Consider the following 56011-nt stretch of genomic DNA (forward strand, 5'->3'; position numbering starts at 1 on the left):
CGGCGCGCACGCAAGGCCGCGCAGCAGGATGCGCCGGCCGCGAACCGCCGCTCGAGCGTGCTCGCGCGCAGCGCGCCGCGGCCGTCGTTGAACGTCACGCATGCGTGGCAGGGCTGCGAGTCGCTGAGCGGCTGGGAACGGATCGACCGCGTGCTCGAGGTCGACCAGACGCCGATCGGCAAGACGCCGCGCTCGTGCCCGGCCACCTACATCGGCGTATGGGACACGATCCGCAAGCTGTTCGCCGATACGCTGGAAGCGCGCGCGCGCGGCTACACGGCGTCGCGTTTCTCGTTCAACACCGGCGACGGGCGCTGCCCGGCCTGCGAAGGGCAAGGCGTGCGCACGATCGGAATGAGCTTCCTGCCCGACGTGAAGGTGCCGTGCGACGTGTGCCACGGGCAGCGCTTCAACCCGGAGACGCTCGCGGTCACGTGGCGCGGCCGGAACATCGGCGACGTGCTGACGATGGAAATCGACGAAGCGGTGGAGTTCTTCGCGCCGATTTCGAACATCGCGCATCCGCTGCAGCTGATGAAGGACGTCGGCCTCGGCTACCTGACGCTCGGCCAGCCGTCGCCGACGCTGTCCGGCGGCGAGGCGCAGCGCATCAAGCTCGTCACCGAGCTCACGAAGGTGCGCGACGACATCACGCGGCGCGGCCAGAAGGCGCCGCACACGCTGTACGTGCTCGACGAGCCGACGGTCGGTCTGCACATGGCCGACGTCGCGAAGCTGATCCGCGTGCTGCACCGGCTGGTCGACGGCGGGCACAGCGTGGTCGTGATCGAGCACGACCTCGACGTGATCGCGGAAGCCGACTGGATCATCGATCTCGGTCCGGAAGGCGGCGTGGGTGGTGGCACGATCGTCGCGGCGGCGCCGCCGGAAGGGCTCGCGCAGGTGAGGGCGAGCCATACCGGGCAGGCACTCAAGCCCGTGCTGGCGCGAACGGCGACCGAAGACGCCGTAGCTGCGCGACAGGGAGAAGCGCGGGTCGGTTGAACGCGGTGCTTCATGTGAACGGCCCCGGTGTCCGCTCAGACACCGGGGCCGCTTTTACATGCATCCGTGCGGTCAGCCGCGCAATCTCATTCGCCCTTGACGCCGATCGTCTCGATGATGGTCTCCAGTTGCGGGCTCATCGGCAGGTTGAGACTCATGCCCGACGGAAGCGGGCGCAGGAACCAGCGCTTGTACTGTCGCGTGATCTCGCCGTCGACGGCCAACTCCTCGAACGTGCTTTTCACGACCTGCGCGAGCTGCGGATCGTCCTTGCGGAACATGATTCCGTACGGGTCATATGACAGGAAATCGCCAACCACGTCGTACTTGCCGCCCTTGCCCGCGTTCTCGGCTATCAGGCCGTACAGCAGCACGTCGTCCGTCGCGAACGCGTCGGCTTGACCGTTCGCGACGAGCGCGAAGCCCTGCGCATGGTCCGGCACCACCTGCAGCTGGATCCCGAGCCTGAACCGCGCGTCCAGGTCGCGCAGCGCCTTCTCGTTGGTCGTGCCGGCGGTCACCGCGACTTTTTTGCCCGCGAGATCGCGGAACGAGCGGATCGGCGAGCCTCGCTTCACCATCACCTTCGTGCCGGCCACGAAGATGATCGGCGAGAACGCCACGCGCTTCTGGCGCTCCAGGTTGCTCGTCGTGGAGCCGCATTCCAGATCGACCGTGCCGTTGACCACCGCGTCGATGCGGTTGTCGGACGTGACCGGCACCCAGCGGATCGTCAGGCTCTTGTTGACCGCATCCTCGATCGACGACACGAGCGCCTTGCAAAGCTCGATCGAATAACCGATCGGCTGGTTGCGCGCATTCAGGTACGAGAACGGGATCGACGCGTCGCGATAGCCGATCGCGATCGTGCCGCTGCTGCGCACCTTCGCGAGCGTGCCGGTCAGTTGGGCCGGCGCGAACGGCTCGACGCGCGGCGTCGTGGACGGCGCATCTTCCGCGTGCGCGGTGGCGCTCGCGGCAAGCAGGCCTGCGAGCGCGAGCGCACGCCAGAATCGCTGCATCTTCATCGCCGGGCCTCCGTCAGACATCCGCCGGATGCGCGATCGTCCCTTCCTGCTCCGCGTCGATGCGCGCCAGGTTGGCCTCGGCTTCCGCCTCCGACATGAGCTGGCCTTCCCACTTCGCAACCACGGCGCTGGCGATCGAGTTGCCAACCGCGTTGGTGGCCGAGCGGCCCATGTCGAGGAACGTGTCGACGCCGAGGATCAGCAGCAGCCCGGCCTCCGGAAGCCCGAACTGGTGCAGCGTGGCGGCGATCACGACCAGCGACGCGCGCGGCACGCCGGCCATCCCCTTCGACGTGAGCATCAGGACCAGCAGCATCGTGATCTGCGTGCCGAGCGATAGATGAATGTTGTACGCCTGCGCGATGAACAGTGCCGCGAAGGTGCAGTACATCATCGAGCCGTCGAGGTTGAACGAATAGCCCATCGGCATCACGAAGCTCGAAATTCTGCGCCGGACGCCGAACCGGTCGAGCGCGTCGAGGATCTTCGGATACGCGGCTTCCGAGCTGGCCGTCGCGAACGACAGCATGAACGCTTCCCTGATCAGCACCAGCAGCTTGAATACACGGCGGCCGAGGAACAGCAGACCCGCACAGACGAGCAAGGTCCAGAGCAGGAACAGGCTCACGTAGAAGTCGCCCATGAACACCGCGAACTTCAGCAACACCGACAGCCCGTTGACCGCGACCGTCGCGGCCATCGCGGCCAGCACCGCGAGCGGCGCGAGCTTCATCACGTAGCCGGTGATCTTGAGCATCACGTGCGACAGCTGGTCGATCGCGGCCACGAGGATCTTGCCGCGCTCGCCGAGCGCGGCGAGCGCCACGCCGAAGAACATCGAGAACACGACGATCTGCAGGATCTCGTTGTTGCTCATCGCCTCGGCGAACGACCTCGGCACCATGTGGCCGACGAAATCCTTGAGCGTGAACTTGGACGTCGCGAGATTCGCCGATGCGCCGATGTCCGGCAGCGGCAGGCCGAGGTTGTCGCCGGGCCGCAGCAGGTTCGCCATGAATAGCCCGAGCAGCAGCGAGATCAGCGACGCGGTGATGAACCAGCCGATGGATTTCGCGAACACGCGCCCGACCGATGCCGCGTCGCCCATGTGCGCGATGCCGACGACCAGCGTGGAGAAGACGAGCGGCCCGATCACCATCTTGATCAGGCGCAGGAACACGTCGGAGATGAGCGAGATGTATCCGGCGATCTCGGTGGTGGCCTTTTTGTCAGGAAAGCTCGTGAAGATCATGTAGCCGATCAGGATGCCTGCCACCATCGCGATCAGGATCCAGACGGCTGCAGCATTTTTTTTCTGCATCGTGAGCCTCCCATGCACCGGTTCCGCAACCGGCGATGGAAGGACAATACAGGACGCAAACGGCGATGAACAGTGCAACCGGGGGCGGGTTTGCGTTAGCACCGTGTCGCGACGAATTGGCCGGCGACGATTGCACCGGTGGCCCCCCGTGCCCGGGGCTGGCGCAACCCGATATCCGGTTTGTGCGGAGCAGCACATGGCTTCTCATGGGGCCACGAGGGCGCTTCCAGTAGTGGGGGCGGACTAGTCGTGTGCGCCGGGGTCCAGCAGGCTTGTGCTGAAATCGCACACCTGCGCCGCCAGCCGGACGATTTCGGCGGTCAGTGAATGAGTCCGCTCGGCGCGATGCAGCGCGACGTAGCGCACCGGCGGCAGCGCCGGCCGCGTACGCACGATCTCTAGCGCCTCGCACGCCACCAGATGCGCGACGCATGCCGTCGGCAGATAGCTGACACCCAGACCCGACAGCGTCAGGCCGATTTGCGCGATCAGGCTGTTGCTCGTCAGCACGCGTTGCATCGCGACGCCATGTTCCTGCAGAAAGCGCGTGTAAAGGTGCCCCGTGCCCGACAGGGTTCCTTGCAGGATCAGCGGAAACCGAGCGACGTCCGTCAACGAAATCGCCGTCTTGCGCGCCGGCATGAACCCGGCCGCGCACATCCACGCATTGTCGACTTCGCCGATCGCTGCCGCCGCGAACGATTCCGTCGCATGAATCTGCGGGACGACGATCAAGTCGATCGTGTCGGCCGCGAGACGTTCCCGCAGCACCGCGGTCAAGTCCACCTCCGCCTCCACGTGCACGCGCGGATAGGCGGCCTGGATCGCAGTGATCAGGCGCGGCAGCCAGGTCAACGCGGTCAGTTCGGTCACGCCGATCCGGACATACCGCACCAGCGCTTCCTTCGAACTCATCCGCTCGACGACGCGGTCGCGCTGCTGGAGCAGTTCCTTCGCGTGCTCGAACAGTTCTGCGCCCTTGTCGGTGAGTCGGGCGCTGCGATGCGCTCGATCGAACACCGTCAGGTCAAACGCGCGTTCGAGCTCCTGGATCCGTTTCGACACGGCCGATTGCGTCGTGTTGAGGCGCGTCGCCGCTGCCTCGAAGGAACCGAGTTGCACGATCCAGTACAGCGCTTCCATCTGTTTGAACGTGAGCATGACCTTGCGCCCGATAGATGAGAAAAAGCGATATTTTCGCATATCAAAAAATCGCTTTTTTTACCTATTTCGGCTGCTTAAGGTTCTTCCGTTGCGTTGTTCTGCCAACGCATCCGTCGGAAAGCGCGCCCCATCGCACCCAGCGTTCAATCGAACCCCTTCATTGTGGAGACAGCATGGACACCGTCATTGAATCCCCGCCCATCGTCGACGCGGCGCGCAAGCCGCGTATTGGTCTCGCCTGGCAGATCGTCATCGGGCTCGTCGTCGGCATCGCGACTGGGCTTGTGCTGAACCGGGTTCCGCAATTGCGCGACACGGCCGTGTCCGGCCTCCTTCAGCCGGCAGGCGACATCTTCATCAAGCTCGTGCGGATGATCGTCGTGCCGATCGTGTTCACGAGCATGGTGATCGGCATCGCGGGCGTCGGCGACGGCAAGTCGCTTGGCCGCATCGGCCTGAAGACGCTGCTCTATTTCGAGGTGGTCACGACGATCGCGATCGTACTCGGGCTCGTGATCGGCAACGTGCTGCAACCGGGCGTCGGCACCGACATGTCGCAACTGGGGCACACGGACATTTCCCGCTACCAGCAAGCCACGCAACAGGTGCAGCAGGCGCATCACGGACTGATGGCGCTGGTGCTCGGCATCATCCCGGACAACATCGTCGCGTCGATGGCGAAGGGCGACCTGCTGCCGGTGATCTTCTTTTCGCTGCTGTTCGGGCTCGGCCTGCAAACCGTGCCGGAAGAACACCGAAAGCCGGTGCTCGCGATGCTCAAGGGCGTCGCCGATGCGATGTTCAAGGTGACGAACATGGTGATGCTTTATGCGCCTGTCGGGGTGTGCGCGTTGATCGCTGTGACGGTCGCGAGCTTCGGCTTCGGGTCGCTGCTGCCGCTGGTGAAGCTGGTCGCCGTGACTTACTTCGCCATCCTGTTGTTCGCGTTCGTCGTGCTCGGCCTGACCGCGCGGTTGTTCGGGTTCCGCATCCTCACGCTGCTGCGCGTGATCAAGGACGAGCTGATCATCGCGTTCTCGACCTGCAGTTCGGCGACCGTGCTGCCGCAACTGATGAAGAAGATGGAGGACTATGGCGTGCCGAAGAGCATCACGACCTTCGTGGTGCCGACCGGCTATACATTCAACCTCGACGGCGCGTCGATCTATCTCGGCATCGGCACGCTGTTCGTCGCGCAACTGTACGGCGTGCATCTCGGCTGGCAGCAGCAGATCCTGCTGACGCTGACCATGGTTGTCACGTCGAAAGGCGCCGCGGGCGTGCCGGGCTTCATGTTCGTGATCATGCTCGCCACGCTCGCAAGCGCGGGGCTGCCCCTCGAAGGGCTGGCGTTCATTGCCGGCGTGGATCGGATCATGGACATGGGGCGTACCGCGCTGAATCTCGTCGGCAACGCGCTTGCGCCGCTCGTCATCGCGAAATGGGAAGGCCAGTACGACGCGGACAAGGGCCGCGCATACCTCGAATCGCTGCGCGGCTGAACGCCGCCATGCATTGCACAACATTCGGAAGCAAACAGGAGCATCGAAGATGAGCAGTCCCCGTGGGGCACTTTTTCCCGACGCGTTGATGAAGCAGGTCAAGACGCGCTTTCATCACGTCGATCACGATATCGACGGCCGCGCGCGGCTGTTTTTCGACAACGCGGGCGGATCGTTCCGGCTGAAGGCCGCAGTCGACGCGTACGCGCGGATCGACGCGCTGCCCGACTGCCCGGAGCGCATCCATGAGCGCGCGCTCGATCTCCAGGCGCTTCAGTCGCGCGGCGAGGACGACGTTCGCACCATCCTGAACGCGCGCGGCGGCACCGTGTACGCGTCGCTGACGGCGTCGGGCGCGATGTTCGACATGGTGCGCGCGATCATGGAGAACGTGCCGGGCACCAACGCGGTGACGACCGTGCTCGAGCATCCGTCGTCCTATGATGCGATGACGTATTACGCGCAACGCACCGGCAAGGCGCTGCGCATCGCGCCGAGCAATCCGGAGACCGGCGGCGTGGACGTCGATGCAATCGTGTCGCTGGTCGACGCCGACACCGCGCTGCTCAGCGTGATGTTCGCGTCGAACATCTCCGGCGCGAAATTTGACATCGAGACGATCGTTGCCCGTGCGAGGGAGAAGAAGCCGGACCTGTTCATCGTCGTCGACGCGGTCCAGCATGCGCCGCACGGCATTATCGACGTGCAGCGCACGCCGGTCGACGGCATCAACTTCGCGCCGTACAAGTTCTTCGGTTGTCGCGGCTCGGGCATCTCGTGGCTGTCGCCGCGCGCGGCCGCGTTGCCGCACCACCGGCTTGCCGCGAAGGAGACCGGCGTATGGGAACTCGGCAGTCCGGCGCCCGCGCAGTTCGCGGTCGTGACGTCGATCGTCGATTACGTGACCTGGATCGGCCGGTACTTCCGCGATTCGGACGATCGGCGCACGCTGTTCGTCGAGGGCATGCACCGGATCGAACTGCATGAGCGTGCGTTGCTGGCCGCGTTGCTCGACGGGTATGGCGGTCATTGCGGGTTGCGGTCGATCGACGGTGTCGAGGTCTACTGGGATCACGGCGACCTGACGACGCGCGACCTGATCGTCGGGATCGGCTTCGCGAACCTCGAACCGACGCGAGCGGTGCGGGCGTACGAGCAGCACGGCGTGATCGTCTACGAACGCGTCGCGTCGAGCCTGTATTCGGGACGGATGCTGAAGTCGTTCGGGCTCGATGGCGCGGTACGGATATCGCCGCTCCATTGTCATTCGCCGGACGATATCGCACGATTCCTGGCGATTACCGAAACGCTCGCGGCGGCCCGCTGATCGTCGGCGCGGACCGGATATTCCGGCCCGTGTCGCATCCGGCGCCGGAAAGCGCGCGTCGCGACAGGTTCGCGCTATGACCGGCAGAGCCAACCGAGTGCACATGAGGGCCGCTTGGCGCGCCGGGTGCCCGATGCGGCGCCGGAGAATCCGTTCGACGCGATGCAGAACATGAATGTGTGCTCGCGCGTTCCTGCCCAACTTCGAACCTGCGCCGTGTTGCATTGCAGATGCCAGGAAAAGAAGGAATCTTGAAGATCCGGGAAGAGGCGGAGATTCTGTTCTCGTGAGAGGAGCACCGCCCGGCGTCCAACATGGCACGACGGTCATCGGTCTTGACCGAGGCACACGTTGAAAATCACGACGTCGTTGAAGTGAAAGTCACGCGTGGATCGCCGTATGGAACGCATCCATCCGGGAAGTAGTCTCAGACCGTTGCAAGAATCAGGCGCGCGGGTGTCACACCGATGAGCAGTCCGTCATCGCGGTTCGAAAGATAGCGCTGGTTCAATTCCTCAGGTGTCCACGCATTGATGTGGTTGAATCCCAATGCACCCAACGTCTCGGTAATGACAGCCGGTTCAAAGAAGGTTTTCCACGGCTCGCCGCGCTCGGCGAATCGGGCCGTCAACTGCTCCATCGCAATACGCATGATCGACGGCAAGCTTGAAAGTGGCGTCACATATTCGAACAGGACCGCGCTGCCCTTGGCGCAACCGGCGATAAAGCGCAACGTCTCAAAGACTGCCGCCTCATCGAGATACATCGTCACGCCGAGCCAACTGAAAATGGCCGGTGCATCAGCATCGAAACCCGCACGCGCCAATCCCTCTGCAAGTCCGACGCGCTCGAAGTCAACCGGCACGAAATGAAGCGACGGCGGCACCGCTATGCCTGCCTCGCGCAGGCGGGCCTGCTTCCATGCCTGCGTCGCCGGCAAATCAACCTCGAAGATGCGAGCCGGTGTATCGGGATGCCGGAACGCGCTGGTATCGAGCCCCGCCCCGAGAACCACATGCTGGAGAATGCCGCGTTCGACAGCCTCGCTCCACACGTCGTCGGCAAGCCGGCTGCGGACGATCACGGAACTACGCATGCCCACCGACGCCGGATCGCGGAACCGGTCGATATTGTCACGCAGTACCTGTGCTTGGACGGCACCGAGGATAGTCAGCGCAAAGGGATCATCAAGCACCAACGGCCGATCGAGCAGTTGATGCGCGGCACGCTGCGTCGCCACCATCAACGCGCTCGGCTTGGGCCCGGCGTCGATTGGCGACATGTCACGGCCGACGATATGTGCCTTGTGCAGATAGGCCAATAGCGAATCGTCGAGGCCGACGCCAAGTTGCAGATCCGGTTCGCGCATCATGGCATCGCGCACACGTGCCTCCAGGACAGCATCGTCTCCGCAAAAGCTGTCTCGAAACAGTTGCTGCCAGCGCTTGACGATGGCCTGCACCGGCGCGGCACCGGCGTCGACTCCCGCTTCCATATTTGCCCTCAGTTTGACCACCAGCGCTGGCCATGCACGATTTTTCGCGGTGGCGAATTGGCGACGCCGCACCTCGTCGGCCTGTGCCGGGGTGAGGTACTTCGCGAACAGCGCGCAGCGTGCATGCGTGAAGGCCTCGTCGATCCATTCCAGCATCTCTATCGTAATGCCGACGATTTGCCTGGCGCGCGGCTCGCGGAGCTGCATCATCATCAGCTTGGTCGCGAGGTCCGGGTCATTACGGGTCATTCGGATCACGAGCCTGATCCAGCGCCAAGCCAGTGCCTGAGCCGCATCGCTTTCGGTCGGCAACGCCTCCTGCATGGCACCGCAGACCTCGTCGATCAGACCGGCCCATGCCGGATCCGACGGCGGCACCGTTTCCGGTCCGGATGCCAACAGCGTATCGAGTTCCTCGTCATCGAGATGCTTTTGGTACATGTTCATCAGCTCCAGAGCATTCATCCAATCGGTCGCCGCGATCTCGCTGCCCGCGAAGACCATGTCGACGATGTATTGCAAGTGACGGCCAAGGCGCTGCGCGCGCAGTGCCTGCGCATTCAGCTCCGTGATCTGACGTCGCAGAAGCTGCAGCGGAATGAGGGCCGGTTGACCGTCGAGGCTGGCCTTGATGTCCGGCAGCGAATATCCGAACCGCTTCAGGGCCTCGATGCGATGCAGACGGATCAGGTCGTCCTGCCCATACAGGCGCGCGCCTCCGTCGGTACGCTGCGACGGTGACAGCAGCCCGATTGCGTCGTAGTGGTGCAGGGCACGGACACTCAATCCCGCCTTCTTTGCCAGTTCGCCGATTTTTAGTCGCATTGCTTTCCCAGTCGTCTGTGCCAACCATAAAAGCTGACGTGGCGTCAGGTGCAAGCGAAATCGACGCGCTTGCGCGCCGGGGGCAGCCTGCCTGCGCCGAAACGTGCGGTGGTCGTCGATTGGGTAGTTTTGGCCGGCAAGCGACCGCTCGTCGGTCGCGATGCCATCAAGCCTCCGCTTGCTCTGCCATCTCAAGGGCTCCGTCGGCTTGGATGCCGAGATAGCGAGCCGGGCTTCAGTCCACAATGAAGAGCTTCGCACCCGTTCTGGTATAGGACTGATGTGGCTCCGCGTTGTCGCCTACCTGGTAGCTCATGCCCGCTGTCAAAACGAACTTCCGCCCATCCTCGAGTGTCGTTTCCAGTTCGCCTTCCATGCAGAAAAGAATATGTCCCTTTTTGCACCAATGATCTGCAAGGTAGCCGGGGGTGTATTCGACCATCCGCACGCGAATTTGATTCGGGTGATCACCGAAAAACCGTGTGCGCCAATAAGCCATACCGGTTTCGCCTTGGTGCTCCGTTTTTTCGACTGCCGCCCAGTTGATCGTGCCGAACGCAAATGCATCCATTTTCATTCTGTAGATTCCTATGCAGGTCCACTTTTTACGCGCAGGTCAATTTACCACGGTGCTCAGAATGCTTTTTCCGCACTCGAGCAGCTTGAGGCAAGAACAACGACTTTATTGATCATCTGATTTCCGACGATCGACGACGCCTGCATGCCACGCTTGGAGAGAGGCCCCTGGCGACGCCTTAGTGTCCATTCACGATCTCGATGATCGCTTCGATTTCTACGGACATTCCGTTTGGCAGAGAGCCCATCCCGACCGCCGACCTGGCGTGTCGGCCGCGATCACCTAGAACCTCGACCAACAGGTCTGAGCATCCATTAATGACCTTCGGGTGATCACAGAAATCGGGCTCGGCGTTTACCATTCCGAAGATCTTCAAAACTCCCTCCACGTGGTCAAGCGACCCCACCGCCTGCTGAATCGTCGATAAAAGCTGTAGACCAACTTGACGAGCGTCGGCGTAGCCACGATCGATACTATAATTCCGACCTAATTTTCCCCTGATAACTGAGCCAGAAGCATCACGTGGCCCCTGACCAGATAAATAAAGAATCTGGCCGGATCGACGCCAGCTCACGAAGTTGGCGATCGGGGAGGGAACTGGAGGCAGCACCAAACCTAAACTTCGAATGCGATCGGCAGTTGTCGTGGCGGTCATGGTTTTAGTACTCGGTTTGAACGCGAAAGGTAGAGCAGCTTCGCTTGTCATTTTGGCATGTCTGCCGGTGTTATATCCACGACGGTCTCCGCGTGAGTGAGGTGATCCTATTGATGAAACGTCCATTTGCGGGAACGTGGAGCCGATCGTGATCGAACCACGTGATGCCTCGAACGGTGGAATCCGCCGCCGATGTGAGCCATTCGACGCGTCTGGCTGCTTCGTTGGCGACCTGCCGTCGATCGAGTGTCATGAATCCGGCACGGGCGCACGTCGGCAGCTCAGTCGCAATTCCCGAGATGGCGTGCTCTGGTAGCCGATCTAGGGGCGAGCGTCGGCAGCGCGAACTGCTTGGCCCGGATCCCGTGCCGCGCGTTGACGTCCAATCTGCAAAAGCGCGATGCTCGCCAGAATCAGGACGATGGCCGCGACTTCCAGCATGCCAACGCGTTCACCGGCAGTTCAGCCGATCATCAACGCGACGGTCGGCGTCATGTAGGTCTAGCCCGATGCCGCACCAGAATCCGCTGATAGCACAAGAGCGGCATCGCCGTAGGACATCGTGGTCGTGATGAGGGGCCTTCATCTACATACCGCCCTCAATCGAAATACGGCTCCAGCACCTCCTCGATCCAGTCCATGAACGCCCGAACGCGCGGCGACAGATTGCGCCGATGCGCGACGACGAGCGACGCCGCGAGAGGTTCGGGACGCAGATCGGGCAGCACCTCGACCAGGGCGCCGCGTTCGATATGATTCGCGAGCGCCGAATACCCGGCCTGGATCAACCCGATGCCCGCGAGCCCGGCTGCGTGATAGGTCTGCACGTTGTTGACCTGCATCGCGCTCGGCAATGCAAGCGTGGCATAGCCGTCGCCGCTCGGATATTCCCACCCGGGGTGCCGCGCGCCGAGTGTCAGCGCGTAGTGGACCATCCGGTGTCCCTGACCGAGGAGATCATCGAGCGTTTGCGGCACGCCATACCGCGCCAGATAGCCGGGACTCGCCGCATTGATCATGCGCAGGCGGCCCAACGGCCGGGCAATCAACGTCTCGTCCACGATCGGCCCCAGACGGATCACGCAATCGAATCCTTCCTGGACGAGATCGACGCGCCGATCGGTGCTCGAAAGTTCCAGTTCCAGCTCCGGATGCATCGCCATCAGTTGTGGCAGCGCGGGAACCACGACGCTGCGCGCGAGCTCGGTGGGCATGTCGACACGCAATCGTCCGCGCAGCCGCGTGCCATTGCCGGAAAACATCGACTGCAGTTCCTGTACGTCGGCCAGCAGGTCCCGCGCGCGCGCGTAAAAGGCGCGTCCGTCCTCGGTCAACTGCACGCTGCGCGTCGTCCGATGCAGGAGCGCGACGCCCACGTCGCGCTCGAGCGCGCGGATCACCATCGACACCCGTCCTTTCTGGATGCCCAGGCTTTCGGCCGCGCGCGTGAAGCTCGTCATTTCGGCGACACGGGCGAAGATCAACAGCGCGTCGAGGTTTTGCATTGTTCTCCCCGGGAGTAACAGAACGTTCAATCGGCCGTCATTTATAACTCAATTTGAACTCAGTAAAGTGCCTTCCGATGTCGTCCCCCGACGACCACCTGAACGAAAGGGCACAGCGATGACACAGCACGTCTCTCCGGTTAAAACGATCGTCGTCTATCACTCCGGCTACGGGCATACCGAACGCATGGCGAGGGCTATCGCCGAGGGCGCCGGCGGCGTTCTCGTCGCAATCGACGTTGATGGCAACATCCCGCAGGACGCGTGGGACGCGCTTGCAGGGGCGGATGCCATCCTGTTCGGCTCACCGACCTACATGGGCGGTCCCAGCTGGCAGTTCAAGAAGTTCGCCGATGCGTCGTCGAAGGCCTGGTTCGAAGGCGCGTGGCGCAACAAGATCTTCGGCGGCTTCACCAACAGCGCAAGCATCAACGGCGACAAGCTCAATACGCTCGAATACTTCGTTTTGCTTGCGGGGCAGCACGGCGGCATCTGGGTGAGCATGGACATCAAGCCGGCGAACCTGAAGGCGTCGATGCGTGACGACCTGAATCGCATGGGCTCCTATATCGCGCCGATGGCGCAGACGCCGGCCGATGCGTCGCCCGATGAAATGTCGCCTGGGGATCTCGAGACGGCACGCCGCTATGGCGCACGGGTGGCAACGATCGCCGGACAATTCCGGGCAGGACACGCTCGCATCAGCTGAAATCTGGCGTGCGGGACGCCCCGGAACGGACGCCGCCGCACTTTTCCCGCCGACCTCGAAGGAAACGGCCATGAAATACAAGCAACTGGGCCGCACCGGCCTGTACGTCTCCGAGCTGTGTCTCGGCACGATGACGCTGGGCGGCAATGCCGATGCCGGCATGTGGGCCGCGATCGGCGCGGTCGGCCAGGACGACGCGACCCGACTGATCTCCCGTGCACTGGACGAGGGAATCAATTTCATCGATACCGCCGACATCTACTCCTTCGGCCAGTCAGAACGACTCGTCGGACAGGCGCTTCGGGACCTCGGCGTCGCACGCAGCGAGATCGTGCTGGCGACGAAGACCGCAGGCGTGATGGGCGCGAAACCCAACGATCAGGGCGCGTCGCGAGGCCACATCATGGATTCCGTGCAGCGAAGCCTGGAGCGGTTGCAGGTCGACCATATCGACCTTTACCAGATCCACGCGAACGATCCCGTGACACCGATCGAAGAGACGCTGCGGGCGCTCGACGATCTGACGCGTCAGGGGCTGGTCCGCCATGTCGGTGTCTCGAACTGGCGCGCCGGAAAGATCGGCAAGGCGCTCGGGCTCAGCGAAGCGCTCCATGCGACGCGCTTCGAGACGCTGCAGGCCTACTATTCGATCGCCGGACGCGACGTGGAGCGCGAACTGGTGCCGCTCGTGATCGAGGAGCAGATGGCGCTCCTCGTCTGGTCGCCGCTCGCCGGCGGGCTGCTGTCGGGCAAGTTCGGCCCCGGCGCGCCGACCGAAGCGGGTTCGCGGCGCAGCCATTTCGATTTTCCGCCGGTCGACCTCGAGCGCGCCTGGCCGTGCGTTGCAGCGATGCGCGCGATCGCGGACGCGCGAGGCGTGTCGGTCGCCCGGATCGCGCTCGCGTGGCTGCTCGCCAAGCCGCATGTCACGAGCATCATCATCGGCGCCAAACGCGTCGAACAGCTCGAAGACAATCTCGGTGCTGCCGATATCGTGCTGACCGGGGACGAGCTTGCGCAGCTCGATGCCGTGAGCGCATTGCCTCCCGACTATCCCGGCTGGATGATCGACCGTCAGGCGGCGGGCAGGGTGCCGCGGCCTTTCACGCGTGCGGTGTCGAAATAGGGCGGCCGACGGCGATCCTTGTCGTGCTCGACGGGATCGCCCGACGCTGAACGCCGCTCCGTACCGGGTATCCGCACGGCGATCGTCGCCGCAACCGCTAGAATTGCGGTTTTAGCCCGGAACACGTCCATGTCTTTTGCCTCGCTAGGCCTGATCGATCCCTTGCTGCGTAATCTGCAGGGCCTCAATTACCAGACACCCACGCCGGTGCAGGCCAAGGCGATTCCCGCGGTGCTCGGTGGCAAGGACGTCATGGCCGCGGCGCAGACCGGCACCGGCAAGACGGCGGGTTTCGCGCTGCCGCTGCTGCAGCGGCTGGTGCAGCACGGGCCGGCGGTGTCCAGCAACCGCGCGCGCGTTCTGGTGCTGGTGCCCACGCGCGAACTGGCCGAACAGGTGCTGCAGAGTTTCGTCGAGTACGGCAAGGGCCTCGACTTGCGGTTTCTGGCCGCCTATGGCGGCGTGAGCATCAACCCGCAGATGATGAAGTTGCGCAAGGGCGTGGATGTGCTCGTCGCCACGCCGGGCCGTCTGCTGGACCTCAATCGCCAGAACGCCGTGCAGTTCGATCAAGTCCAGACGCTGGTGCTGGATGAAGCCGACCGCATGCTGGATCTGGGCTTCGCGCGCGAACTCAACGCCGTCTTTGCCGCATTGCCGGTGCAGCGCCAGACGCTGCTGTTTTCCGCGACGTTTACCGACGACATCCGCGCGATGGCGGCGAGCATTCTGCGCAGTCCGGTCAATATCAGCGTCAGCCCGCCCAACGTCACCGCCAGCAAGATCAAGCAGTGGGTGGTGCCGGTGGACAAGCGGAACAAGCCCGACCTCTTCATGCACCTGGTGGCCGAGAACAACTGGGACCACGCGCTGGTGTTCGTCAAGACCCGCAATGGCGTGGATTACCTGGCGGCCATGCTGAATGATGCGGGTTATGCGGTCGACACGATCCACGGCGACAAGCCGCAACCCGCGCGCCTGCGTGCGCTCGAGCGCTTCAAGACGGGCGAAGTGCAGATGCTGGTCGCGACCGATGTGGCCGCGCGCGGGCTGGATATCGACGACCTGCCGCTGGTGATCAATGTCGATCTGCCGATCGTCGCGCAAGACTACGTGCACCGTATCGGCCGTACCGGTCGCGCGGGCGCAAGCGGTGTGGCGGTGTCGCTCGTGTGTGCCGATGAAGCACCACAACTGGCCGCGATCGAGGCGCTGATCCGGCAAACGCTGCGCCGTGAGGAAGAGCCGGGTTTCGAAGCCGAGCACCGCGTGCCGGAAACCAGCGCGACCGGGCAGATCATCAAGAAACCCAAAAAGCCGAAGAAGCCCAAGGTGCCGCAAGCGGGGGCGGGCGTCATGCCGGTGGCCGGCAAAAAGCCGCGACCGCAAGGCGGGGAAGGCAAACGCAAGCCCGCGGGGCAGCGCGCCGCGCTTGCGGGCAAGGGGGCAAGCCTGTCGAGCGGTAGCCCATTCAGCGTGCAAAAGCCGCGCGGCAAACCTGCGGGCAAGACGCCGGCGGGTTCGCGGAAGCCGGCAGGCAAGCCCGCGGGGGGGCGCGGGACGCGCTGACGCCGATCGGTGGGGCTGGCCAACGCCTGCATTGGGGCCGGTGTCGCCAAAACCACCCGTTCGCGTCGAAGTCGTGTGCCCATCCCTCCCGTAGCGCCCGCCGTTCGGCGGTCGCGCGCTCGGACAAGCACGACACAGGAAGTAGGCGGTGGCAAGCCCGACTTGGCCGCCTCTGATGACCAGGACATCGATGTCTGCCGGCATTCGCTTTCGTTCCATCTCCTGATTCGAGTTCCGGCGGTCACGCGGCACATTGAGTTTAAAGACGGCGGTCGGTGCATTGCACGACGTGACTACCTACGGCGCAATCACGTGCTCGAGGCCGGCCGCGCCGACCGGCGCCTCGGCCAACCACGGAATCAGAGCGGTACGCTGCGCCAGGTTGTCCGCCACGCGGCGCACGAACGGCACCTCTTCAGTGCCCCGCTGACACAAAATCGGATCGGCCGTGCCGCTCGCGAGTAGCGACTGGTTGATGACCCACGCGTACGGCGTGATGCCGGCGCGCGCGAGGTCGGCGCTCAGACGTTCGGCTTCATGAACGGGCGTCGCTTCCGGCAACGTGACGATGAGGATCCGGCTGTAATTCGGGTCGCGCAGGCGCGGCAGCAACTGACGAACCGACTCGGGCATGTCGCCCTGTGTGCGCATCACTTCGCGGTGATAGGCCTCGGCGGCATCGAGCAGCAGGATGGTGTGGCCGGTCGGTGCCGTGTCCAGCACCACGAAGCCGGACTTGCCTTGATCGACCGTGCGCGCGAACGCCCTGAAGACGGCGATTTCCTCGGTGCAGGGCGAGCGCAGATCTTCTTCGAGCATGGCCAGGCCGCCCGCATCGAGGTGCGATGCCGCTTTGGCCAGCACATCTTCGGTGTACTGCTGCACTTCCCGTGCCGGGTCGATGCGTGTCACGCTCAGGCGAGGCACGACGCCATCGACGGTGGCAGCGACATGCGAGGCGGGGTCGGTGGTCGAGAGGATCACGTGGTGTCCGCGCCTGGCCAGCGCGACGGCGATCGCAGCTGCAACCGTGGTCTTGCCTACACCGCCTTTGCCCATGGTCATGATTACGCCGTGGCCCGTGGCCGACAGTTCGTCGACGAGGCCGGCGAGGCCCGGCGGCAACGCGGTTTCGGGCATCTGGCGCTCGGTCGGCAAGCGCACGCGCTCGGGATGCGCCATGTCGCGCAGCGCATCCAGCCCTACCGTGCCGCGTGGTAGCAACGGAATGCGCGTCTGCGGCAAGACGGCCAGATCGCGCGGCATCGCGGCCAGCGCCTGTCGCGCGCGTTCGGCCATAGCGGTCGCGATGGCGTCGTCGTGCCGGTCCGTGGCAAAGAGGCCATTGATCGCGAGCACCTGGTTGCGAACGCCGAGTTCGGCCAGTTCATACCGCGTGCGATTCGCTTCGCGCAGCGCGGCGACTTCGGGCCGGCTCACCAGGACGACGGTCGTTTGCGCCGCACTCGACAGGCGTTCGACGGTCGCCGCGTACAGCGCTTTCTGCTTTTCGAGCCCGGCTAACGGCCCGAGGCAGGAGGCACCGCCCGTCGACGACGAGATGAATTCGTTCCACGCCGAAGGCAAGGTCAGGAGGCGCAGCGTGTGCCCCGTCGGCGCCGTATCGAAAATCACGTGATCGAAATCGGCCGTCGCGGCCGGGGCGCCGAGCAGTTTGGAGAATTCATCAAAGGCCGCAATCTCGACCGTGCAGGCGCCGGAAAACTGCTCTTCCATATTGCGGATCGCCGCCGCGGGCAAGACGGCGCGATAGGGGCCGACCATTCTGTCCCGGTAGGCCTGCGCGGCCGCTTCGGGGTCGATGTTCAACGCGAACAGGCCTGGCGCGCCGGGCACGGGCGTCGGCGACTGACTCAAGCCGACACCGAGTACCTCGTCGAGATTGGAGGCCGGGTCCGTGCTGACGATGAGCACGCGCTTGCCGGCATCGGCCATGGCGAGGCCGGTGGCACAGGAAAGCGAAGTCTTGCCGACGCCGCCTTTTCCGGTGAAAAAGAGATATCGGGTTTGCGTTTCAGGAAGGGACATGGTCGCTCTCTAGCAACAGCCTGAGCCCGGCGAGCGGCAGCTGCCGGCCTTGATGTGCGGTTTTTCCGCCGTGGACAGCGCGATGCCGAGTTTCTGCACAAGCTGCTGGCGTGACGGATACATGCCCGTCGATACGATGCGGCCATCGATCACGAGGATCGGCAGGCGTTCCATGCCGGCTTCCATTTCCTTGACCACCGCGGAGTTGGCGGCGAACGCTTGCGGTTCCTGGCCCAGGTTGTAGCGGGACACGGTGACGCCGTGTGCCTCGACCCATTTCAGGTCCGCGGCGAACTGCGCCAGCACGGGGTCCACATCCACACCGCACACACCCGTCGAGCAACACATCGCGGGATCGAACACTTCGAGTTTCTTCATGGCAGCGCCTCGGAACAATCGGGATTCAGCGGTTTCCACAAGCACGGATGCGTCTGTGGGCAAAGGTGCGTGAATTCGGGCAGATTGCGAATCGGCTCGGGAATCTGGGTCCGCTCGATCTGCGTGAAGCCGCGCCGCGCAAAGAAGGCGTGGGCGGCTTCGTCATTCGGAATAAGGTAAAGCGCGCGCAGCGATCGCGTTTGCGCTAGCGCAACGGAAGCGTCGATAAGACGGGTGCCCAGACCGGACGCGCGCAGTCGCGGGTGAACGGCGACCGAACGCAACAGGGCCGCGTCGCCGGCTTGTTCCAGTCCCGCCACCCCGACGATCCCGGCGTCGCGCACGGCGACGTGGAAGCCGTCGAGGCTCCGTGCCGTGAGGTCGCTCGCCGGAAGCCCGCAGGTATCCAGCAACGCGCGGATACGGTCGAAGTCCGTGGCGGTTGCCCGGCGAATGTCCTCAACCGGTGTACTCATTTCAATCCTCCGCTGCGTTCATGGCGTCGAAGCGTCTGCCGGGTGGTGATGCATCGCGCCCGGATCGTGCCCGGCCATCGCGTCGTGTCCGTGGTCGGACAGTTGGGCATCGAACCAGTCGTGCAGCGCGGCGACAAGACGAGGCTGCCCGCTGCGGTACACGATTTCGCCGCCGCGGCGCACGTCGTGATAGTCAATCGTCAGCTCGCCGCGTCGGGCCGCACGCAATACAGCGAGGCCCGGCATGTCGTTGCCGTGGATCTGCTCAGGCGCGCCGAAGTCTCCGGCCGAGAAGCGACGGGCGATCGCGGCGAGATGCGCGCGGATCAGCGTGACCTGCCGCGCGTCCGGACGCTTCGTGACGACCCGCTGGATGCCGCCATCGGCCGTCTTCGTGAAGATGTGGGTGGTGGCCGCGAGCGAGAACGGCATCACGTCAGCGCCGTATTGTGCGACCTCCTTCTGGCGTGCGGTGGCGTCGGCAAGGTTGAACGGCGAAACAACCGCCATGCCGAGCAGGACCAGAATGGATGCAGCGACGACTGTTGCTGAATGGCGTTTCATGGAATATTTCACCTGGAATCGTGCCGGCGCCTGGCGCCAGCATCCTGCTCGCTGTCGAGTGCAATCATACGGCGGGCACTTGGTGGGGGCCAGTGCGGTGTCGTGACGTTGTGCACAGGTGGCGGGCAAGGAATCGCGCTGGCACTGGAGACCGCGTGATTGCCGGGTAGCGGCTGCGCCGGAGAACCACACTCCCGATGTGGCGATCATCGATCAGCGGAGCAAATTCGGCGATCGCGAAGCCAAAATGAGTCCCGATCGCCGTTCCCGAGCGTCGGACCTGCGTAGGGAAACGCTCGGCATGCAGGCGGGCGACTCATCTGCAACGTGCGATTCCGGAGGCCTTCGTCCCCGATTGATGTCCTGGTAACGAACGGCGTATCGACGTTGAGCCATTGACGAGGTCGGCGAGCGTGAGGCCGCCGCACATCTCATGCAGACGCTAGATCGGCGCCGCCATGATCGGTTGATCCGGGTCGGCAGCGCCCGGTCGCTTTCGACCGCGGCTGGTCACGTTAGACTATTCCCACGCAGCCTGCCGTATCGTATGTGATCCGAATCATTAGTCAAACGAATAAAGAGCGAGAAGGATGATCAGTGAAAGAAGAGTTCCCGCATCCCGAAGGTGTGATGCGCTTCGGCCGCCATCAGCACCATGAGCACCAGCAGGCACAGCGGCGGGATCAGGATCGCGTACACCAGCGCCAGCCGCTCCCACATCATGTGCATGAAGATCGATACGATCAGCCCGGCCTTGGCGATCATCAGCACGACGATCAGCACCCAACGCATCAGGCCCTGCACGTGGAAATAATCCACCAGATACGACAAAGTGCTCAGGACGAACAGCAGGCCCCAGATCTTCAGGTAGATGCCGATCGGATGCTGCTGGCCGTGCGCGGCGTCAGGTCGATCGGCGGGATCGGAGTGGTCCATGGCCTGCCTCACCACAAATAGAACAGCGCGAAGATGAACACCCACACCAGGTCGACGAAGTGCCAGTACAGGCCGGCGATCTCGACGATCTGGAAGTTGCCGTGCTCGGCGAACCCCGGCTGCAGGATCTTGCGAGCGATCAGCAGCAGGTAGATCACGCCGCAGGTCACGTGAAAGCCGTGGAACCCGGTGATCATGAAGAAGCACGCGCCGAATTGCGTGGCGCCGAGCGGGTTGCCCCACGGGCGAATGCCTTCATGGACGATCAGTTTGGTCCATTCGAAGGCCTGCATCGACACGAAGGTCACGCCGAGCAGCGCGGTCGCCAGCAACAGCGCGGCGGCGCGCCGTGCATTGCGCCGGTAGCCGAAATTGACGGCCATCGCCATGGTGCCGCTGCTGGTGATCAGCGTGAACGTCATGATGGCGATCAGCAGCAACGGCACGTCGACGCCCGCCACGGTGAGCCCGAACACCTTCGACGTGTCGGGCCAGGGCGCAGTGGTCGACATGCGCATCGTCATGTAGCCGATCAGGAAGCTGCTGAAGACGAAGGTGTCCGACAGCAGGAAGATCCACATCATCGCCTTGCCCCACGGCACCTTGAAGGCTTCGCGGTCGGCCGACCAGTCCGTGACGATGCCGCGCCAGCCGTCAGGCCCGGCGTCGGCGGGCGGGGTGGCAGCGGATTCCGGCGGGAGCGCGGGCGAGGTCATGGTGCGGCTCCATACAGCGGCCCGCAGATGGCGGCGACAACTGCGGGGGTGAGCCACCACATCGCCGCCAGCAGCACGAGCCAGACCGCCAGCAGGAAATGCCAGTAGAGGGCGCACAGCGAAATGGCGCGTTGAGCGCGGAACGGGTCCACATGCCGGCGTTGCGCGATCGTCACGGCCCAGGCCGCCAGCCCGCCGAGCACGTGCAATCCGTGCAGGCCGGTGAGCAGGTAGAGGAAGCTGTTGGAAGGATTCGCGATGACGGTCTGCCCGGCTGCGGACAGCATGCGCCACGCGGTCAGTTGCCCGATCACGAACACGGCGGCCAGCACGCCGCCGCACACCAGCCACGCCACGCGGTGCACGGTCAGCCGTCGGGCACGCTGCATGGCAACGCTTGCCAGCGCGAGTGCGCCGGTGTTCCACCACAGCAGCGCCGGATGCGGGATCGGCTGCCAGTCGGGCTCGCGCATGCGCATGCCGTATGCGAGCAGCAACAGTGAAAACAGTGCCGTCGCCACGGCCATGAACACGATCAGGCCGACGCGACTCGCATTCGGCAAGGCGGGCCGCGGCGTGTCGCGAACAAAGGTGCGCGGTAGCGTGGTCATTTGCGTGCCTCGCCGGATTGAAGCGACGGGCTGGCCGGCTCCGGTTCGGGGGCAGTCGCGGGCGGCTGGTTTTGCGGAACGAAGTCTTCCGCTTGTCCCGGCGGACTGTATTCGTACGCCCAACGATAGACGACGGGCTGTGCGGCGCCCCAGTTGCCGTGCACCGGCGGCGTTTGCGGCGTCTGCCATTCCAGCGTGGTGGCGCGCCAGGGGTTGCCGTCGGCGCGCTTGCCGCGCACGAGGCTCCAGGCCAGGTTGTACAGGAACAGCAACTGCGCCACCGCCACGATCAGCGCGACGACGGTGATGAACGTGTTGAGCGTCTGCGCCGAGTGCGGAATGAAGCTGTAGCCCTCGTACGCGTAATACCGCCGCGGCATGCCGAGGATGCCGAGATAGTGCATCGGGAAGTAGATCGCGTAGGTGCCGACGAAGGTGGCCCAGAAGTGCGCGCGCCCGAGCGTGTCGTCGAGCATGCGGCCCGTCACCTTCGGATACCAGTGGTAGATGCCGCCGAACACCACCAGGATCGGCGACACGGCCATCACCATATGGAAGTGCGCCACCACGAAGTACGTGTTCGACAGCGGAATGTCCACGCTCACGTTGCCGAGATAGAGCCCGGTCAGCCCGCCCAGCACGAAGGTGCTGATGAAGCCGATGGCAAACAGCATCGGCACGGTCAGGTGGATATCGCCACGCCACAGCGTCAGCACCCAGTTGTAGACCTTGAGCGCGGTCGGGATCGCGATGATGAGCGTGGTGGTCGCGAAGAAGAAGCCGAAGTACGGATCCATGCCGGCGATGAACATGTGGTGCGCCCAGACCACGAAGCTCAGTGCGCCGATGACGACGATGGCCCACACCATCATCCGGTAGCCGAAGATGCTCTTGCGCGCGTGCGTGCTGATGAGGTCCGACGCGATGCCGAAGGCGGGCAGCGCGACGATGTAGACCTCCGGATGTCCGAAGAACCAGAACAGGTGCTGGAACAGCAGCGGGCTGCCTCCGGCATGCTTGAGCGATTGCCCCATCGATACCACGGCCGGTATGAAGAAACTGGTGCCGAGTGTTCGATCGAGCAGCATCATCACCGCCGACACGAACAGCGCCGGAAACGCCAGCAGTGCCATGATGGTCGCGATGAAGATGCCCCACACGGTGAGCGGCATGCGCATGAGCGTCATGCCGCGGGTGCGCGCCTGCAGCGTCGTGGTCACGTAATTCAGACCGCCCATGGTTGCCGCGACGATGAAGATCGCGAGCGACACGAGCATCAGCACGATGCCCCATTCGACGCCCGGCGTGCCGGGCAGGATGGCCTGGGGCGGATACAACGTCCAGCCCGCGCCGGTCGGCCCGCCCGGCACGAAGAAGCTCGCCACCAGCACCAGCACGGCCAGCAGGTAGACCCAGTAGCTCAGCATGTTCAGAAATGGGAACACCATGTCGCGCGCGCCCAGCATCAGCGGGATCAGATAGTTCCCGAAGCCACCCAGGAACAGCGCGGTCAGCAGGTAGATCACCATGATCATCCCGTGCATGGTGACGAACTGGTAATAGTGGTTGGCGTCGATGAAGCTGAACTTGCCGGGAAAGCCGAGTTGCAACCGCATCAGGTCCGACAGGACGAGGCCGACCAGGCCGATGGCGATGGCCGTCAGCGAATACTGCACGGCGATGACCTTGTGGTCCTGGCTCCAGACATAGCGAGTCCAGAAGCTTTTCGGGCCGTGGTCGTTGTGCGCGTAGGGCATTGCGTCTGCTCCGCTAGGGCTGGCGGTTGGCCGCGGTGCTGGCAGCCGGGCCGCCTTGCGATTCGATGTAGGTCACGAGCGCGGTCAGCTCCTGCTCACTGAGGTCGAAATGCGGCATGATCGGTGCATATCCCTTCACGATGCGGGCCGTCGGGTTGCGGATGAATGCGCGCAAATAGGCTTCGTCCACCTTCGCGGTACTGCCGTCGGCCATCGTTTCGGTCTTGCCGTACAGGCCCTTCCAGGTCGGGCCCACGCGCGGACTGCCGTCCACCGTATGGCACGCGAAACAGCCCTTGGCTGCCGCGAGCGCCTTGCCCTGGTCGGCAAGCGCCTGGGCGCTGCCGCCCGCCGTGGCGGCAGCGGCCCGCACGACGGCCTGCTGCCGCTGCGCGAAAGTGGTCTGCTGCGCCAGCCATCGAGAGAACGATGCTTCGTCCTCCACCACCACCACGCCGCGCATGTTCGAGTGCCCGATGCCGCACAGCTGCGCGCACAGGATGTCGTAGCGTCCCGCCTTGGTCGGCGTGAACCAGAAGGTCGTCACCATGCCGGGCACCATGTTCATGCGCGCACGGAACGGCGGCACGTAAAAGTCGTGCAGCACGTCGAGCGACCGCGTCAGGACCTGGACCGGCCGGTTCAGCGGCAGGTGGACCTCGGGCGTCTCGATCAGGTAGTTGTCGCGGCCGTTGGGGTCGGCGGGATTCAGGCCGAACGGGTTGTCGTTGCTGACGTAGCGCACGTCCGTCGTGCCCAGCTTGCCGCCGGGGCCGGGGAAGCGGAAGCGCCATTGCCATTGCCGGCCGAGCACCTCCATCTGCAGCACGTTGCGTGGCGGCCGGATATAGTCCGCATAGACGAAGAGACCGGGCGCCAGCAACGCCGCGACGCCGATGGCGGTCAGGCCGATCAGCCACCATTCCAGCCGCCGATTGTGCGGCTCGTAGGCCGCACGATGTCCGCTGCGGTGGCGGTAGCGCATCAGCGCGATCGCGATGAACAGGTTGATCGCGATGAAGAATGCGCCGGTGATGACGAGCGTGATCGTCAGCATGTCGTCCATGCGCACCCAGTTCGACGCGATCGGCGTGATCCACCAGGGACTGGCAAAGTGAAACCCCACCGCCACTGCGATGATCACGATCAGGGCAATCGCAAGCGCCATGGGCCGCCTCGCCGCGCGTCACACGCCGGAGCCGCCAACCCGCGCTCCAGGCATCGTCGTGCCGCCTTGCCGGATTTCGTATTACATTTTGCCGGCAGTCCACCAAGACCGATTCGCCAAGTGTCGTCGGCGGCTCTAAAGAAAAGGTAGTTCGCTCCTTTGCATCGTGCAAGACAGCGCAAGGGGAGAAGCACGCTCCCATACCCCTATGCATCGCACAACTGATGGTGTCGCCTGCCCTCGACGACGAGCAAGACGGCCGCTTTCGGCGTGGGTTGTCGAGGCAGCCGTCTCGCGGTGCGAAGAAACGGCGCGCGTGTCAGTGCATCGCGTTCTGTTTGCGCCGTTCGAGCATGCCGTAGACGACGGCGGTGACCACACCGAACAGCAGGTTGGCCAACAACGGTCCCGATCCGCGCTCCGAGATGAACCAGGGGAACACGGCGGTCATCACGTAGAAGTTCCATACGTACGCGACGATCCCGAACGCCAGCCCGATGACAGCCTCCATGCCGACGCTCGAATCGAAGCGGAACGGGGCCATGATCGCGGCGAGGATCATCCCCATGATGGCGCCGAGCACGTAGTGCAACAGCAGTGCCATTCCGACGATGCTGAAGCTGAACATCGACATTTGTTCCAGCGCGCTGCGGCCCATCACCATCGCCGCGATCTTGTGGGTCGGCTGCCACGGACTTTCATCGAGCACCATGGTCGACCAGAAGAATTCGAGCACGATCACCAGGGCGCCACCCGCAAGACCGGCTACGGCAGCGGCGAGCCAGTCCGGCATGCGCCGTTGCCAATGGTGCGATTGAATGTGCAGTTCCATAGAACCTCCTTGCTGAAAGAGCAACCTCAGCACTCAGGCAGGCCGGTTTTGGGGTGTCAGGGGAAAACCGGTGACGTAGGCTCGCCGCCCTCCAGTTCCGCCTTCGGAAAATGTCGGGCGATCATCTGCTCGATTTCCTGCTCTCGCAATGCCGGCACGTCGGCCATGATCAGAATCTGGCCTTCCTTGATCGCTTCGCGAAATCGTTCGAGTCGCGCGTTAGGCTCGGCTATGCCGATCATCCCGGCCGTCCACGCGCCGAAGCCCGCGCCGACCACCGTCAACGCGACGACGGCGCCACCCGCGATCACGAGTTCGGCAGGCGGGAATACAAGCGCGATGAGACCGATGAGCGCGCCCGTCGCGCCGCCAAGTGCCACACCACGCTCGAGCGCGTGCACGACATCGCTGCTTTGCAGCAAAGACGCTTCGGGCAATTCTTCAAGGGTGACGCTGTGATCGGCGAGGACGTGGATATGGCGCCAGATGATGCGCGCGCGGAGCAGGTCGTCCACGATCGCCTTCGCCATCTGCGTGTCGGGTGCGAGGAAATAGAGGCGCCTCATGTCGGCCCCCTTTTTTCAGTCTGGAGTACGTTCTATTTTATGTCAGCATCGCCAACGTGGTACCTCCGTGCGCGTACGGGGTTACACGTGATCATGCTTCAAGGGGCGAAGAACTCACCGGCGAAATTCCACACCGAACCCTTTTTCTCGAACCTTTCGCGCGCCGGCTCGTTGCTGCCCGAGGTTCTTCACGAACACGTCGGCATCGGCGAGCAGCCTGTGCGCGACGTCGAGCGTGATGCTTTCCTTGGAGCGGTTGGTCCATACGAAGTGGGACGCGAGCCCCGACGCGCGTTCGTCGTAGCCTCGCGTGAAATCTCCGACGCACGGCAGTTCGACCGTGATCAAGCGCGCGCCGAAATCCACGAGCTGGCGCTTGCAGAGCGGCGCGTCGATCAGGCACGCGGTGCGACAGACGCACCGACGATGCCATGCCGCCGCAGCGACTCCGCGACGAAGCCCGACGCCTTCATCTCCTCGACGAACTCGCCGAGCAGCGCGGCGGCCGCTTCGCCGCGGCTCTTCGGCACGCCCATCGCCTGGCGGATCACCATGAAGTGCTCGTCGAGCAGGCGCAGCCCCGTCGTCTTCGCCGCGTCGGCTTCGAGCTGCTGCTTCACGCCTGCCGCGACTTCGAGCTGCTGCTCGACGAACGTCGACACGACGGCCTGCGACGTCGGTGCGCGTACGATCTGCGCGGCCTTCAGTTCGCGCGTGAGGAACAGGTCGTACGCGCTGCCCTTGCCGACGGCCACGCGGTTGTGCGGCTGGTCGACGTCCGCATTGCCACGGATCGGCGAATCGTCGCGCACCAGATAGAAGCCTTCGATCAGCACATATGGTTCGGTGAACGCGACCGTTTCGCCACGCAGCGGATCGACCGCGAAAAAGCCGAAATCGGCGCGTTCTTCGGTCAGCGCCTGCACCGACTTGCCGGCAGCGTCGAACACGACGAGTTCGAGTTCGGCCGACAGCCGCTCGGCAAATGCGCGCGCGAGGTCGATCGATACGCCGAACGGCTCGCCCGTGGCCGGGTCGCGGTTCGCGAGGATCGGATTGCCCAGATTGATCGACGCGCGCAGCTTGCCGGTCGGGGTGAATGCGGAACGGACGGAAGGATCGATGGTCATGAAAGGCTCGTAAGGAATCGGATGTGCCGGAACGGCGAACGGTCGGGGCACCGAAGCAGCGTCATGCGTGACGGATCGGTTGGCGCGTTGCGGCGACTGCTTCGCCGCGATTACTTCACGGCGACTTCCGTATGCACGACTTGCGGCGGACTCTTGAAGAACGGCCCGGCCAGTTGCCGCCACGCCTGGAAGTCGTCCGATTGCCGGAAATGCACCATGTGATCGTCGACGGTCTCCCATTTGACGACGAGCAGATAGCCGCCGCTGCGCTCGATCACGCGGTGCAGTTCGGTGCCGCCGCAGCCGCGCGCGCGGGCGAACAGCGGCAGTGCCTGGCGAACCGCCGCTTCGAATTGCTCGGCTTGCGACGGATCGATTTCGAGCGATGCCATTTCCAGAATCATGAATGCTCCATGCGGGATGAATGATGCGACGGGGCGCGCCATGATCGACGCGTCCCGCAACGATACCGGAAGTCCGCATCACGTGTTCCGGATGACCGGTCCTCGCGCGGCAGACCGTGCGGCGGGTTCCGCTGATCGGCGCATGCGAATCAGCGTTTTCCCCAATACGGAATAACGCGACACGCGCCGATGTCACAGAGGTGGTGAAGATAAACAATCCGAGGACAGCCATGACGACATCCGCGATAACCGGAACGAATGATGCACCACCCGAAACGATCGTCGAAGCCGTATCCGACGACCCCGTCGTTGCCCCGACGATCCTGCTGGTCGACGATGAACCGAGCGTGCTGTCCGCGCTCAAGCGCGTGTTGCGGCCCGCGCGCTACGACATCCTGACCGCCGAAAGCGGAGAGGCCGCGCTCGACATCCTGACGTCGACCGAAGTCGACCTGATCGTGTCGGACATGCGCATGCCGAACCTGAGCGGCGCGGCGTTTCTCGCCCGCGCCCGGTCGCTGCACCCGGACACGATGCGCATTCTGCTGACCGGCTATTCCGACATCGCGTCGATCGTGGAGGCCGTCAACGAAGGCGGCGTGTATCGCTACCTGAACAAGCCGTGGGACGATCACGACCTGCTGATGACCATCGAGCAGGCGCTCGAGCAGCGGCGCCTGCGACGCGAGGCCGCGCGGCTGGCCGCGCTGACCGAAGCGCAGAACGAGACGCTGCGGCGCTTCAATACGGAACTCGAAACGCAGGTTCGCGCGCGCACCGAGGAACTCGGGCAAACCGTGATGTTTCTCGAAGCGGCGCAGCACGACCTGAAAAGCAGTTTCACCGCGATGGTGCAGGTCTGCGCGAGCATGATCGAGATGCGCTGCGGATCGGCGAGCGGGCATGCGATGCGCGTCGGCGAGATCGCGCGCCGTCTCGCGCTGTCGGCGGGGATGAGCAGCCTGCACGCGCAGGACGTGTATTTCGCCGGGCTGCTGCATGGTATCGGCAAGCTGTCGTTGCCCGACGAGCTGTTGCACAAGTCGCTCGTGAAGATGACCACGGACGAACACAGCCTGTTCCAGCAGCACCCGCTGCGTGCGCAGATGGTGCTCACGCCGGTCGCACAATTGCACAAGGTCGCGTCGATCGTGCTGCACCAGTACGAGCGATTCAACGGACGCGGCACACCGGACGGGCTCGCGGGCGACGCGATTCCGCTCGGTTCGCGCATCGTCGCGATCGCGCGCGATTTCGAAGGGTTGCGCAATGGCGAGATCGGCTTGCCGCATTCGGTCGAGCAGGCGATCGACGTGCTGCACTCTCAGGCCGGCGTGCGTTACGACCCGCTGCTCGTCGCGCGCTTCATCGACCTGATGCGGGATCCGGCGAGCCTGCGCATCGCGGCGTCCGTCGCGGAGATCCGGTCCGAGCAGCTGCGCGAGGGAATGCAGCTCGCCGACGATCTGCGCACGCATCGCGGGGTGCTGTTGATGACGAAGGGCAGCGTGATGTCGGCGCACCAGATCGAGCTCGTCCGCCGTTTCGAGGCACGCGAGGGCACGACGTTCGACATTCTCGTGATGACCGGCGCCGCTGCGTCGACACAGGCACCGGCCGGCACGCCACCTGCCTGACGTTGCGCGGGACGGCTCGGCCGCGGCGCGCGATCGGCCGCGCGTCGCGGCAACGCGTTCGATTCGACCGGGGCGCTCGATCATGCATGGCACCTACAACCTGCTGCTTGTTCTGCTGTCGCTCGTCATCGCGACGCTGGCCTCCTATACGGCGCTCGATCTGGCCGCATTCATTTCGCTGCTCGACAACCCGACGCTCAAGCGCGCGTGGCTGGCCGGCGGCGCGGCCGCGATGGGCACGGGAATCTGGTCGATGCATTTCGTCGGCATGCTGGCGCTGTCGCTGCCGATCCCGCTCGGCTATGCGCTGCCGGATACCGGCGCATCGCTGGCGATCGCGGTGCTCGTGTCGTATTTCGCGCTGAACGTCGTCACGCGCGCGCGGTTGAGCCGCCGGCGCCTGCTGGCGGGCGGCATGCTGATGGGCGGCGGAATCGTCGGGATGCATTACACCGGCATGGCCGCGATGCGCATGGCGCCGGGCATTCGCTACGATCCGGCGCTGTTCGCGGCGTCGATCGGCGTTGCGGTGATCGCATCGACCGTCGCGCTCTGGATGGCCCAGGCGTTGCGCGCGCAACAGGCACGCCATGCGACGGCGCAACGCATCGGCGCCGCACTGATCATGGGCATCGCGATCACGGGCATGCACTACACCGCGATGGCGGCCGCGCATTTCGCGCCGGATGCGCGCTGCGGCGCCGCGAACGGCATCGATGCACCGTGGCTCGCGACGACCATCGCGCTGTTCACGATGGCGGCGCTGATCGTCACGCTGCTCGTCTGCCGCTTCGATGCGCGCACGACCTTTCTGCGCGGCATGACGGACACGCTCGAACGGCTGGTGCGATTGCGGACCGCGGAGCTCGAAACGGCGTTGCGGCGCTACGAACAGACGACGGCGATGCTGCAACGCACGCGCGAGAACATGGCGACCGAGATCGACGAGCGCCGCGCGGCACAGAGTCGACTCGAACAGGAGAAGGACGAACAGCGGCGCCTGCTGCGGGCGCTCGAGGAAACCCACGTGCAGTTGCTGCAATCGGAAAAGCTCGCGTCGATCGGCCAGCTCGCGGCTGGCGTCGCGCACGAGATCAACAATCCGATCGGCTTCATCAGCGCGAACCTCAATACGCTGAGGACGTGGGTGCAAAGCCTGCTCGACGTTGTCGCCGCACACGACGCCGCGCTGACGCAGCTGGAACCGGCGACGCGCGATGCGCTGACGGCGATGCGCGGCGCGGCCGATCTGGACTACGTGCGCGACGAGATCGTGACGCTGATCGACGAATCGATCGACGGCGCGGTGCGGGTGCGGGGCATCGTGCAGGACCTGCGTGATTTCTCGCGGCCGGGCAGCGGCGAGTGGAGCGTGGTGGATATCCACGCGGGCCTCGAGAGCACGCTCAACGTCGTCCACAACGAACTCAAGTACAAGGCCGACATCGTCCGCGAGTACGGCGACGTGCCGCAGGTCGAATGCCTTCCGTCGCAGTTGAACCAGGTATTCATGAACCTGCTCGTGAACGCGGCACATGCGATTCCGACGCGCGGCGTGATCACGATCCGCACGTCGAGCGACGGCGAACAGGTGTCGATCGCGATCAGCGATACCGGAACCGGCATGACGCCCGACGTCGTTCGGCGGATCTTCGATCCGTTCTTCACGACGAAGCCGGTCGGGCAGGGCACGGGGCTGGGGTTGTCGGTGTCGCACGGCATCGTCGAGCGCCATCGCGGCACGATCGACGTGACGAGCGAGCCGGGGCGCGGCACGACGTTTTGCGTTCGACTGCCGATCCGGCGCGCGGAAGGCAGCGCGGATGCGGCGGAAGCAGTCGAGCAACGGGCGTGAGCGACGGGTGACGCGTCGTCACCGCACCCGCTTGCGCCGCCTGCGAAAGAAATTCCAGAACATCGCGGTCGCGTCCGGCCCCGTCGCGGAGTGGAACGCTTCGTGCGGATCGCCGCCGCTCCACGCGTGCGCCAGGCGGCGCACGATGCAGACGCGGACGATCAGCCGGCCGCCGCGCAGATAGTCGGTGTAATCCGCGTCGTCGTGCGCGTACGTATGTTGTTCGCCGACACGCAGTTCACCGTGCTCGTCGACGAGCCGATTGATCCGCGCGAACTCGACGCCGAGCTGCCGCGCGTTTTGCTCGGCGACGACCGTATCGAGTCCGCCATGCACGACGAGCGCGGGCATGCCCGGATAAGCGCGCACGTCGACGCAGGCGTCGATGACGCCGACCGGATCGTCGCGCAGGCCGCGACGCATCAGGCTCATCGCGGCCATCGTCGACAACGGCGGCGCGATGGCCGGACCGGAGTGCAGGCCGACGGCCGCGAACAGATCGGGAGACTCGATCGCCAGCCGTGCCGCCAGCCCTGCGCCGGCCGACATGCCGGCCAGGTAGATCCGGTCGCGGTCGAACCCGCGTGCCTGCACGATCGCATCGATCAGCGACGCGATCGCCGGGGCCTCCGACTGCGACGCATCGCCATGCCAGTTCCAGCAGCGATGCGAATGGGCGGTCTTCGCCTGTTCGGGAAACAGCACGGCAAACCCGGCGCGCTCGGCGATGCGGCAGATGCGCGTGCCCGCGGCGAACGACTCGGCCGTCTGCTTGCAGCCGTGCAGCATCACGACGATGGGTATGCCGTCGCTCGGCGCCGAAGCGGCGGGCAGGTACAGCGCGTAGGCGAGATGGTTGACGAGGCGGCCGGCGGGCGGGCGCGCGGAATGAAACGAGCGCAGCCACGTGCCGGGTGCCTGGTGCGGCGATGTCCGCGCGGCGAGCGTCGGCTGCGTGCGACGCGGGGGCCGTATGTTGGCGGTGCGCTTGGCCGTTGCCGCTGGTTTGGTCGTTTTCCTGTTGGGGCGCGTACTCGTCGCGGCGGAAAACAGATCGAACGGGCGCAGCCAGAGGCTGGATTTTTTCCTGGGCATGGACGGATCTCGCGCCGGCGGCTCGCGCGACAGCATGCGACGAAGCCGGCTGCTGGATGGCAGGCGAATGCGGGTCGCGGCGCACGATGCGTGCCGCGGGAAACGTCCGCGTCGACGTGCTCGGGCACAGCCGGAACGGGAAGCGACCGTTCGACGGAACACCGCGCCCCGCGACATCCATCCGCCGGATACAGGCCCGCCACGCGCCATGCTAGCAGGCGTCGCTCGCCTCGGGTGCGATGGTTCCGTGACCGATCGGTGAATGCTTTGACCCCACTGCCGACGATTATCGATTACGTGCGAGCGGACACCGACGCTTCACCGATACGTCCACAACCGGTGCAGCACGAACATCGTCGGCGGGATCACCAGTGCGATCGCGACGATCGCCACGCCGCGCGGCATGTCGAGCAGTTCGGCCGCGCGCGCGAGCAGCATCGTTTCGGCGAAGCCGACCAGCGCGACGGTCAGATAGCGCAGCAGGTTGCGCGAATGCACGGTCGACGAGAAGCTCCACAGCGTATTCGCGAGATACGAGAACACCGTCGCGCAGACGAACGCGACGGCGTTCGCGATCACCTGGGTCGCATCGAACAGCGCGTACATCGCGGATGCGACCAGCATGTGCAGCGCGGTCGAGCCGAGTCCGGACAGGCCGAAGCGCGCCAGCCGTACGCGCTCGGCATAAAGCAGGTCGATCATCGCGGCCTCCGCTGCTCAGCGCTCGCCCACCCGCACGCGGGCCGGCTGCGCGCGGCGGCGTGGGTTGGGGCGCCGCGTATCGCGCGAGACCGGCAGTTCGATCACCTTGGCGTGCGTCTGGTAGCGGCGGCGAATCAGATAGACGGGGCGTTGCTTCGACTCGTCGTAGATGCGTCCGATGTACTCGCCGACCACGCCGATGCCGACAAGCTCGATCCCGCCGATGAACAGCGTCACCGATAGCAGCGACGGATAGCCGAGCACCGGATTGCCGAACAGCAGCGTGCGGCCCACGATGAATGCGCCGTACACGAATGCGAGCGCGGCGATGCAGAGGCCGATGTAGGTCCAGCTGCGCAGCGGCACGGTGCTGAAGCTCGTGATTCCCTCGAGCGCGAAGTTCCACAGCTTCCAGCCGGAGAATTTCGAGTGCCCGGCACTGCGCGCTTCACGCTGATATTCGATGATCACGGTCTGGTAGCCGACCCACGCGAACAGCCCCTTCATGAAGCGATGACGCTCGGGCAGGCTGCGCAGCGCGTTCACCACCTTGCGGTCCATCAGGCGGAAGTCGCCGACGTTCTCCGGCAGCTTCACGTCCGAGAGCAGGTTGTGCACGCGGTAGTAGATCGCGGCGGCGGTGCGCTTCGCGAACGAATCGCATGCGCGGCTGCTGCGCTTCGCGGCGACGACTTCCGCGCCGTCGCGCCAGTGCTCGAGCATCACCGGAATCAGGCTCGGCGGATCCTGCAGGTCGGCGTCGAGCGGAATCACCGCGTCGCCGGCCGCTTCGTCGAGGCCGGCCGTCAGCGCCGCTTCCTTGCCGAAGTTGCGGGTGAGATCGATGACGCGCACGCGGCGGTCGGTCATGCTGACCCGGATCAGACGCTCGAGCGTGTCGTCGCGACTGCCGTCGTTCACGCAGACGATCTCGAAGCGGATCGCATCGAGACCGGCCATCAGCGGAATCACGACGTCGAAGAAGCGTTCGACGGCTTCGCCTTCGTTGTAGAACGGTACGACCAGCGAGACGAGCGGTGTGTAGAGCGGTTCGCGCATGATGGGTTCCCCTGTAATGACGTGCGTATCAGCGGCCGGCACCGAAGGTCGGGCGGCCGGTGCGGCGCAGTCCGTGCGCCGGGCGGTGGTGTGAGCGGACCGGATGCGTGAAGCCGGTCTCGGTCGAGCTGTCTCGCGCGTCGGGCATCGACGGCGCCTCGTGCCTTTCTTGCACGATCCGGCTGACGATCAGCGCGAGCGATGCCAGCGTGACGAGCGGAATGAACTGGAACGACAGATGCGGAACCAGCACGAGGCCGGCGAGCGGCATCACCCACATCAGCATCAGCCACTCGCGATCGAAACGCCGCCAGCCGTGCGTCCACGCATAGCGTGCATACCACGCGATCACGAGTCCGTACCAGGTCAGGTCGTAGTCGTACAGGTAGGGGCCGACTGTCAGGGATGCGCACGCGAGGGTCGCGGCGCGCAGCGCGTATGAACAAGCGCCACGCCACGCGTACGCGACGGCGAGCGCTGCGGTGGCGGCCGACAGCAGCTGCAGTCCGAGCGCGACGGAAGTGGTCCAGCCGGCGCTCTTGGCAAGCGCGAACACGGTCGGCATGCGTCCGAGCCGCGCTTGGCCGGCGCCGACGATCTGGTATGCATCGTGCAAGCCGTGTGCGAATACGATCCATGAGTCGACGCCGAACATGAGCGTCGACAACGCGACGCCGCCGACGATCGTTGCGGCCCAGGCGGCCAGCGCGCGCCATTGTCCGGCGCACAGCAGCGCGAGCGGAAACAGGACCGCCATCTGCGGCTTCATCGTCAGCATACCGAAGCAGATGCCGGCGATGACGGGGCGACGATTCAGCGTCAGCAGTCCGAAGCCGGCGATCGTCGCGGTCAGGAGGCTCGTCTGCCCGACGAGTACCGTGAGAAACGCGCCGGGGAACGCGAGCGCGCACAGCAGAGCGGTCTCGCGCTGTACGGTTGCCCGAATCGTCACCACGAACAGCGCATAGGTGACACCGAGCCACAGCACCTGCGCGAGCAGGTACGGCAGCCAGCCGAGCGGTAGCACGAACAGCAGCATCGTGGGCGGGTAAAGCCACGGCAGTGTGCCGTCCGCGGCGCTCATCGTCGGAATCGCGAGCTTCTCCACCTCGAACAGGGTGGGGAAATGCCACGCATTGATTCCGTGGCCGTGCGCGGCAAGCCGCGCGGCAGCCCAGAGCGGCGCGATATCCTGCGCCAGCGGTTCGGGCACGGACGTGTGCGACAAATGCACGCGAACGAGGTAGACGCAGAGGAACAGTAATTCGGTCAGCAGCACCGCTGCCGCATAGAGGCATACTCGATCGCGGTTGAGCCAATGCGGGAAGCGGCGCGGGCCGGCGATCGGCAATTCCGGATGGGCGTCGATTGCCGAATCGACGCGCAGAAGCGAGCGCGGCGGTTTCATTGCACGCTCCGCGGCGCAAGCGTCGTGCGCCGCACGACGACGAACAGGACGGCGAGCAGCACGACCGCGCCGATCTGCGGCAGCTTCGTGATCCGGTTGAACACCTCGAATACCGGCAGCAGCCATGCGAGCACGACCACGACCTGATCTCCCGGCAGCCAGCCTTCGTCGAGTCCGTGCGCGATCAAGCAGAAGACCGCGATGCCGAGCCAGGCCAGTTCGTAATGCCACAGATAGGGTGTCGTCAACAGCGTGGCGACCGCAAGCGCCGCGCCGCGCAGCCGCATGTCGTCCGTGCGACGCCAGACTTGAACGGCCGCGGCGATTGCGAGCAACCCCACGGCGGTTTGCGCGGCAAGCGCGACCGGAATCGATGCACCCGCGAGGCGGAGCGCCGCGAATGGCGTCGGCGAGACGAACCAGTAGGCGGGAAGGGTGAAATGCATGCCGCGCACGATCGACATCGCATGGGCCAGGCCGTTCAGGGAGCCCATGCCGGTCAGCGCAATGCCGGCCACCGCGAACAGCACGGTCGTGATCGCTGCCGACGTGAAGGTTCGCCACGAGCGCGTCGCGATCAGCACGAACGGAAACACCATCGCCATCTGCGGCTTGATGGCGAGCAACCCGATCAGCATGCCGGCGAGGATCGGGCGTCGGCCGAGGAAATGCAGCGCGAGTGCGGCGACACCGGCGGTCAGTATGCTGTTCTGCCCGTACAGGACGGACGCGAACACGCCCGAATAGGCGAGCACGACGAGCGCGGCGGCACGCGGAGCCGGCAAGTGCGCACGCAGCCCCGACAGATGCAGGACGGCATACGCGTAGCATAAAAGACTGCCCGCAAAAAAGAGGAAATACGCGGGCAGGAAAGGCACGAGGGCAACCGGCGCGATGAACAGCAGCATCGTCGGCGGATAGAGCCAAGGGAGCGACTGGTGACCAATATAGGCACCGAACCGCGCTACCTCGGCATGAGAGAAGAAGACCGGATCGTAGATCGCTGCGGCGTGGCCTTGCAGCACGAGCTGTGATGCGGTCCAGAACACGGAGAAGTCGACGCCCGGACGGGCGGTCTTTTGCGATGTGAAGGTATCCGTGGCGACAGCCCAGGTGATCAGAAAGGCGACGCACAGCAGCAGCATGATGCAGCTGTACGGAACGATTCGGTCTGCTGTCAGCCATTGAGCACAGCGTTTGGCGCGATAGCGCACTCCACGATTGGCTGTGTACATGATGCCCCGTTTGCAGTGAAGGCTGCCTGATCTTCCGCAGCCTTTTTGTGTTGTCGTGTATCCGGATCGAATCGCGCTCGATGGCACTGTCCGGTGAATGCATTGTTGGAGAAAAAATCGTGTGACGCAAACCGCGGGCTGAATCGTGAAATCGCGATTCGACGGCGACACGGCTGAAAAGCGGCTTTTCATGTCTGAGAAATCCGTACCGGCGCAAATGATGTTTCTCGCTTGAAACATTCCGTGTTTTCCACCGGTCCGGTGGTGTGCGGAATGCGCGTCGGGCGACGGGCATTCCGGATTCGGGAAAATCCCGAGAAAATTTTTGGGGCCCCTTGCACAGCACGACGGCGCCCTGCCGGCACGCCGCGGCAGCCCGCTGGCGTATATCAAATCTGAAACATTTCGCGCGTCGGACCAAAACCCGAGTGACGGGGGAGCCGCCGAAACCCTTGCTGCGCCTGGATTTCTTCCGGGCTGGCCTGCTCTTTGCGTCAAGGTCCGCACGACAGTCGACGACGTGATGAGCGACCGGTTGAAGCAACAGACTGACAAGACCGGACTCAATCACCTGCGGAAAGCAACGGATCGAGGGCGCGTCGGGGAATACGCCGCCCAGGCCTTGAAAACCGCCGGAAACGTCGACTGAGCGAATAGGCGACGGCATCGTCCGCGCAAAAAGAATCACATGACAGCATTTGGGGAATAAAAATGAAAGACCAGAGCACGCCGCGGCTCGCATGCCGCGAAGAAGACCCGCAGTCGCATCGACGCGTCTGCGTCATCCGTTCAATTCGTATTCATGCCCGGGACGGTCGTTTCGCCGTTCTGCTCGATCGCGTCATTCGCCAGATCGCAGCGCGCATGCATATCGCACGCATCAGCTCACCGACGATCGTTCGCCAGGCCGGGCTCGTACCCTGCCGTGTGCGTCGCTGAGCGCGACATCCGAATCCGTTTGTTGTGCCGGTAGTACCCCGCTCCCCGCGTCGATTCCCGACAACGGGATTTTTATAGTAGTGCGAAAGGAGAGTAGCCATGTCCACGTTCATCCAGAAGATCCGCGGTTTCGTTCAAGACGAACAAGGCGTGACGGCCATCGAATACGGCCTGATTGCCGCACTGATCGCAGTCGGCCTCGTTGCAGCACTGACGCTGGTCGGGGGCGACCTCAAGGACGTCTTCAACACGATTGCAGACGATCTCAACGCGGCGATCTGAATGGCGGGGCGGCGAACGGCGGGTCCGGCCCGTTCGTCGCCATCCCGTCGCTCGTGCAGGGCCGGACACTCAACCAACAGATGTCGAATGGACCGAACGGCGGATGACTCGGCCGGTGCACTGCGCGAGTCTCCCCCCGCTCTCTTGATCAACGGAATCGGAGGCTGTCATGCGGACCAGCGGACGTGCGGTAGCGGTATCGCGATGGATCGGCGACGAGCAGGGGGTGACGTCGATCGAGTACGCGCTGATCGCGGCAGTGTTCGCCACCATCGTGCTGGGAAGCGTGGTCACCCTGAAAGGTTCGGTTGAAGACGCGTACGACATGATCGCGTCGATCGTGACCGCGGCGGTCAATACCGCACTGGGCCAGTGACTCCGACTACTACAGCCAATACAGCCAATCGAGGTTCGCCATGTTGCCTGCCGCGCTGCCTTACCCGGTCCCGTTGTGCGTGACGGTGCTCGTCGTCGTCGCGGCCAGCACGGACATCACGAGCCGACGCATCCCGAACCGGCTCGTCGCGATCGGGCTGGCCGGTGCGCTGATCGCCCAGTGCGCGCTGCACGGGGTCCAGGCCGGCGCACTTGCGTGGCTTGCCGGCGCGGCGACCGGCTTCGGCATGCTGCTGCCGTTCTATCTGCTGCGCGGGATGGCTGCAGGCGACGTGAAGCTGATGCTGGCGATCGGCGCATGGGTCGGCGCACAGATGACGTTCTACATCGTGCTGGCCACCTTTCTGGCCGGCGGGATCGGCGCGATCGGCCTCGTGCTGGTGCGCGGGCGCATGCGCCAGATGTGCGCGAACGTCCGGGCGCTGATCGCGCATCGCTCGATCCGCGCGTATGCAGGGGACACCGACGGCCCCGTGGAAGTCGCGTCGGTCGGCGCGTTGCCGTATGGCGTGGCGATTGCCGCCGGCACGCTGGGCATGCTGTTCGTTTCGCGCGTCTAGCGCGACGAACCCGCAACGAGGATGAAACGCACATGAACACGATCTCCACCGAACCGAAGCGCGACGCGCAGGTTGCACACCTGCCGCATCCGTCGCCGTCGCGGGAGGCGCATGCGAGGCCGGGCACGCAGTTGCCTGCCGCGCCGCGCTCGCTCGAGGAAACCGGACTGAGCCAGTCGTTCGTCGCAGGGCTGGTGCTGAAGTCGACGCTGGTGCTCGGCCGTCCGTCCTACGGTGACCTGATCGAGCGCCATTGCCTGCCGCTCGCGGTGCTCGACGACGTCTTCGCGTTCCTGGTGCGCGAGCATCTGGTCGAACTCACCCATCGCGGCAAGACGGATCTCGACGTGACGTTCCGCCTGACCGACGCGGGCCGCGTGGCCGCGCTCGAAGAGTGCGCACGCAGCACGTACAGCGGGCCCGCGCCGGTGACGCTCGACGCGTATCTCGACTGCGTGTCCACCCATTCGGTGCGCAAGCTGCGCGTGGCCCAGAACGACGTGTGGGCCGTATTCGAAGGCATCGTGATGGACACGTCGGTACTCGACTCGGCGGCCGCCGCGCTGAACTCCGGCCGTCCGCTGCTGATCTATGGCCCCGCCGGCAGCGGCAAGACTTTCCTCGCCGAGCGGCTCGGCGCGTTGATGGGCGGCCATGTACCGGTGCCGTATGCGATCCATGCGGCCGGGGAAGTGATCCAGATCTACGATCCGCTCGTGCATGTCGACGCGCCGTCGCAAACGGAGGGCCAGTCGGTCGATCGCCGCTGGCGCCTGTGCGAGCGGCCGGTCGTGATGTCCGGCGGCGAGCTGACGCTCGACGAGCTCGACCTGCGCCGCGACGAAGCGGCGGGCTTCTACCAGGCGCCGCCGCACATGAAGGCGAACATGGGCATGTACATCATCGACGACCTCGGCCGCCAGCGTGTCGAGCCGCGCGACCTGCTCAACCGCTGGCTGCGTCCGCTCGATCGCGGCGTCGATTTCCTGACGCTCGAGTCCGGCAATCGATTCGTGCTGCCGTTCGACGTCTGGCCGGTGTTCTCGAGCAACCTGGCGCCCGAGCAGTTCGCCGATGACGCGTTCCTGCGCCGGCTCGGTTCCAAGCTTCACGTCGGCGCGCTGTCGATCGACCACTACCGCGCGGTGTTCGACGCCGCATGCGAGTCGCTCGGACTGGTGTCGACGCAGGACGCCTTCGACTATCTGCTGCACCGGCTGCACCTGCCGACCGGCAAGGCATATCTCGCATGCTTCCCGATGGATCTGCTGCGCCTGGTTGCCGCCGGCGCGCGGTATCGCGGCGATCCGCTCGAAGTGACGCACGACGCGCTGCACGACGCATGGGCCAGCTATTTCGGCACGGCGCCCGAGCGCGACGGCGTATATCTGCCGCCTGCCGAGCACGGCGGTCACACGGTCATAACCCGTTGAGCGGTTTCTTTCACGATTCGTTGAGGAGCATTGCCATGAAAAACAGTCGAGCGCTCATGATGCTGATCATCGCGATGGTCGCGGGGCTTGCCGCGGTCGTGTTCGCGTCCCGCTGGTTGATGAATACATCCAGCAGCTCGGTCACGTCGGTCGCGGTGGCGACCACCGACCTGAATCTGGGCGAGCCGCTCGGGCCGAACCAGATCCGCATGGTGAGCTGGCCGTCGGGCAGCGTGCCGACCGGTGCGTTCACCGACACGAAGGAACTCGAAGGGCGCGTCGTGCGCACGAGCCTCGCGCGCGGCGAGCCGGTGATCGAGTCGAAGCTCGCGCCGGTCGGCACGAAGGGCGGGTTGTCCGCCGTGATCGCCGACGGCAGCCGGGCGATCACCGTGCGCGTGAATGACGTGGTCGGCGTCGCGGGCTTCGCGCTGCCGGGCAACTACGTCGACGTGATCGTCAACACGCAGGAACAGCAGGGCAAGACCGACGGGCAGAGCATCTCCAAGATCGTGCTCGAGCACATCCTGGTGCTGGCCGTCGCGCAGCAGGTCAGCCGCGATGACACCGCACCGAAGGTCGTCAACGCGGTGACGCTCGAAGTCACGCCCGACCAGGCCGAACGCCTCGACCTCGCGCGCAGCGTCGGCACGCTGTCGCTCGTGCTGCGCAACCAGGTCGACCAGAAGACGCTGACGACCGATGGCGCGACCAAGCTGACGCTGCTCGGCAAGGCTCCGGTACCCGCCGCGCCGGCACCCGTACAGGTGAAGACCGTACGCGTGCGTGTCGCATCGCACGCGGCACCGGAAGCACGCCGCGATTGTGTCGGCGTGCTGACAGGGGTACGGGGCAGCGTCGAATGTTTCTGAAGCCATAGAACACACATCCAGATAAACAGATTAACCAGATCGGCCGCCGTCACGGCACGGCGGCCTTGGAAGTCGACAACCGGCGGCTCGCCGGTCACTCGGGGGATCAGACGAAATGAAGATCAATCCGCAACATTCAGGTACCGGCCCGGTGCGCACGCGCATCGCACGGGGCACGATGATGGCCGCGATCCTGTGTACGGGGTGGCTGACGGTATACAGCGCGCTGGCCCAGGAAGGCGCGGAATCGGCCGCGCTGACGAAGGGTGGCGCGAGCGCGCCGGCGGCCGTCGCCAAGGGGCCGATGCAGATGACGATCAGCATGGCACCGGCGCCTGCCGCCGCGCCTGCAGCATCGGCGGGCCCGCTGCGCGGACCGAATTGCGTGGGCCCGGTGCGCGAGTCGACCAGCGTCAGCGTGCCGCTCGGCAAGTCGCTGCTGGTGCCGATGCCGGAGCCGGTCCGCAACCGGACGATCGGCAACCCGGCGGTCGCGCAGGCGACGATGGTGTCGCCGCAGACGCTTTACATCCTCGGGCTGACGGTCGGCACGACCAACATGATCGTGCAGGGCCGCAGCGGCGCGTGCCGCGTGATCGACGTGGCGGTCGGCGCGGACGCCGGCGGCCTGCAGGCATCGCTGACGCAGCTGATGCCGAACGAGCACGACATTCACGTATCGACCGCCGCCGGCACGATCGTGCTGGCGGGCAACGTGTCGAATTCGCAGGCCGCGCAGCAGGCGGTGCAGATCGCCCGCGCGTACAGCGAAAGCGCCGGTGACGGCGGCGGCAAGGGCGCCGGCGTGCTGAACATGCTGGCCGTCACGTCGCCGCAGCAGGTGATGCTCGAGGTGAAGGTCGCCGAAGTGTCGAAGACGCTGATCAACCAGATGGGCAGCGCATTCAACATCCAGGGCGGCTTCGGCTCGTGGAGCGGCGCGCTCGTCAGCAACCTGCTCGCGGGTGTCGCAAGCGGCGCGATCTTCAACAAGGCGAACAACAAGCCGTTCAGCATCGCGGCCGATGCGCAGAACACCGACAACCTCGTCAAGATCCTCGCGGAGCCGAACCTCGTGACGATCAGCGGCCAGGAAGCGACGTTCCTTGCCGGCGGCAAGATCTTCATCCCGGTACCGCAGAGCAGCGGGACGGGCACGTCGTCGATCACGTTGCAGGAAGAGGAGTTCGGCGTCGCGCTGAAGTTCACGCCGACGGTGCTCGGAAACGGCCGGATCAGCCTGAAGGTCGCGCCGGAAGTGTCGGAACTGTCGCAGACGGGCGTCACGCTGAGCGCGACCAACATCGGCGGCACCTCGATCCTGCCGCTGATCACGACCCGGCGCGCGTCGACGACGGTCCAAATGAGCGACGGCGAATCGTTCGCGATCGGCGGGCTGATCAAGGACAACGCGAGCGGCGCGCTGAAGGCGATCCCCGGCGTCGGCGAGGTGCCGGTGCTCGGCGCGCTGTTCCGCAGCACGTCGTTCCAGCAGGACCGCACCGAGCTGATCTTCGTGATCACGCCGCACCTGGTGAGACCGCTGCAGACCGCCGACCTGCCGCTGCCGACCGACAGCTTCTCGAAGCCCAACGAAGCAGACGTGTATGCGACCGGCAACATGGAAGGCCGCAAGGGTGTCCGCAAGGCGGGCGCGCAACCATCGAACGGCGCGACGAATGCACCGCAGACGCCGGCACCTGCTCCCGCGCCGCAATCGGCTGCACCGGCCGCCGCGCTGCCCGCACCGCGTGCGCCGCAGCCAGCCGAAGCACCGGCACCGGCGCCGGCTCAGCCCGAGAAGCCGGCGGCTGCAGCGGCCGCCACGGCGGGGGCGGTGACCGCCGAACCGGTGCCTGCCGTGCAGTTGCGGCCGCAACCGCAGGCCGACGCGGCCAGCGCGGCACGGATCGCGCGAATCGAAGCCGCTGCCGCGCGTCTCGCGGCGGCCGGCTCCGACACGCCGGCAAAACCAGCCCCGCGTTCGAAGCAGAGTCTGCCGGCCGCCGCCCACGCGCAGATTGCGCGGGCGAATGCGGAACCCGCGTCCACCGATCGTTGAAGCCATCCAAGGGGAAGCTCATGAAATCCGCCTACCTCGTATTCGTGCGCCGTGCGGCGCTCGCCGTCCCGCTCGCGTTCGCGCTTGCCGGCTGCATGTCGTCGACCCCGGTGTGGGACAGTCGCTTCGGCGATTCGGTCCGCGCCGTCACGCAAGCCCAGATCATCGATCCGCATGCCGCCGAACACGCGGCCTCGCGCCCGGGCGTCGACGGCAGCGCCGCCGCGGCCGCGCTCGACAACTACGACAAGTCGTTCAAGCAGCCCGAGCCGAAAGCCAATGCATTCGTGATCGGGATCGGCAAGTCGTCGGCGCAATAACACAGGCACGCTCAGGGAGAACGCCATGTCCAGCGCAACTCGTCATCCGAAACTCACGCGTCGCGGTATGCGTCGCCAGCAAGGCGCCGTCGCGATCATCGTCGGTCTCGCACTGGCGGTGATGATCGGGTTCGTGGGTCTCGCGCTGGACCTTGGCAAGCTGTATGTCACGCGCAGCGAACTTCAGAACAGCGCCGACTCATGCGCGCTGTCCGCTGCGCGCGACCTCACGTCGGCCATCAGCCTGCAGGTCGCGGAGGCGGACGGCATCGCCGCCGGCCATTCGAACTTCGCGTTCTTTCAGCAGAACGCGGTGCAGATGCAGACGGATTCGAACGTCACGTTCAGCGATTCGCTGACCAATCCGTTCCTGACGAAGACGGCGGTCGCCACGCCGGCGAACATCAAGTACGTGAAGTGCACGGCGCAGTTGAGCAACATCGCGCACTGGTTCATCGAGGTGCTCAACACGATTCCCGGCATGCAGGTGGCGAACGCGGCGCAGGTCTCGGCGAGCGCGATCGCGACGGTCGGCGCCGGACAGACCACCTGTGCGATCCCGGTGTTCGTGTGCCGGGCGGCGGCCGCCGCGCCGTACAAGGTCGGCGACTGGATCTCGTCGCCTTCAGGCTCGTCGTCGACGTACGGGCCCGGCAATTTCGGCTGGGCTGCGCTCGACGGTTCGACAAACGAAACGACCATCGCGAGCGAATTGTCCGGTAATACCTGCAACATCACGTCGCCACCCACCCTCGGTTCGACGGGCCTGAAGTCCGCGTCCCTGCGCGCCTGGAATACCCGCTTCGGCATCTATACGAACGGTGCCAACGGCTCGAGCGGCCAGCCGGACTTCACCGGCTACGCATACGTCGGCCCCAACTACGGGCCTCCGGGAACCGCGGGCATCGTCGGCGACGCGTACACGCAGTTCGTGCTCGATCGCGCAAGCTTCAAGCCCTACCAAGGCGATGGCGCGCCGCCTGCCGGCAGCGGCATCGCGACCAACGGGACCGTGACGGCAAGCAACTATCAGACGTTCGGCGGCGACCGCCGCGTCGCGCTTGCCCCCGAGGGCGACTGCTCGACACTGAACGGGGCGAGCAACCAGTTGACCGTCACGCAGTGGGACTGCGTGCTGATGCTCGATCCGTTGCCGTTCAGCCCGGGCGCCGGCGGGGTTGTCGCGCATCTCGAATACCTCGGCTCGGCGTCATCCGGCAGCACGCCTTGCGCGACGCACGGTTTGCCGGGCAGCGGCAGCTCGGTCGGCCTCAAGGTGCCGATGCTCGTCCAATAGAGGAGACACGATCATGAAAAGGCTCCCGATTCTCCGGTCGCGCATGCGCGGTGTCGCCGCGGTCGAGTTCGCGCTCGTGCTGATGCCGATGATCGTGCTCGCGACCGGTGTGGCCGAATTCGGCCGCGCGATCTATCAGTACGAGACCCTCACCAAGGCGACGCGCGACGCGGCGCGCTACCTGTCGGTCTATCTGCCGGCCGACAGCGCGTATCCGCTCGCGGCGGCGCAGTGCCTGGTCGTCTACGGCAACACGACCTGCGGGTCTGCCGGCACCGAGCTGGTGCCGGGGCTCACGACATCGATGGTGATCGTGTGCGACGCCGCGCACTCGTCCGATTGTGCCGATCCGTCCGATCCGCCGCAGTTCGCGAACTTGCCGACCTACGACGCGACCAACAACGCGGCAAGCGGCACGGCGACCGGCAGCATCAACGTCGTCGAGGTGAAGGTGAAGGGCTACAAGTATCAGCCGATTCCGGCCTACCCGGGGCTGTCCTCGATCACCTTCGGCAACATCGTCACCGTGATGAGGCAAGTGTCATGAACGCGCGCCCCTTCCCGCTGTCGCGCCGTCGCGGCCAACGCGGCGCGACGATCGTCGAGTTCGCGCTGATCGCATCGATCCTGATCATGCTGCTGATCGGCATCTTCGAATTCGGGCGCGTGCTGTTTTACTGGAACACGGCGAGCGAGGCCATCCGGCTCGGCGCACGCACGGCGATCGTCTGCGACGTGAACGCCGCCGGTGTCGTGAAGCGCGTGAAGTCACTGATGCCGATGCTGTCGAACGCGAACGTGTCGGTGAGCTACTCGCCGTCAGGATGCGACGTGAGCTCATGCTCGTTCGTGACCGTCAGCATCACCAATGTCACCGTCAATACGATGATTCCGATCGCGAACGTCGCGATCACGATGCCGCCGTTCACCACGACGTTGTCGCGGGAAAGCCTGAACTCCTCGACGGGCGGTAGCGCCTGTCAATAATCGAAACCGACGAGGCACAGTCATGATCAATATCCTCGTAGCTGCCGACGATACCGCCCGGCTCACGCAGACCGCGCGCCTGGTCACCGACAGCGGACACTATCGCGTGACACGCGCGCATGGGCGGCCGTCCCAGATCGAGCATCGAACGGACGGGCTCGATTCGTTCGATATCCTGCTGATCGACGGCGCGACGACCGATGCTGCCGAGCTGTCGGCGCTCGAGCGGATCTGCCGGCTGCATCCGGGCCTGACCTGCATCCTGGTGACGGCCGATGCGGCGCCGAACGTGCTGCTCGACGCGATGCGCGCCGGCGCGCGCGACGTGCTGCAGTGGCCGCTCGATCCCGCGGCGCTGGCCCGTGCGCTCGAGCGTGCTGCCGCGCAAAGCACGCGGCGCGACGGCGACGATACGCGCTTCGTGTCGTTCATGTCGTGCAAGGGTGGCGCGGGCACGAGCTTCGCCGCGAGCAACGTCGCGTACGAGATCGCCGAAACCCACAAGCGCCGCGTGCTGCTGGTCGATCTGAACCAGCAGTTCGCGGATGCCGCGTTCCTCGTCAGCGACGAGACGCCGCCGTCGACGCTGCCGCAGCTGTGCGCGCAGATCGAGCGGCTCGACGGCGCGTTTCTCGACGCGAGCGTCGCGCACGTGACGCAGAATTTCCACGTGCTCGCGGGTGCGGGCGATCCGGTGAAGGCCGCGGAGATGCGCGAGGATGCGCTCGAATGGATCCTCGGCGTCGCGGCGCCGCGCTACGACTTCGTGATCTTCGACATCGGTGTGAGCATCAATCCGCTGTCGATGATCGCGCTGGATCGCTGCGACCAGATCCAGCTCGTGCTGCAGCCCGCGATGCCGCACGTGCGCGCGGGCCGCCGGCTGCTTGAGATTCTCGTGTCGCTCGGCTACCCGACCGACCAGATGCGGCTGGTGGTGAACCGGATGACGCGCGCGAGCGAACGGTCCCGCACCGCGCTCGAGGAAGTGCTCGGCCTGCACGCGAGCAGCACCATACCCGACGACGCCGACACCGTGCGCGAGGCGCTCGACCAGGGGCATCCTGTCTCGCGCGTCGCACGCAGCGCCGCGGTGACGCGTGCGTTGCAGGCCTGTGCGAAGCAGATCGTCGAAGGGGACGTGCGCACCCGGCACGACACGTCCAGCAGCGAACCGTTGATGTCACGGCTGTTCGGCCGCAAGGCCACGCCGAAGCTCAAGTCCATGTGAATCTTTCGGGGAAACCATCATGTCATTGCGCGAACAGATGTCCTTGTACCGGACGCAGCCGCAGGCGGCGGGCACCGAACCGGCAGGTGCGACGCATTCGTCGGTACGCGACGCGTACCAGAAGCTGCGCCGTGAAATTCATCTGGCGGTTCTTGAACGGGTCGAGCTGGAGCGTCTGTCACGCCTGCCGCAGGAACAGGTCAGGCAGGAAATCTCGGCGCTGATCTCGCGGATCCTCGACGAGGAGCGCCTGCTCGCGAACGACATCGAGCGGCGTCAGCTCGTGATCGACGTGTACGACGAAATGTTCGGCTTCGGGCCGCTGGAGGCGTTGCTGCGCGACCCCGGCATCTCCGACATCCTCGTGAACACGTACCGGCAGGTCTACGTCGAGCGCGCCGGGCAGCTCGAGCTGACCGACGTGACGTTCTACGACGACGCGCACCTGATGAAGGTGATCGAGAAGATCGTGTCGCGAGTCGGGCGCCGCATCGACGAATCGACCCCGATGGTCGATGCGCGCTTGCCGGACGGGTCGCGCGTGAATGCGATCATTCCGCCGTCGGCGATCGACGGGCCGCTGATGTCGATCCGGCGTTTCGCGGTCAACCCGTTGAAGATGGACGACCTCGTGAGTTATCAGAGCCTCACGCCGCCGATGGCGGAGCTGCTCGATGCGCTGGCCAAGGCGAAGGTGAACGTGCTCGTGTCGGGAGGGACCGGCAGCGGCAAGACGACGCTGCTCAACATCCTGTCGGGCTTCATCCCGCGATCGGAGCGGATCGTGACGATCGAGGATGCAGCGGAGCTGCAACTGCAGCAGCCGCACGTGCTGCGGCTCGAAACGCGGCCGCCGAACATCGAGGGCAAGGGCGAGATCACGCAGCGCACGCTCGTGCGCAACGCACTGCGGATGCGGCCGGACCGGATCATTCTCGGCGAAGTGCGCGGCGCGGAAGCGCTCGACATGCTCAATGCGATGAACACCGGCCACGAAGGCTCGCTCGCGACGATCCACGCCAACACGCCGCGCGACGCGCTGACCCGACTCGAGAACATGATCAGCGTCGGCGGCCTGACGCTGCCGCCGAAGACGATGCGCCAGCAGATCGCGTCGGCGATCTCGGTGGTGGTTCAGGCGACGCGGCTCACCGACGGCAAGCGCAAGATCGTCAGCATCCAGGAGCTGACCGGGATGGAAGGCGACATCATCAACATGCAGGAGATCTTCACGTTCAAGCGCACCGGCATGGATCGCGACGGAACGGTGCGCGGACACTTCTGCGCGACCGGCGTGCGGCCGAAGTTCGCCGAGCGGCTGCAGGCGTTCGGCATCAACCTGCCGGATTCGCTGTACGACCCGGCGCAGCGTTACGAGACGAAGTGACGACGCGCGGTCGTCGGATTCCGGGGAGGTCTCATGGACTCGATATTCTACGGTTTTGTGATTCTCACCTTCGTCGCGGTCGTGCTCGCGATCGAAGGTGCCTATCAATGGTGGAACTCACGCCACGGTGCCGCGGCACGCCGGATCGAGTCGCGCCTGCGCGCGATGTCGGCCGGCGGCAGCGTGCAGCAGGAGCGGCTGTCGATTCTCAAGAAGCGGATGCTCGACGAGTCGAAACCGTTCGACCGGCTGTTGATGCGCATGCCGCGTGTGCAGTCGCTGGATCTGATGCTTCAGCAATCGGGGCTCGACTGGACGGTGGCGAAGCTCGTCGTGTACAGCGCGATATTGCCGGTGACGGCGATGCTCGTCCTGTTGTTCACCCCGTTGCCGCTGATCGCCGTAGTGCCGATTGCGCTGCTGACCGCGTGCATGCCGGCCATGTACGTAATGCGGTATCGCAACCGGCGGATGCTGAAGCTCGAGCGCCAACTGCCGGACGTGTGCGACATGATCGCGCGCGCGCTGCGCTCCGGCCACTCCTTTACGAGCGCGCTCGGGATGGTTGGCGAGGAGTTTCCCGATCCGATGGGCGGTGAATTCCGGGTCACGTTCGACGAGATCAATTACGGCGTATCGCTGCACGATGCGCTGGTGAACCTCGCGACGCGCGTGCCGGCCCATGACCTGCGTTACTTCGTGATCGCGGTGCTGATCCAGCGCGAGACCGGGGGCAACCTGGCCGAGCTGCTCGACAGCATCGCGTCACTGGTTCGCGAGCGCTTCAAGCTGTTCGACAAGGTCCGCGTGCTGTCGGCGGAAGGGCGGCTGTCGGCCTGGATCCTCGGGCTGTTGCCGTTCGGCACGGCGGGCATGATGGCGGTGTTGAACCGGGAGTTTCTGTCGGTGCTCTGGGAGGATCCGGCCGGCATCAAGATGGTCGGAGTCATGCTGGGATCGATGGCATTCGGCTTGCTGTGGATTCGCCGCATCATCCGGATTCGCGTCTGACGCGTGTCTCAGGCTTCACGAACCGATTCGAGGCTGTCATGCAAAACCTGAGCGTAGTACATACCGTGATGCTCGCCGGCTTGTTCATCTTCGTCGCCGGCGGCGTGCTGGTCGCGATGCTGCTGTTTGCGCCGCGCAACATGGAGCGCCGGATCCAGCAGGCGAGCGGAGCAAGTGTCGGCATCGGCGCCGGCGCAGGCGACGGCGGCGGGCAGGCATCGCGCTGGGTCGCGAAGCTCGTCGAGCTGTCGCAACCGATTTCCCGCCTGTCGGTGCCGCAGGAGGGCTGGGAAAACTCACCGCTGCGGATCCGGCTGATGAACGCCGGCTGGCGCGATCCGAACGCGGGCGCGCTTTACTTCGCGGCGAAGACGGTGCTCGCACTGGCGCTGCCGGGCGCGGCGCTGCTGGCGCTCGCCACGACCCGGCTCGCGGAGCAACGCATGCTGCTGTCGTTCATCCTCGTCGCGCTCGCGGGGATCGGCTATTACGTGCCGAACGTGATCCTCAGGCGGCGGATCGCGACGCGTCAGCGGGTGATTTTCGAGGACTTTCCCGATGCACTCGACCTGCTGACCGTATGCGTCGAAGCGGGGCTCGGGCTCGATGCGGCGCTGATGAGGGTGAGCGAGGAACTGCGCTTTCGCAGCGAAGTGGTCGCGGGCGAACTCGACTTGCTGTTGCTCGAGATGCGGTCCGGGTTCACGAAGGAAACCGCGCTGCGCAATCTGGCACTGCGGACCGGCGTCGAGGACATCGAATCATTCTGCGCGATGCTGATCCAGGCCGACCGCTTCGGCACGAGCATCGCCGAATCGCTGCGCGTGCTGTCCGACATGCTGCGCACGCGGCGGCGGATGCGCGCCGAGGAGCGCGCCGCGAAGATCGCGCTGAAGCTGCTGTTCCCGCTGATCTTCTGCATCTTCCCGGCGCTGATGTGCGTGTTGCTCGGGCCGGCGATGATTCACGTGTATCGCGTGCTGCTGCCGACCTTCACCAGTATCGGGCAGTAAGCCTCGGCGCGGGGCTGCCGCGCGAACCGGATGTACGTGCCGACCGGGCATCGCCGGCCGGCACGGTCACCGCCTTCATGGGAGGCCCCTCCCCCCGCCGGGCGGCGCCGCGAGACAGGCCGATCATAGCGGCGTCAACGCAACCCGGACCCATGGTCGACCATGGAGACAGCCTGAGTCCACTGCCCGCGCGGGTGGCCCCCTCCGGCTAACCTCGAACGCATTCACGTCGGCGCGCCGACCGGACGGAAAACCGATCCGAACGGACCGGTCTTCTCAGTTAAATCCATCTGTGTCGATAACGCACGCGATTGTTTACCGGATTGCGGGTCGCGCAGGCAATCGCCGCGCGGCCGCGGCACCCTCGGGCCGCCAGAGGGCGCATGCGCCAGCCGACGATGTGGCACGTATCGACAGATGCCGCTGCCGATGCGCGCGCCATCGTGCCCGAAATTCTCCTTGAAATCGTCGATTCGAATTTCTACGATTATTCAAAATCAGGCTTGAATGACGTTGCGAACGGGACGAGCGCCCCGCGCCGCGGAAAGAACGAACACAACGCCTGAAAATCGAGCGACTGCCCGGCGATACGGGCAACAGGCCAGTCAGGCACGATCAGGGCCGGGGGAATCATGAACCAGTACGCAGCGCGATGCACGCCGCCTGACACTTCATCGAGCAGGCGCCCACCCGCGCGGACCGAATCCGCGATGCCGCCGGGCTTCGGGGCGCGTCGTCTCCCTCCCGATTCCTGACAGCCGGCGCGCGCAACCGCGTCCGGAACACCGCTTTCTCATCGACATCCTGTGCATCGACGCGCACGCACATCGGGCCGCTCGCGGCCGGCGTGGCGAGGCACGTCGCGCACTCGACGGACCGACATAACAATTCGAACGAGGGACGCAGCATGGCCATCCATGTGCCTGTGACACGCCGGACGTTTCTGAAACTGGCCGGCAGCGGCGCCGTCGTCGCCGTTTCGGTAACGCATTTGCCGGCACTCGTACTCGCTGCGGGCGAGACGCCGGCCGATGCGGACGGCCCGAACTGGGCGCCGGTGCCCGGCAAGGCGCGCTGGCGCATCGATGGCATGCCGAAGGTAACCGGCCAGAAGATCTATGCACGCGACTTCAAGTCCCGCGACTTCGTCGGCTGGCCGCAGCAGGAAAACTGGCTTTACGCACTTCGATGCGACCGGGTCGACGCCGTGTACCAGGGCTACGATCTCGGCGTGCTGCCGCACGAACTGCGGCCGATCGCCATTATCGACAACGCGTTGCTGAGCGCACGCAGGATCAAGCTTGCGCCGGAGCCCGATCCGATCGCGAACCAGGACATCTACTGGCTCGCGCGTGCGGGTTATCCGGCCGACTGCTACGGGCAACCGGCCGCGCTGTTGATCTTCGAGAACTTCGATATTTATCGTCGCGCGAGGAAGCTGCTCGATTTCAATCGCAGCGTGATCCGCTACGGCGCGCCGGTCGGCACCGGCCAGGCCGCACCGGTCGTGCCGTATTCGCCCGTGACCGTCTACGTGCGCGACGACGCACGGCGGTTCAGCTACGTCGACAACTACCAGACCGACAGCAACGGCAAGCCGACGGCGAAGTACCTGGAGGAACGTGAGGCGGCAGTCGCCAACATCGATGCGACCATTGCCAGCCATGCGGCCGCCGGCACGTGGATCGGCATTCGGGCGACGGGCGACGACGGGTTCGAGACGCCGGCGATGGACCCGATGTTCATGGAGCCCGAAGCGGGACTCGCATGGTACGACGCGTCCGCCTCGAGGATCAGCCTCGTGCTCGGCACGCAGTCGGCGAACGACGATGCGAGCGGTGCGTGTGCGCTGTTCGACGGCAGCGCCGTCGCGGTCAAGGAGGCCCAGGTCATCGCGTGCTACCCGGGCGGCGGATTCGGCGGACGCGACAAATCCTACTTCCCGCTGTATCTGGCCCTTGCGGCACCGTTCGCGAAGGGCGCGCTGCGTTGGCAGCAGTCGCGCTACGAGCAATTCCAGGTTGGCCTGAAACGCTGCGAGACGCAGTTCTCCGAATCGCTGTGGTTCGACCGCCGCGGCAAGCTCGAAGCGATCACCTGCGATTTCCTGATGAACGGCGGCGGAAAGAAGAACCTGTCGCCGTACGTCGCGCAGCTTGCCGCGTTGAGCGCGATGAGCTGCTACGAGATTCCGCGGGCACGCGCGCAGGCCGCGTCGACCTACACGCGGGAAGTCTTCGGCGGGTCGCAGCGCGGCTTCGGCGGGCCACAGGCATTCATGGCGATCGAGACGCTGATGGACGAGGCTGCACGCCGGCTGGGGATGTCGCCGTTCGAGATCCGGCGCGCCAATCTGCTCGGCAAGTCGCCCGAGCTCGGCAAGGGCCGCGCGATCACGGGCGCGCCGATCCTGTTCGACCTGCAACTGGACGCGCTGCTCGACCGGCTCGAACGTCATCCGTTATGGCTCGAGCGTGAGCAGATTCGTGCCGAGCGCAGCGCGCGCGGCTTCCGCTACGGCGTCGGCCTCGCGATGGCGAACGAAGCATACGGCACCTCCGGCGACGGGATGTTCGGCATGGTGCAGATCCTGCCCGACGGCAACCTGCGCGTGGTCACGCCGTACACCGACATGGGCAACGGCGCGGCCACGACGCTCGGTCTCGCGCCGGCCGAGTTTCTCGGGCAAAACGCGCAAACGATTGCGATGAGCGAGATCGGACCGTTCAACGCGCTCGGGTTGAAGCGTTCGAGCAGCCCGCCTGACGACAGCAAGTACGTCTGCTACACCTACGGTTCGTCGAGCGCATGTCTGGGCGCATTCCATCAGTACCACGCAGTCAAGGGCGCCGCGCAGGTGCTGTTTCTGCAGAGCGTGCTGCCGGCTGCGCGCGCGTGGTGGGGCGTACCCGTGCGCGCGGATGACGTGCGCTGGACCGATCGCGCACTCGCCGCGAACGGCCTCGCACCGATTCCGTGGGCGGCGCTGCTCGGCACGATCAGGAAGCTCGGACTGCAGACGATCGCGGCCGTGCATGCGAGTTATGCCGGGTATTTCTGGAAGGGAACCTATCCGTTCGCGTCCGGCAGTGCGCAGGTCGACTACGACTACGTGGCGGTCGGCCTCGATCCGTATCACCTGACGCCGTTGAAGCGCGTGCTGCAGCCGCCGCCGGTCAATACGACGCTTTACGGTCGCACGACCTATGCGCCGTCCGCGACGCTCGTCGCGGTGTCCGTCGATTCGGCGACTGGGCGCGTGAAAGTCGAGCGCGTGGTGACGGCGGTGAGCGTCGGCCGGCAGTTGTCGCCGGAGCTCGTGGAAGGGCAGTCGCAGGGTGCGGTCGCGATGGGTATCGGCAACGTGCTGACCGAAACCTGTCCGCTGGGGCCGGACGGGCCGGGCGGCGGCCGATGGAATCTGGATCGCTACGAGGTCACGCGGCTACCGGATATCCCCGTGCAGGAGCTGATCGCATTGCCGCCGCCCGGCGGCGATCCTGCGAATGCACGCGGCATCGCGGAAGCGGTGATGTGTCCGATCGCGCCGGCGCTGCTCAATGCGCTCGCGATGGCGACAGGGCGGCGGTTCCGGGTGACGCCCGTGACGCCGGAGAAGATTCGGGAGGCAATGCAATGAGCGATCCGGTCCGGATGATCATCAACGACAAACCCGTCGAAGCGGACGCTGCCGACGCGGACATGAACCTTATCGACTTCCTGCACGAGCGGCAGGACCTGACGGGCACCAAGCTGTGCTGCGGCATCGGCGTGTGCCGCGCATGCACGGTCGGCGTGCGCAATGCGCCCGGTGCGCCGATGGAAAAGACGCTGTCGTGCTCGACGCCGGTCAGCGCGATGGCGGACATGCACGTGTACACGATCGAGGGGCTCGCGCAGGACGGCGCGCTGTCGCCGCTGCAGCAGAGTTTTCTCGAGTCGTTCGCGTTCCAGTGCGGTTACTGCGTGTCGGGTTTCCTGATGGCCGCGACCGCGATGCTCGATCATCTGCGCGCGCAGCCGGTGCACGAGCGCGATCTGGACGCGATGATCGAAACCTGGGTGGGCGGCAACATCTGTCGTTGCACCGGTTACGTGAAGTACATCGAGGCCATTCGCAAGGTGGCGATACGCTACACGAAGGGGGCGGCATGACGATGAGAACCTGCGTCGTCGCGCTGGCGACGATGCTGGCCGCACAGGTCGCGCCGCTCGCGCTCGCGGCGGCAAACGGCGATACGTCGCTGCACGAATATGCGCAACAGTGCACCGACGAAATCGGCGAGATTCCCGCGTTCGACTGCAACGACGGCACCGATGTGCCGATCACGGTCAACGGCCGCGTGCCCGCGCGCTACGCGGCGCACATGACGTGCGATCGCCCGGCGCTGTTGCCCTATGACGCGCCGACGTCCGGACAGTGCACACCGTATTCGAAGATCCTCGATCTATCGCACGGCGACACGCAGATCTCGGCGTTTTGCCGTCGCAAGCAGATCCGCGCGAACCGGAGCCCGTATTACGACGAAGTCGACATCGTGCTGCATCATGCGGGCAACGGCAAGACCTGCTGGTTTCATGCGGAGAAGGGCGGCACCGCCGGCATGGACGCAGCGCGCGTGCCGCCGCCGAACGAGGTGACGCCGCCGCCTGGCCATCCGTCAGCGGCGGAGTTCTGGTGGAAGCCGGCCGCGACGGCGACGAAGCGCTGCGTGTCGTGTCACGACGCGAGCCCGGTCATGTACAGCCCGTGGATCGGCCAGGTCTGGAGCAAGGTGCCGACCGATCCGTGGGGCAAGTACGTGAATCTCGGCGCCGATTTCGCGTCATGGACGTCGCACGCGATCAGCACGCCGGGCAATACCTGCATCGGCTGTCACCGAATCGGCGATCAGAACAGTTGCAAGATCTACGTGCCGCTCGCCGCCGGTTTGCTGCCGCCGCCGAAGGGAAGCAACGCGCGTGCGAGCCGGTATCCAATGACGCACTGGATGCCGATCGACAACAACAAGAGCCTGTATGAATGGAATGCGGCGAACGCGAAGTCGGTGAGCGATCTGCTCGAGTGCTGTTCGGCGCGCGGCAAGAACGATCCGAAGTGCAGTTTCACGCCGGCGGCGCAGGCAGCCAAATAGGTCGCGCGCGGGTTGCGCACCGCGCCGCCACGGCGCCATCGTTCGCAGCATCCATGAACGTGCCGGCCGGTGCAACCGCGGTCATCCGATGCACCTGCTGACGCGCGATGCGCGAGAAGAACCGGGATAGCCGACGTTGCCACTCGTCATGCGGCACCCGTGTGGCGGCGTCATGCAGCGGTTTTTTGCCTACTGAAAGTGATGCACGTACCGCAGCACCATCCGCGAACCCTGCGGCCGGTTGCGCGCATGGACTTCGAAGTACGCGTTGAACATCAGGTGATCCTGGGGCGAGAAGCTATACATTGCGCCGGGCCCGATCGCGAATACGGCTTCCCGCGTGCCGGGCACGTCCTGACCGTTCACCTTCATGTCGGTCGTCTGGCGCAGCCAGTAGCCGTTGAGCCCCAGCCGCAGCCCGGGCCGCACTTCGTACTCGGTGGCGAAGTTCGCATGAACGGCCTGGCCGGCCTGTGTCGACGTCACGTCCGGCCCCAGCGCGGTCGCCGGCTTGTGATTGGTCGCATTCCACAAATAGTGCAGGCGCCACGAGACGGTCCACTTCGGCGTGATCCAGAGCGTCGCGGCCCAGTACGGATCGAACGACCAGAAATGGCTGCCCGGATTGATCGCGCGCGCTGCGTCGTATGCACCGGTCGGCGCGATGAACTGGAATTCCAGCCGCTGGGCGAAGCGCGGC

At 65.2% G+C, this 56011-nt stretch carries 53 protein-coding genes and 1 pseudogene (2 of these 54 cut by a window edge); 27 read left to right on the forward strand and 27 right to left on the reverse strand.

Annotation, left to right across the window (positions count from 1 at the left end):
• A protein-coding gene (uvrA, locus tag ACV22W_RS05785) for an excinuclease ABC subunit UvrA (protein ID WP_448018290.1) crosses the window boundary here: on the forward strand, positions 1-1005 show its 3' portion. The gene continues 4899 nt to the left of window position 1, outside the view; only the last 1005 of its 5904 coding nucleotides appear in the window; its start codon lies off the left edge, out of view; it ends in the stop codon at positions 1003-1005.
• A gap of 86 nt (positions 1006-1091) precedes the next feature.
• Here the strand turns inward: uvrA and ACV22W_RS05790 are convergent, their stop codons facing one another.
• The 3 genes from ACV22W_RS05790 to ACV22W_RS05800 form a co-directional block, all read right to left on the reverse strand.
• Entirely contained in the window at positions 1092-2033 is a 942-nt protein-coding gene (locus tag ACV22W_RS05790) for an amino acid ABC transporter substrate-binding protein (RefSeq protein WP_448018291.1), read from the reverse strand.
• Between the two features lie 13 nt (positions 2034-2046).
• The gene (locus tag ACV22W_RS05795) at positions 2047-3354 is read right to left on the reverse strand and encodes a dicarboxylate/amino acid:cation symporter (RefSeq protein WP_059814745.1); all 1308 of its coding nucleotides are present in this window, start codon (positions 3352-3354) and stop codon (positions 2047-2049) included.
• Positions 3355-3597: 243 nt separating this feature from the next.
• Positions 3598-4515, reverse strand: a complete 918-nt coding sequence (locus tag ACV22W_RS05800) for a LysR family transcriptional regulator (protein ID WP_448018292.1) — start codon at positions 4513-4515, stop codon at positions 3598-3600.
• A 176-nt stretch (positions 4516-4691) separates the two neighbouring features.
• Here ACV22W_RS05800 and gltP point away from each other — a divergent pair, with 176 nt between their 5' ends.
• Both gltP and ACV22W_RS05810 read left to right on the forward strand, forming a co-directional pair.
• Positions 4692-6020, forward strand: coding sequence for a glutamate/aspartate:proton symporter GltP (gene gltP / locus ACV22W_RS05805; protein WP_448018293.1), 1329 nt, complete (start codon positions 4692-4694; stop codon positions 6018-6020).
• A gap of 49 nt (positions 6021-6069) precedes the next feature.
• A complete protein-coding gene (locus ACV22W_RS05810; protein ID WP_448018294.1) occupies positions 6070-7347 on the forward strand; it encodes an aminotransferase class V-fold PLP-dependent enzyme in 1278 nt (425 codons plus the stop codon).
• Between the two features lie 427 nt (positions 7348-7774).
• On the opposite strand, the gene ACV22W_RS05815 is transcribed toward ACV22W_RS05810, so the two are convergent.
• The 4 genes from ACV22W_RS05815 to ACV22W_RS05830 all read right to left on the reverse strand — a co-directional run bounded on the left by ACV22W_RS05815 (position 7775) and on the right by ACV22W_RS05830 (position 12404).
• The gene (locus ACV22W_RS05815) at positions 7775-9667 is read right to left on the reverse strand and encodes an SAM-dependent methyltransferase (RefSeq protein WP_448018295.1); all 1893 of its coding nucleotides are present in this window, start codon (positions 9665-9667) and stop codon (positions 7775-7777) included.
• Positions 9668-9902: 235 nt separating this feature from the next.
• Positions 9903-10244: a DHCW motif cupin fold protein gene (locus ACV22W_RS05820; RefSeq protein ID WP_448018296.1), complete on the reverse strand. Its 342-nt coding sequence runs from the start codon at positions 10242-10244 to the stop codon at positions 9903-9905.
• A gap of 178 nt (positions 10245-10422) precedes the next feature.
• The gene (locus ACV22W_RS05825) at positions 10423-10899 is read right to left on the reverse strand and encodes a RidA family protein (RefSeq protein ID WP_448018297.1); all 477 of its coding nucleotides are present in this window, start codon (positions 10897-10899) and stop codon (positions 10423-10425) included.
• 599 nt (positions 10900-11498) lie between these two features.
• A complete protein-coding gene (locus ACV22W_RS05830; RefSeq protein WP_448018298.1) occupies positions 11499-12404 on the reverse strand; it encodes a LysR family transcriptional regulator in 906 nt (301 codons plus the stop codon).
• A 118-nt stretch (positions 12405-12522) separates the two neighbouring features.
• On the opposite strand from ACV22W_RS05830, the gene ACV22W_RS05835 reads away from it, so the two are divergent.
• The 3 genes from ACV22W_RS05835 to ACV22W_RS05845 all read left to right on the forward strand — a co-directional run bounded on the left by ACV22W_RS05835 (position 12523) and on the right by ACV22W_RS05845 (position 15808).
• Complete coding sequence (locus tag ACV22W_RS05835) at positions 12523-13113, forward strand: flavodoxin family protein (protein ID WP_448018299.1); 591 nt, start codon at positions 12523-12525, stop codon at positions 13111-13113.
• A gap of 70 nt (positions 13114-13183) precedes the next feature.
• Complete coding sequence (locus ACV22W_RS05840) at positions 13184-14239, forward strand: aldo/keto reductase (protein WP_448018437.1); 1056 nt, start codon at positions 13184-13186, stop codon at positions 14237-14239.
• A gap of 129 nt (positions 14240-14368) precedes the next feature.
• On the forward strand, positions 14369-15808 hold the full coding sequence (locus tag ACV22W_RS05845; protein WP_448018300.1) for a DEAD/DEAH box helicase: 1440 nt from the start codon (positions 14369-14371) through the stop codon (positions 15806-15808).
• A gap of 297 nt (positions 15809-16105) precedes the next feature.
• Here ACV22W_RS05845 and arsA read toward each other — a convergent pair whose 3' ends face one another.
• The 14 genes and pseudogenes from arsA to ACV22W_RS05915 all read right to left on the reverse strand — a co-directional run bounded on the left by arsA (position 16106) and on the right by ACV22W_RS05915 (position 27395).
• Positions 16106-17857: an arsenical pump-driving ATPase gene (gene arsA, locus ACV22W_RS05850; protein WP_448018301.1), complete on the reverse strand. Its 1752-nt coding sequence runs from the start codon at positions 17855-17857 to the stop codon at positions 16106-16108.
• A gap of 9 nt (positions 17858-17866) precedes the next feature.
• Positions 17867-18235 (reverse strand): arsenite efflux transporter metallochaperone ArsD, encoded by a 369-nt coding sequence (gene arsD / locus ACV22W_RS05855; protein WP_448018302.1) that lies wholly within the window; start codon positions 18233-18235, stop codon positions 17867-17869.
• Positions 18232-18711, reverse strand: a complete 480-nt coding sequence (locus tag ACV22W_RS05860) for a GNAT family N-acetyltransferase (protein ID WP_448018303.1) — start codon at positions 18709-18711, stop codon at positions 18232-18234. Before ACV22W_RS05860 ends, arsD begins: the two co-directional genes overlap by 4 nt.
• Positions 18712-18729: 18 nt before the next feature.
• Positions 18730-19275 (reverse strand): aspartate carbamoyltransferase, encoded by a 546-nt coding sequence (locus ACV22W_RS05865; protein ID WP_448018438.1) that lies wholly within the window; start codon positions 19273-19275, stop codon positions 18730-18732.
• A 594-nt stretch (positions 19276-19869) separates the two neighbouring features.
• Entirely contained in the window at positions 19870-20211 is a 342-nt protein-coding gene (locus tag ACV22W_RS05870; protein ID WP_059690456.1) for a cytochrome C oxidase subunit IV family protein, read from the reverse strand.
• 8 nt (positions 20212-20219) lie between these two features.
• On the reverse strand, positions 20220-20927 hold the full coding sequence (locus ACV22W_RS05875; RefSeq protein WP_448018304.1) for a heme-copper oxidase subunit III family protein: 708 nt from the start codon (positions 20925-20927) through the stop codon (positions 20220-20222).
• Positions 20924-21538, reverse strand: a complete 615-nt coding sequence (locus ACV22W_RS05880) for a cytochrome c oxidase subunit 3 (RefSeq protein WP_448018305.1) — start codon at positions 21536-21538, stop codon at positions 20924-20926. The genes ACV22W_RS05875 and ACV22W_RS05880 overlap by 4 nt, the downstream gene beginning before the upstream one ends.
• Positions 21535-23295 (reverse strand): cytochrome c oxidase subunit I, encoded by a 1761-nt coding sequence (gene ctaD / locus ACV22W_RS05885; RefSeq protein WP_448018306.1) that lies wholly within the window; start codon positions 23293-23295, stop codon positions 21535-21537. The genes ACV22W_RS05880 and ctaD overlap by 4 nt, the downstream gene beginning before the upstream one ends.
• Positions 23296-23308: 13 nt before the next feature.
• Entirely contained in the window at positions 23309-24463 is a 1155-nt protein-coding gene (locus tag ACV22W_RS05890) for a c-type cytochrome (RefSeq protein ID WP_448018307.1), read from the reverse strand.
• Positions 24464-24782: 319 nt separating this feature from the next.
• Positions 24783-25295 carry a hypothetical protein gene (locus ACV22W_RS05895; RefSeq protein ID WP_448018308.1) on the reverse strand — a complete coding sequence of 171 codons (513 nt, stop codon included), beginning with the start codon at positions 25293-25295 and terminating at the stop codon, positions 24783-24785.
• Positions 25296-25351: 56 nt separating this feature from the next.
• The gene (locus tag ACV22W_RS05900; protein WP_448018309.1) at positions 25352-25861 is read right to left on the reverse strand and encodes a DUF1269 domain-containing protein; all 510 of its coding nucleotides are present in this window, start codon (positions 25859-25861) and stop codon (positions 25352-25354) included.
• A 180-nt stretch (positions 25862-26041) separates the two neighbouring features.
• A pseudogene (locus ACV22W_RS05905) lies at positions 26042-26260 on the reverse strand (CoA transferase); the annotation flags it as partial.
• The gene (locus tag ACV22W_RS05910) at positions 26257-26991 is read right to left on the reverse strand and encodes an ABC transporter substrate-binding protein (RefSeq protein WP_448018310.1); all 735 of its coding nucleotides are present in this window, start codon (positions 26989-26991) and stop codon (positions 26257-26259) included. The pseudogene ACV22W_RS05905 and the gene ACV22W_RS05910, both read right to left, overlap by 4 nt.
• 110 nt (positions 26992-27101) lie before the next feature.
• On the reverse strand, positions 27102-27395 hold the full coding sequence (locus ACV22W_RS05915; RefSeq protein WP_448018311.1) for an antibiotic biosynthesis monooxygenase family protein: 294 nt from the start codon (positions 27393-27395) through the stop codon (positions 27102-27104).
• Between the two features lie 230 nt (positions 27396-27625).
• On the opposite strand from ACV22W_RS05915, the gene ACV22W_RS05920 reads away from it, so the two are divergent.
• Positions 27626-29032 (forward strand): HD domain-containing phosphohydrolase, encoded by a 1407-nt coding sequence (locus ACV22W_RS05920; protein WP_448018312.1) that lies wholly within the window; start codon positions 27626-27628, stop codon positions 29030-29032.
• An 82-nt stretch (positions 29033-29114) separates the two neighbouring features.
• The gene (locus ACV22W_RS05925; RefSeq protein ID WP_448018313.1) at positions 29115-30887 is read left to right on the forward strand and encodes a histidine kinase; all 1773 of its coding nucleotides are present in this window, start codon (positions 29115-29117) and stop codon (positions 30885-30887) included.
• Between the two features lie 18 nt (positions 30888-30905).
• On the opposite strand, the gene ACV22W_RS05930 is transcribed toward ACV22W_RS05925, so the two are convergent.
• The 5 genes from ACV22W_RS05930 to ACV22W_RS05950 all read right to left on the reverse strand — a co-directional run bounded on the left by ACV22W_RS05930 (position 30906) and on the right by ACV22W_RS05950 (position 36386).
• Positions 30906-31982 (reverse strand): extracellular catalytic domain type 1 short-chain-length polyhydroxyalkanoate depolymerase, encoded by a 1077-nt coding sequence (locus tag ACV22W_RS05930; RefSeq protein WP_448018314.1) that lies wholly within the window; start codon positions 31980-31982, stop codon positions 30906-30908.
• A 318-nt stretch (positions 31983-32300) separates the two neighbouring features.
• A complete protein-coding gene (locus ACV22W_RS05935) occupies positions 32301-32684 on the reverse strand; it encodes a GtrA family protein (protein WP_448018315.1) in 384 nt (127 codons plus the stop codon).
• Between the two features lie 15 nt (positions 32685-32699).
• Positions 32700-33743: a glycosyltransferase family 2 protein gene (locus ACV22W_RS05940; RefSeq protein WP_448018316.1), complete on the reverse strand. Its 1044-nt coding sequence runs from the start codon at positions 33741-33743 to the stop codon at positions 32700-32702.
• Between the two features lie 28 nt (positions 33744-33771).
• Positions 33772-35151, reverse strand: a complete 1380-nt coding sequence (locus tag ACV22W_RS05945) for a glycosyltransferase family 87 protein (protein WP_448018317.1) — start codon at positions 35149-35151, stop codon at positions 33772-33774.
• A complete protein-coding gene (locus tag ACV22W_RS05950; protein WP_448018439.1) occupies positions 35148-36386 on the reverse strand; it encodes a glycosyltransferase family 87 protein in 1239 nt (412 codons plus the stop codon). The genes ACV22W_RS05945 and ACV22W_RS05950 overlap by 4 nt, the downstream gene beginning before the upstream one ends.
• 711 nt (positions 36387-37097) lie before the next feature.
• Here ACV22W_RS05950 and ACV22W_RS05955 point away from each other — a divergent pair.
• From ACV22W_RS05955 to ACV22W_RS06045, 19 genes are all read left to right on the forward strand, one after another.
• Positions 37098-37325: a hypothetical protein gene (locus tag ACV22W_RS05955; RefSeq protein ID WP_448018318.1), complete on the forward strand. Its 228-nt coding sequence runs from the start codon at positions 37098-37100 to the stop codon at positions 37323-37325.
• A gap of 99 nt (positions 37326-37424) precedes the next feature.
• Positions 37425-37607 carry a Flp family type IVb pilin gene (locus ACV22W_RS05960; RefSeq protein ID WP_448018319.1) on the forward strand — a complete coding sequence of 61 codons (183 nt, stop codon included), beginning with the start codon at positions 37425-37427 and terminating at the stop codon, positions 37605-37607.
• 169 nt (positions 37608-37776) lie between these two features.
• Complete coding sequence (locus ACV22W_RS05965; RefSeq protein WP_448018320.1) at positions 37777-37983, forward strand: Flp family type IVb pilin; 207 nt, start codon at positions 37777-37779, stop codon at positions 37981-37983.
• A gap of 40 nt (positions 37984-38023) precedes the next feature.
• A complete protein-coding gene (locus ACV22W_RS05970) occupies positions 38024-38563 on the forward strand; it encodes an A24 family peptidase (RefSeq protein WP_448018321.1) in 540 nt (179 codons plus the stop codon).
• A 32-nt stretch (positions 38564-38595) separates the two neighbouring features.
• Positions 38596-39996 carry an ATP-binding protein gene (locus ACV22W_RS05975; protein WP_448018322.1) on the forward strand — a complete coding sequence of 467 codons (1401 nt, stop codon included), beginning with the start codon at positions 38596-38598 and terminating at the stop codon, positions 39994-39996.
• A 35-nt stretch (positions 39997-40031) separates the two neighbouring features.
• Positions 40032-40868: a Flp pilus assembly protein CpaB gene (cpaB, locus tag ACV22W_RS05980; RefSeq protein WP_448018323.1), complete on the forward strand. Its 837-nt coding sequence runs from the start codon at positions 40032-40034 to the stop codon at positions 40866-40868.
• A gap of 115 nt (positions 40869-40983) precedes the next feature.
• The gene (locus ACV22W_RS05985; protein WP_448018324.1) at positions 40984-42930 is read left to right on the forward strand and encodes a type II and III secretion system protein family protein; all 1947 of its coding nucleotides are present in this window, start codon (positions 40984-40986) and stop codon (positions 42928-42930) included.
• 20 nt (positions 42931-42950) lie between these two features.
• Positions 42951-43250 carry a hypothetical protein gene (locus ACV22W_RS05990; protein WP_448018325.1) on the forward strand — a complete coding sequence of 100 codons (300 nt, stop codon included), beginning with the start codon at positions 42951-42953 and terminating at the stop codon, positions 43248-43250.
• A gap of 25 nt (positions 43251-43275) precedes the next feature.
• On the forward strand, positions 43276-44547 hold the full coding sequence (locus ACV22W_RS05995; RefSeq protein WP_448018326.1) for a pilus assembly protein TadG-related protein: 1272 nt from the start codon (positions 43276-43278) through the stop codon (positions 44545-44547).
• A gap of 13 nt (positions 44548-44560) precedes the next feature.
• Positions 44561-45094, forward strand: coding sequence for a TadE/TadG family type IV pilus assembly protein (locus tag ACV22W_RS06000; RefSeq protein WP_448018327.1), 534 nt, complete (start codon positions 44561-44563; stop codon positions 45092-45094).
• Positions 45091-45534: a TadE/TadG family type IV pilus assembly protein gene (locus tag ACV22W_RS06005; protein WP_448018328.1), complete on the forward strand. Its 444-nt coding sequence runs from the start codon at positions 45091-45093 to the stop codon at positions 45532-45534. The genes ACV22W_RS06000 and ACV22W_RS06005 overlap by 4 nt, the downstream gene beginning before the upstream one ends.
• 22 nt (positions 45535-45556) lie before the next feature.
• Complete coding sequence (locus ACV22W_RS06010) at positions 45557-46765, forward strand: AAA family ATPase (protein ID WP_448018329.1); 1209 nt, start codon at positions 45557-45559, stop codon at positions 46763-46765.
• 19 nt (positions 46766-46784) lie between these two features.
• The gene (locus ACV22W_RS06015; protein ID WP_448018330.1) at positions 46785-48152 is read left to right on the forward strand and encodes a CpaF family protein; all 1368 of its coding nucleotides are present in this window, start codon (positions 46785-46787) and stop codon (positions 48150-48152) included.
• 33 nt (positions 48153-48185) lie between these two features.
• Positions 48186-49163 (forward strand): type II secretion system F family protein, encoded by a 978-nt coding sequence (locus tag ACV22W_RS06020; RefSeq protein ID WP_448018331.1) that lies wholly within the window; start codon positions 48186-48188, stop codon positions 49161-49163.
• A gap of 38 nt (positions 49164-49201) precedes the next feature.
• On the forward strand, positions 49202-50176 hold the full coding sequence (locus ACV22W_RS06025; RefSeq protein ID WP_448018332.1) for a type II secretion system F family protein: 975 nt from the start codon (positions 49202-49204) through the stop codon (positions 50174-50176).
• Between the two features lie 383 nt (positions 50177-50559).
• Positions 50560-50742, forward strand: coding sequence for a hypothetical protein (locus ACV22W_RS06030; RefSeq protein ID WP_448018333.1), 183 nt, complete (start codon positions 50560-50562; stop codon positions 50740-50742).
• Between the two features lie 341 nt (positions 50743-51083).
• Positions 51084-53816: a xanthine dehydrogenase family protein molybdopterin-binding subunit gene (locus tag ACV22W_RS06035; protein ID WP_448018334.1), complete on the forward strand. Its 2733-nt coding sequence runs from the start codon at positions 51084-51086 to the stop codon at positions 53814-53816.
• A complete protein-coding gene (locus ACV22W_RS06040; RefSeq protein WP_448018335.1) occupies positions 53813-54331 on the forward strand; it encodes a (2Fe-2S)-binding protein in 519 nt (172 codons plus the stop codon). The genes ACV22W_RS06035 and ACV22W_RS06040 overlap by 4 nt, the downstream gene beginning before the upstream one ends.
• On the forward strand, positions 54328-55311 hold the full coding sequence (locus tag ACV22W_RS06045; RefSeq protein WP_448018336.1) for a hypothetical protein: 984 nt from the start codon (positions 54328-54330) through the stop codon (positions 55309-55311). The genes ACV22W_RS06040 and ACV22W_RS06045 overlap by 4 nt, the downstream gene beginning before the upstream one ends.
• A gap of 189 nt (positions 55312-55500) precedes the next feature.
• Here ACV22W_RS06045 and ACV22W_RS06050 read toward each other — a convergent pair whose 3' ends face one another.
• Positions 55501-56011, reverse strand: partial view of a SphA family protein gene (locus tag ACV22W_RS06050; RefSeq protein WP_448018337.1) — the 3' portion only. 449 nt of this gene lie beyond the right edge of the window; the window shows 511 of its 960 coding nt (coding positions 450-960); the start codon falls outside the window, past its right edge; its stop codon occupies positions 55501-55503.

It is taken from the genome of Burkholderia sp. AW49-1 (assembly GCF_053427845.1).

What these genes read in the sequence shown, in the direction of transcription:
- ACV22W_RS05790 (WP_448018291.1), bottom strand. Translation starts at nt 2,033, where the DNA reads ATGAAGATGCAGCGATTCTGGCGTGCGCTCGCGCTCGCAGGCCTGCTT.
- ACV22W_RS05795 (WP_059814745.1), bottom strand. Translation starts at nt 3,354, where the DNA reads ATGCAGAAAAAAAATGCTGCAGCCGTCTGGATCCTGATCGCGATGGTG.
- ACV22W_RS05800 (WP_448018292.1), bottom strand. Translation starts at nt 4,515, where the DNA reads ATGCTCACGTTCAAACAGATGGAAGCGCTGTACTGGATCGTGCAACTC.
- gltP (WP_448018293.1), top strand. Translation starts at nt 4,692, where the DNA reads ATGGACACCGTCATTGAATCCCCGCCCATCGTCGACGCGGCGCGCAAG.
- ACV22W_RS05810 (WP_448018294.1), top strand. Translation starts at nt 6,070, where the DNA reads ATGAGCAGTCCCCGTGGGGCACTTTTTCCCGACGCGTTGATGAAGCAG.
- ACV22W_RS05815 (WP_448018295.1), bottom strand. Translation starts at nt 9,667, where the DNA reads ATGCGACTAAAAATCGGCGAACTGGCAAAGAAGGCGGGATTGAGTGTC.
- ACV22W_RS05820 (WP_448018296.1), bottom strand. Translation starts at nt 10,244, where the DNA reads ATGAAAATGGATGCATTTGCGTTCGGCACGATCAACTGGGCGGCAGTC.
- ACV22W_RS05825 (WP_448018297.1), bottom strand. Translation starts at nt 10,899, where the DNA reads ATGACCGCCACGACAACTGCCGATCGCATTCGAAGTTTAGGTTTGGTG.
- ACV22W_RS05830 (WP_448018298.1), bottom strand. Translation starts at nt 12,404, where the DNA reads ATGCAAAACCTCGACGCGCTGTTGATCTTCGCCCGTGTCGCCGAAATG.
- ACV22W_RS05835 (WP_448018299.1), top strand. Translation starts at nt 12,523, where the DNA reads ATGACACAGCACGTCTCTCCGGTTAAAACGATCGTCGTCTATCACTCC.
- ACV22W_RS05840 (WP_448018437.1), top strand. Translation starts at nt 13,184, where the DNA reads ATGAAATACAAGCAACTGGGCCGCACCGGCCTGTACGTCTCCGAGCTG.
- ACV22W_RS05845 (WP_448018300.1), top strand. Translation starts at nt 14,369, where the DNA reads ATGTCTTTTGCCTCGCTAGGCCTGATCGATCCCTTGCTGCGTAATCTG.
- arsA (WP_448018301.1), bottom strand. Translation starts at nt 17,857, where the DNA reads ATGTCCCTTCCTGAAACGCAAACCCGATATCTCTTTTTCACCGGAAAA.
- arsD (WP_448018302.1), bottom strand. Translation starts at nt 18,235, where the DNA reads ATGAAGAAACTCGAAGTGTTCGATCCCGCGATGTGTTGCTCGACGGGT.
- ACV22W_RS05860 (WP_448018303.1), bottom strand. Translation starts at nt 18,711, where the DNA reads ATGAGTACACCGGTTGAGGACATTCGCCGGGCAACCGCCACGGACTTC.
- ACV22W_RS05865 (WP_448018438.1), bottom strand. Translation starts at nt 19,275, where the DNA reads ATGAAACGCCATTCAGCAACAGTCGTCGCTGCATCCATTCTGGTCCTG.
- ACV22W_RS05870 (WP_059690456.1), bottom strand. Translation starts at nt 20,211, where the DNA reads ATGGACCACTCCGATCCCGCCGATCGACCTGACGCCGCGCACGGCCAG.
- ACV22W_RS05875 (WP_448018304.1), bottom strand. Translation starts at nt 20,927, where the DNA reads ATGACCTCGCCCGCGCTCCCGCCGGAATCCGCTGCCACCCCGCCCGCC.
- ACV22W_RS05880 (WP_448018305.1), bottom strand. Translation starts at nt 21,538, where the DNA reads ATGACCACGCTACCGCGCACCTTTGTTCGCGACACGCCGCGGCCCGCC.
- ctaD (WP_448018306.1), bottom strand. Translation starts at nt 23,295, where the DNA reads ATGCCCTACGCGCACAACGACCACGGCCCGAAAAGCTTCTGGACTCGC.
- ACV22W_RS05890 (WP_448018307.1), bottom strand. Translation starts at nt 24,463, where the DNA reads ATGGCGCTTGCGATTGCCCTGATCGTGATCATCGCAGTGGCGGTGGGG.
- ACV22W_RS05895 (WP_448018308.1), bottom strand. Translation starts at nt 25,295, where the DNA reads ATGGAACTGCACATTCAATCGCACCATTGGCAACGGCGCATGCCGGAC.
- ACV22W_RS05900 (WP_448018309.1), bottom strand. Translation starts at nt 25,861, where the DNA reads ATGAGGCGCCTCTATTTCCTCGCACCCGACACGCAGATGGCGAAGGCG.
- ACV22W_RS05910 (WP_448018310.1), bottom strand. Translation starts at nt 26,991, where the DNA reads ATGACCATCGATCCTTCCGTCCGTTCCGCATTCACCCCGACCGGCAAG.
- ACV22W_RS05915 (WP_448018311.1), bottom strand. Translation starts at nt 27,395, where the DNA reads ATGATTCTGGAAATGGCATCGCTCGAAATCGATCCGTCGCAAGCCGAG.
- ACV22W_RS05920 (WP_448018312.1), top strand. Translation starts at nt 27,626, where the DNA reads ATGACGACATCCGCGATAACCGGAACGAATGATGCACCACCCGAAACG.
- ACV22W_RS05925 (WP_448018313.1), top strand. Translation starts at nt 29,115, where the DNA reads ATGCATGGCACCTACAACCTGCTGCTTGTTCTGCTGTCGCTCGTCATC.
- ACV22W_RS05930 (WP_448018314.1), bottom strand. Translation starts at nt 31,982, where the DNA reads ATGCCCAGGAAAAAATCCAGCCTCTGGCTGCGCCCGTTCGATCTGTTT.
- ACV22W_RS05935 (WP_448018315.1), bottom strand. Translation starts at nt 32,684, where the DNA reads ATGATCGACCTGCTTTATGCCGAGCGCGTACGGCTGGCGCGCTTCGGC.
- ACV22W_RS05940 (WP_448018316.1), bottom strand. Translation starts at nt 33,743, where the DNA reads ATGCGCGAACCGCTCTACACACCGCTCGTCTCGCTGGTCGTACCGTTC.
- ACV22W_RS05945 (WP_448018317.1), bottom strand. Translation starts at nt 35,151, where the DNA reads ATGAAACCGCCGCGCTCGCTTCTGCGCGTCGATTCGGCAATCGACGCC.
- ACV22W_RS05950 (WP_448018439.1), bottom strand. Translation starts at nt 36,386, where the DNA reads ATGTACACAGCCAATCGTGGAGTGCGCTATCGCGCCAAACGCTGTGCT.
- ACV22W_RS05955 (WP_448018318.1), top strand. Translation starts at nt 37,098, where the DNA reads ATGAAAGACCAGAGCACGCCGCGGCTCGCATGCCGCGAAGAAGACCCG.
- ACV22W_RS05960 (WP_448018319.1), top strand. Translation starts at nt 37,425, where the DNA reads ATGTCCACGTTCATCCAGAAGATCCGCGGTTTCGTTCAAGACGAACAA.
- ACV22W_RS05965 (WP_448018320.1), top strand. Translation starts at nt 37,777, where the DNA reads ATGCGGACCAGCGGACGTGCGGTAGCGGTATCGCGATGGATCGGCGAC.
- ACV22W_RS05970 (WP_448018321.1), top strand. Translation starts at nt 38,024, where the DNA reads ATGTTGCCTGCCGCGCTGCCTTACCCGGTCCCGTTGTGCGTGACGGTG.
- ACV22W_RS05975 (WP_448018322.1), top strand. Translation starts at nt 38,596, where the DNA reads ATGAACACGATCTCCACCGAACCGAAGCGCGACGCGCAGGTTGCACAC.
- cpaB (WP_448018323.1), top strand. Translation starts at nt 40,032, where the DNA reads ATGAAAAACAGTCGAGCGCTCATGATGCTGATCATCGCGATGGTCGCG.
- ACV22W_RS05985 (WP_448018324.1), top strand. Translation starts at nt 40,984, where the DNA reads ATGAAGATCAATCCGCAACATTCAGGTACCGGCCCGGTGCGCACGCGC.
- ACV22W_RS05990 (WP_448018325.1), top strand. Translation starts at nt 42,951, where the DNA reads ATGAAATCCGCCTACCTCGTATTCGTGCGCCGTGCGGCGCTCGCCGTC.
- ACV22W_RS05995 (WP_448018326.1), top strand. Translation starts at nt 43,276, where the DNA reads ATGTCCAGCGCAACTCGTCATCCGAAACTCACGCGTCGCGGTATGCGT.
- ACV22W_RS06000 (WP_448018327.1), top strand. Translation starts at nt 44,561, where the DNA reads ATGAAAAGGCTCCCGATTCTCCGGTCGCGCATGCGCGGTGTCGCCGCG.
- ACV22W_RS06005 (WP_448018328.1), top strand. Translation starts at nt 45,091, where the DNA reads ATGAACGCGCGCCCCTTCCCGCTGTCGCGCCGTCGCGGCCAACGCGGC.
- ACV22W_RS06010 (WP_448018329.1), top strand. Translation starts at nt 45,557, where the DNA reads ATGATCAATATCCTCGTAGCTGCCGACGATACCGCCCGGCTCACGCAG.
- ACV22W_RS06015 (WP_448018330.1), top strand. Translation starts at nt 46,785, where the DNA reads ATGTCATTGCGCGAACAGATGTCCTTGTACCGGACGCAGCCGCAGGCG.
- ACV22W_RS06020 (WP_448018331.1), top strand. Translation starts at nt 48,186, where the DNA reads ATGGACTCGATATTCTACGGTTTTGTGATTCTCACCTTCGTCGCGGTC.
- ACV22W_RS06025 (WP_448018332.1), top strand. Translation starts at nt 49,202, where the DNA reads ATGCAAAACCTGAGCGTAGTACATACCGTGATGCTCGCCGGCTTGTTC.
- ACV22W_RS06030 (WP_448018333.1), top strand. Translation starts at nt 50,560, where the DNA reads ATGCGCCAGCCGACGATGTGGCACGTATCGACAGATGCCGCTGCCGAT.
- ACV22W_RS06035 (WP_448018334.1), top strand. Translation starts at nt 51,084, where the DNA reads ATGGCCATCCATGTGCCTGTGACACGCCGGACGTTTCTGAAACTGGCC.
- ACV22W_RS06040 (WP_448018335.1), top strand. Translation starts at nt 53,813, where the DNA reads ATGAGCGATCCGGTCCGGATGATCATCAACGACAAACCCGTCGAAGCG.
- ACV22W_RS06045 (WP_448018336.1), top strand. Translation starts at nt 54,328, where the DNA reads ATGACGATGAGAACCTGCGTCGTCGCGCTGGCGACGATGCTGGCCGCA.